General features: G+C 58.4%; 52 protein-coding genes (2 of these 52 cut by a window edge). 23 read left to right on the forward strand and 29 right to left on the reverse strand.

Annotated features, from left to right (window positions below; all coding sequences use genetic code 11):
• A protein-coding gene (locus ACOYXH_RS10745; RefSeq protein WP_093432884.1) for a fe2+ zn2+ uptake regulation protein crosses the window boundary here: on the reverse strand, positions 1–69 show its beginning. Its footprint begins 309 nt before the window's first position; only the first 69 of its 378 coding nucleotides appear in the window; the start codon lies at positions 67–69; its stop codon lies beyond the left edge, outside the window.
• A 1,403-nt stretch (positions 70–1,472) separates the two neighbouring features.
• Here ACOYXH_RS10745 and pvdQ point away from each other — a divergent pair.
• On the forward strand, positions 1,473–3,818 hold the full coding sequence (gene pvdQ / locus ACOYXH_RS10750; protein ID WP_460410669.1) for a bifunctional acylase PvdQ: 2,346 nt from the start codon (positions 1,473–1,475) through the stop codon (positions 3,816–3,818).
• Positions 3,819–3,874: 56 nt separating this feature from the next.
• On the opposite strand, the gene ACOYXH_RS10755 is transcribed toward pvdQ, so the two are convergent.
• A complete protein-coding gene (locus ACOYXH_RS10755; RefSeq protein ID WP_460410670.1) occupies positions 3,875–4,876 on the reverse strand; it encodes a FecR family protein in 1,002 nt (333 codons plus the stop codon).
• 152 nt (positions 4,877–5,028) lie between these two features.
• Here ACOYXH_RS10755 and ACOYXH_RS10760 point away from each other — a divergent pair, with 152 nt between their 5' ends.
• Positions 5,029–5,298: a PepSY domain-containing protein gene (locus ACOYXH_RS10760; RefSeq protein WP_093432877.1), complete on the forward strand. Its 270-nt coding sequence runs from the start codon at positions 5,029–5,031 to the stop codon at positions 5,296–5,298.
• A 74-nt stretch (positions 5,299–5,372) separates the two neighbouring features.
• Here ACOYXH_RS10760 and ACOYXH_RS10765 read toward each other — a convergent pair whose 3' ends face one another.
• Positions 5,373–10,238, reverse strand: coding sequence for a dermonecrotic toxin domain-containing protein (locus tag ACOYXH_RS10765; RefSeq protein WP_460410671.1), 4,866 nt, complete (start codon positions 10,236–10,238; stop codon positions 5,373–5,375).
• Positions 10,239–10,466: 228 nt separating this feature from the next.
• On the opposite strand from ACOYXH_RS10765, the gene ACOYXH_RS10770 reads away from it, so the two are divergent.
• A complete protein-coding gene (locus tag ACOYXH_RS10770; RefSeq protein WP_460410672.1) occupies positions 10,467–11,507 on the forward strand; it encodes an Ldh family oxidoreductase in 1,041 nt (346 codons plus the stop codon).
• Between the two features lie 198 nt (positions 11,508–11,705).
• Here ACOYXH_RS10770 and ACOYXH_RS10775 read toward each other — a convergent pair whose 3' ends face one another.
• Positions 11,706–12,023: an ElaB/YgaM/YqjD family protein gene (locus ACOYXH_RS10775; protein WP_007917413.1), complete on the reverse strand. Its 318-nt coding sequence runs from the start codon at positions 12,021–12,023 to the stop codon at positions 11,706–11,708.
• Between the two features lie 154 nt (positions 12,024–12,177).
• Here ACOYXH_RS10775 and ACOYXH_RS10780 point away from each other — a divergent pair, with 154 nt between their 5' ends.
• Positions 12,178–12,432 (forward strand): hypothetical protein, encoded by a 255-nt coding sequence (locus ACOYXH_RS10780; protein WP_007917411.1) that lies wholly within the window; start codon positions 12,178–12,180, stop codon positions 12,430–12,432.
• Between the two features lie 4 nt (positions 12,433–12,436).
• On the opposite strand, the gene ACOYXH_RS10785 is transcribed toward ACOYXH_RS10780, so the two are convergent.
• Entirely contained in the window at positions 12,437–13,345 is a 909-nt protein-coding gene (locus tag ACOYXH_RS10785; protein WP_460410673.1) for a LysR family transcriptional regulator, read from the reverse strand.
• A gap of 84 nt (positions 13,346–13,429) precedes the next feature.
• Here ACOYXH_RS10785 and ACOYXH_RS10790 point away from each other — a divergent pair, with 84 nt between their 5' ends.
• Complete coding sequence (locus ACOYXH_RS10790) at positions 13,430–14,353, forward strand: carbon-nitrogen hydrolase family protein (protein WP_095050752.1); 924 nt, start codon at positions 13,430–13,432, stop codon at positions 14,351–14,353.
• A gap of 135 nt (positions 14,354–14,488) precedes the next feature.
• Here the strand turns inward: ACOYXH_RS10790 and ACOYXH_RS10795 are convergent, their stop codons facing one another.
• From ACOYXH_RS10795 to ACOYXH_RS10810, 4 genes are all read right to left on the reverse strand, one after another.
• A complete protein-coding gene (locus ACOYXH_RS10795) occupies positions 14,489–15,034 on the reverse strand; it encodes a GNAT family N-acetyltransferase (protein WP_460410675.1) in 546 nt (181 codons plus the stop codon).
• Positions 15,035–15,087: 53 nt separating this feature from the next.
• Positions 15,088–15,561, reverse strand: coding sequence for an LEA/WHy family protein (locus ACOYXH_RS10800; RefSeq protein ID WP_093432857.1), 474 nt, complete (start codon positions 15,559–15,561; stop codon positions 15,088–15,090).
• 67 nt (positions 15,562–15,628) lie between these two features.
• Positions 15,629–17,095, reverse strand: coding sequence for a nucleobase:cation symporter-2 family protein (locus ACOYXH_RS10805; RefSeq protein ID WP_034156004.1), 1,467 nt, complete (start codon positions 17,093–17,095; stop codon positions 15,629–15,631).
• A gap of 216 nt (positions 17,096–17,311) precedes the next feature.
• Entirely contained in the window at positions 17,312–18,211 is a 900-nt protein-coding gene (locus ACOYXH_RS10810) for a LysR family transcriptional regulator (protein ID WP_258709839.1), read from the reverse strand.
• 99 nt (positions 18,212–18,310) lie between these two features.
• Here ACOYXH_RS10810 and ACOYXH_RS10815 point away from each other — a divergent pair, with 99 nt between their 5' ends.
• The 7 genes from ACOYXH_RS10815 to ACOYXH_RS10845 all read left to right on the forward strand — a co-directional run bounded on the left by ACOYXH_RS10815 (position 18,311) and on the right by ACOYXH_RS10845 (position 24,099).
• Positions 18,311–19,402: an extracellular solute-binding protein gene (locus ACOYXH_RS10815; RefSeq protein WP_460410676.1), complete on the forward strand. Its 1,092-nt coding sequence runs from the start codon at positions 18,311–18,313 to the stop codon at positions 19,400–19,402.
• 16 nt (positions 19,403–19,418) lie between these two features.
• On the forward strand, positions 19,419–20,378 hold the full coding sequence (speB, locus tag ACOYXH_RS10820; RefSeq protein WP_095126277.1) for an agmatinase: 960 nt from the start codon (positions 19,419–19,421) through the stop codon (positions 20,376–20,378).
• A gap of 250 nt (positions 20,379–20,628) precedes the next feature.
• Entirely contained in the window at positions 20,629–21,345 is a 717-nt protein-coding gene (locus ACOYXH_RS10825) for a helix-turn-helix transcriptional regulator (RefSeq protein WP_258709841.1), read from the forward strand.
• Between the two features lie 52 nt (positions 21,346–21,397).
• Entirely contained in the window at positions 21,398–21,739 is a 342-nt protein-coding gene (locus ACOYXH_RS10830; protein WP_095126279.1) for a nuclear transport factor 2 family protein, read from the forward strand.
• Between the two features lie 22 nt (positions 21,740–21,761).
• The gene (gene zapE, locus ACOYXH_RS10835; RefSeq protein ID WP_095048850.1) at positions 21,762–22,877 is read left to right on the forward strand and encodes a cell division protein ZapE; all 1,116 of its coding nucleotides are present in this window, start codon (positions 21,762–21,764) and stop codon (positions 22,875–22,877) included.
• A gap of 18 nt (positions 22,878–22,895) precedes the next feature.
• Entirely contained in the window at positions 22,896–23,477 is a 582-nt protein-coding gene (locus tag ACOYXH_RS10840) for a DinB family protein (protein ID WP_095049087.1), read from the forward strand.
• A 124-nt stretch (positions 23,478–23,601) separates the two neighbouring features.
• Positions 23,602–24,099: a GNAT family N-acetyltransferase gene (locus ACOYXH_RS10845; RefSeq protein WP_093432839.1), complete on the forward strand. Its 498-nt coding sequence runs from the start codon at positions 23,602–23,604 to the stop codon at positions 24,097–24,099.
• 333 nt (positions 24,100–24,432) lie between these two features.
• Here the strand turns inward: ACOYXH_RS10845 and ACOYXH_RS10850 are convergent, their stop codons facing one another.
• The 3 genes from ACOYXH_RS10850 to ACOYXH_RS10860 form a co-directional block, all read right to left on the reverse strand.
• Complete coding sequence (locus ACOYXH_RS10850; protein WP_093432836.1) at positions 24,433–24,642, reverse strand: hypothetical protein; 210 nt, start codon at positions 24,640–24,642, stop codon at positions 24,433–24,435.
• Between the two features lie 276 nt (positions 24,643–24,918).
• Positions 24,919–26,667 (reverse strand): phosphoethanolamine transferase CptA, encoded by a 1,749-nt coding sequence (locus ACOYXH_RS10855; RefSeq protein ID WP_095048852.1) that lies wholly within the window; start codon positions 26,665–26,667, stop codon positions 24,919–24,921.
• A gap of 209 nt (positions 26,668–26,876) precedes the next feature.
• Positions 26,877–27,059: a DUF6026 family protein gene (locus ACOYXH_RS10860; RefSeq protein ID WP_007914840.1), complete on the reverse strand. Its 183-nt coding sequence runs from the start codon at positions 27,057–27,059 to the stop codon at positions 26,877–26,879.
• Positions 27,060–27,332: 273 nt separating this feature from the next.
• Here ACOYXH_RS10860 and gnd point away from each other — a divergent pair, with 273 nt between their 5' ends.
• From gnd to ACOYXH_RS10875, 3 genes are read left to right on the forward strand one after another with little or no spacing between them, the layout of a single operon-like run.
• Positions 27,333–28,313, forward strand: coding sequence for a phosphogluconate dehydrogenase (NAD(+)-dependent, decarboxylating) (gnd, locus tag ACOYXH_RS10865; protein ID WP_095048853.1), 981 nt, complete (start codon positions 27,333–27,335; stop codon positions 28,311–28,313).
• Positions 28,310–29,833 carry a glucose-6-phosphate dehydrogenase gene (gene zwf / locus ACOYXH_RS10870; RefSeq protein WP_093432830.1) on the forward strand — a complete coding sequence of 508 codons (1,524 nt, stop codon included), beginning with the start codon at positions 28,310–28,312 and terminating at the stop codon, positions 29,831–29,833. The genes gnd and zwf overlap by 4 nt, the downstream gene beginning before the upstream one ends.
• Positions 29,830–30,651 carry an HAD family hydrolase gene (locus ACOYXH_RS10875; RefSeq protein ID WP_460410677.1) on the forward strand — a complete coding sequence of 274 codons (822 nt, stop codon included), beginning with the start codon at positions 29,830–29,832 and terminating at the stop codon, positions 30,649–30,651. The genes zwf and ACOYXH_RS10875 overlap by 4 nt, the downstream gene beginning before the upstream one ends.
• A 120-nt stretch (positions 30,652–30,771) precedes the next feature.
• On the opposite strand, the gene nhaB is transcribed toward ACOYXH_RS10875, so the two are convergent.
• The 3 genes from nhaB to ACOYXH_RS10890 form a co-directional block, all read right to left on the reverse strand.
• Entirely contained in the window at positions 30,772–32,274 is a 1,503-nt protein-coding gene (gene nhaB, locus ACOYXH_RS10880) for a sodium/proton antiporter NhaB (protein WP_093432826.1), read from the reverse strand.
• A gap of 73 nt (positions 32,275–32,347) precedes the next feature.
• On the reverse strand, positions 32,348–33,649 hold the full coding sequence (locus ACOYXH_RS10885) for an NHL repeat-containing protein (protein ID WP_095126281.1): 1,302 nt from the start codon (positions 33,647–33,649) through the stop codon (positions 32,348–32,350).
• A gap of 280 nt (positions 33,650–33,929) precedes the next feature.
• The gene (locus tag ACOYXH_RS10890; protein WP_095048857.1) at positions 33,930–34,196 is read right to left on the reverse strand and encodes a hypothetical protein; all 267 of its coding nucleotides are present in this window, start codon (positions 34,194–34,196) and stop codon (positions 33,930–33,932) included.
• 355 nt (positions 34,197–34,551) lie between these two features.
• Here ACOYXH_RS10890 and ACOYXH_RS10895 point away from each other — a divergent pair, with 355 nt between their 5' ends.
• Entirely contained in the window at positions 34,552–35,877 is a 1,326-nt protein-coding gene (locus ACOYXH_RS10895) for a sigma-54 dependent transcriptional regulator (RefSeq protein ID WP_460410678.1), read from the forward strand.
• A gap of 98 nt (positions 35,878–35,975) precedes the next feature.
• Here ACOYXH_RS10895 and ACOYXH_RS10900 read toward each other — a convergent pair whose 3' ends face one another.
• From ACOYXH_RS10900 to ACOYXH_RS10940, 9 genes are all read right to left on the reverse strand, one after another.
• On the reverse strand, positions 35,976–37,280 hold the full coding sequence (locus tag ACOYXH_RS10900) for a hypothetical protein (protein WP_095048858.1): 1,305 nt from the start codon (positions 37,278–37,280) through the stop codon (positions 35,976–35,978).
• A gap of 45 nt (positions 37,281–37,325) precedes the next feature.
• Positions 37,326–38,072 (reverse strand): hypothetical protein, encoded by a 747-nt coding sequence (locus tag ACOYXH_RS10905; RefSeq protein WP_095048859.1) that lies wholly within the window; start codon positions 38,070–38,072, stop codon positions 37,326–37,328.
• A gap of 44 nt (positions 38,073–38,116) precedes the next feature.
• The gene (locus ACOYXH_RS10910; protein ID WP_095048860.1) at positions 38,117–38,797 is read right to left on the reverse strand and encodes a C39 family peptidase; all 681 of its coding nucleotides are present in this window, start codon (positions 38,795–38,797) and stop codon (positions 38,117–38,119) included.
• A 63-nt stretch (positions 38,798–38,860) separates the two neighbouring features.
• Positions 38,861–39,853, reverse strand: coding sequence for a heme utilization protein (locus tag ACOYXH_RS10915; RefSeq protein WP_095048861.1), 993 nt, complete (start codon positions 39,851–39,853; stop codon positions 38,861–38,863).
• Between the two features lie 73 nt (positions 39,854–39,926).
• Positions 39,927–40,502, reverse strand: coding sequence for an adhesin (locus ACOYXH_RS10920; protein WP_460410679.1), 576 nt, complete (start codon positions 40,500–40,502; stop codon positions 39,927–39,929).
• Between the two features lies 1 nt (position 40,503).
• Entirely contained in the window at positions 40,504–40,956 is a 453-nt protein-coding gene (locus ACOYXH_RS10925; RefSeq protein WP_038361181.1) for a hypothetical protein, read from the reverse strand.
• 357 nt (positions 40,957–41,313) lie between these two features.
• Positions 41,314–41,838 carry an AAA family ATPase gene (locus ACOYXH_RS10930; RefSeq protein ID WP_095048864.1) on the reverse strand — a complete coding sequence of 175 codons (525 nt, stop codon included), beginning with the start codon at positions 41,836–41,838 and terminating at the stop codon, positions 41,314–41,316.
• Positions 41,835–42,398: a nicotinamide riboside transporter PnuC gene (gene pnuC / locus ACOYXH_RS10935; protein WP_095048865.1), complete on the reverse strand. Its 564-nt coding sequence runs from the start codon at positions 42,396–42,398 to the stop codon at positions 41,835–41,837. The genes ACOYXH_RS10930 and pnuC overlap by 4 nt, the downstream gene beginning before the upstream one ends.
• Positions 42,399–42,692: 294 nt before the next feature.
• Complete coding sequence (locus tag ACOYXH_RS10940; protein ID WP_095048866.1) at positions 42,693–44,327, reverse strand: methyl-accepting chemotaxis protein; 1,635 nt, start codon at positions 44,325–44,327, stop codon at positions 42,693–42,695.
• 305 nt (positions 44,328–44,632) lie between these two features.
• Here ACOYXH_RS10940 and ACOYXH_RS10945 point away from each other — a divergent pair, with 305 nt between their 5' ends.
• Entirely contained in the window at positions 44,633–45,463 is an 831-nt protein-coding gene (locus tag ACOYXH_RS10945) for an undecaprenyl-diphosphate phosphatase (RefSeq protein WP_095048867.1), read from the forward strand.
• Positions 45,460–45,891, forward strand: coding sequence for a DUF1294 domain-containing protein (locus ACOYXH_RS10950; RefSeq protein ID WP_460410680.1), 432 nt, complete (start codon positions 45,460–45,462; stop codon positions 45,889–45,891). The genes ACOYXH_RS10945 and ACOYXH_RS10950 overlap by 4 nt, the downstream gene beginning before the upstream one ends.
• A gap of 105 nt (positions 45,892–45,996) precedes the next feature.
• On the opposite strand, the gene ACOYXH_RS10955 is transcribed toward ACOYXH_RS10950, so the two are convergent.
• Entirely contained in the window at positions 45,997–46,356 is a 360-nt protein-coding gene (locus tag ACOYXH_RS10955; RefSeq protein ID WP_095048869.1) for an MmcQ/YjbR family DNA-binding protein, read from the reverse strand.
• Complete coding sequence (locus tag ACOYXH_RS10960; protein ID WP_099759424.1) at positions 46,353–47,261, reverse strand: LysR substrate-binding domain-containing protein; 909 nt, start codon at positions 47,259–47,261, stop codon at positions 46,353–46,355. Before ACOYXH_RS10960 ends, ACOYXH_RS10955 begins: the two co-directional genes overlap by 4 nt.
• 128 nt (positions 47,262–47,389) lie before the next feature.
• Between ACOYXH_RS10960 and ACOYXH_RS10965 the strand changes: the two genes are divergently transcribed.
• Together ACOYXH_RS10965 and ACOYXH_RS10970 are read left to right on the forward strand one after the other, a co-directional pair.
• Entirely contained in the window at positions 47,390–48,001 is a 612-nt protein-coding gene (locus ACOYXH_RS10965; protein WP_095048870.1) for an FMN-dependent NADH-azoreductase, read from the forward strand.
• A gap of 236 nt (positions 48,002–48,237) precedes the next feature.
• On the forward strand, positions 48,238–49,275 hold the full coding sequence (locus ACOYXH_RS10970) for an alpha/beta hydrolase family protein (protein WP_095048871.1): 1,038 nt from the start codon (positions 48,238–48,240) through the stop codon (positions 49,273–49,275).
• Positions 49,276–49,398: 123 nt separating this feature from the next.
• Here the strand turns inward: ACOYXH_RS10970 and ACOYXH_RS10975 are convergent, their stop codons facing one another.
• Positions 49,399–50,586: an MFS transporter gene (locus tag ACOYXH_RS10975; RefSeq protein WP_460064502.1), complete on the reverse strand. Its 1,188-nt coding sequence runs from the start codon at positions 50,584–50,586 to the stop codon at positions 49,399–49,401.
• Between the two features lie 258 nt (positions 50,587–50,844).
• A complete protein-coding gene (locus ACOYXH_RS10980) occupies positions 50,845–52,431 on the reverse strand; it encodes an ABC-F family ATPase (RefSeq protein WP_095048873.1) in 1,587 nt (528 codons plus the stop codon).
• A gap of 222 nt (positions 52,432–52,653) precedes the next feature.
• Between ACOYXH_RS10980 and ACOYXH_RS10985 the strand changes: the two genes are divergently transcribed.
• The 3 genes from ACOYXH_RS10985 to lpxO all read left to right on the forward strand — a co-directional run bounded on the left by ACOYXH_RS10985 (position 52,654) and on the right by lpxO (position 56,207).
• Complete coding sequence (locus tag ACOYXH_RS10985) at positions 52,654–53,196, forward strand: hypothetical protein (RefSeq protein ID WP_095048874.1); 543 nt, start codon at positions 52,654–52,656, stop codon at positions 53,194–53,196.
• A gap of 34 nt (positions 53,197–53,230) precedes the next feature.
• The gene (locus tag ACOYXH_RS10990) at positions 53,231–54,982 is read left to right on the forward strand and encodes a hypothetical protein (RefSeq protein WP_460410681.1); all 1,752 of its coding nucleotides are present in this window, start codon (positions 53,231–53,233) and stop codon (positions 54,980–54,982) included.
• A gap of 325 nt (positions 54,983–55,307) precedes the next feature.
• Positions 55,308–56,207 carry a lipid A hydroxylase LpxO gene (gene lpxO, locus ACOYXH_RS10995; protein WP_220556138.1) on the forward strand — a complete coding sequence of 300 codons (900 nt, stop codon included), beginning with the start codon at positions 55,308–55,310 and terminating at the stop codon, positions 56,205–56,207.
• A gap of 117 nt (positions 56,208–56,324) precedes the next feature.
• Here the strand turns inward: lpxO and ku are convergent, their stop codons facing one another.
• Positions 56,325–56,827, reverse strand: partial view of a non-homologous end joining protein Ku gene (gene ku, locus ACOYXH_RS11000; RefSeq protein WP_320414445.1) — the 3' portion only. Its footprint extends 364 nt past the window's final position; 503 of the gene's 867 nt are visible here — the last part of the coding sequence; its start codon lies beyond the right edge, outside the window; it ends in the stop codon at positions 56,325–56,327.

A 56,827-nucleotide genomic window follows, 5' to 3' on the forward strand; every position in this document is an offset into this window, starting at 1 on the left:
CGCGTGAGGGCTCATGGAAACTCCTTTGGGTGCCTGGCTACCGTCCGTTGGTAGTTGCGAGTTGTACATGCGATTACTCCTTTTCAGAGTCTGATCGGGGTGGTTTTTTTGCGCTCTCTAGAACAAGACGTATCAGCACGACAAATCATGAAAGAAAAAATGTAGAAATTTTGTCGGGGATTTGTCTTTTCCTTGTGATTGGGGGTTGGCCTTGGCGGCCTTTGGGCCGACCAGGTTCTTTGGGTTTTGGGTGTATATCCGTTTTTTTTGGGGGTTGCGGCTGGCGGTTTCGCTCTTACAGCGACTCACTTTTCCAGACGCCGAAAAGTAAGCAAAAGGCTGGGCCCCGGCGTTCGGCCCACTCGCTGGGGCTCGGGGTTCCTTCGCTCCGGGATCGATCCGGGCGCAGCGCCTACGGTTTGCTTCGCTGCACCTCCTCTCGCTGTGTTTGGCTTCGCCAAACGGTCGCTGCGCTCCCACCCCCGGATCAATCCCTCCACTCAGCCTGCCGAAGGGGCCAGCACGGCAAGATCAAGAGCTGCAGCCGAGCTAACGCTCATCCTGTGGAGTGGTGAGGGGCGGGGTGTGGTTGGGTTTGGTCACCTCAGATCAGTTCCTTCTCCCTCCGGGAGAGGGCCAGGGTGAGGGGCTTTTGATCTGCTTCTGAATTTGAGTTCGGCTCGGTATTTCACGTCGGCGTAACTCTGGCAATCACCTCGGTCAGTTCCTTCTCCCTCCGCGAGAGGGCTAGGGTGAGGGGCTTTTGATCTGCGTCTGAATTTCAGTCCAGCTCGGTATTTCAAGTCGGCGTAACTCTGGCAATCACCTCGGTCAGTTCCCTCTCCCTCCGGGAGAGGGCTAGGGTGAGGGGCTTTTGATCTGCTTCTGAATTTGAGTTCGGCTCGGTATTTCAAGTCGGCGTAACTCTGGCAATCACCTCGGTCAGTTCCCTCTCCCTCCGGGAGAGGGCTAGAGTGAGGGGTTTTTGATCTGCGTCTGAATTTCAGTCCAGCTCGGTATTTCAAGTCGGCGTAACTCTGGCAATCACCTCGGACAGTTCCCTCTCCCTCCGGGAGAGGGCTAGGGTGAGGGGCTTTTGATCTGCGTCTGAATTTCAGTCCAGCTCGGTATTTCAAGTCGGCGTAACTCTGGCAATCACCTCGGTCAGTTCCCTCTCCCTCCGGGAGAGGGCTAGGGTGAGGGGCTTTTGATCTGCTTCTGAATTTGAGTTCGGCTCGGTATTTCAAGTCGGCGTAACTCTGGCAATCACCTCGGTCAGTTCCCTCTCCCTCCGGGAGAGGGCTAGGGTGAGGGGCTTTTGATTCTGCTTCGGGGATTACGTGGAGAGCCTAAATTTTTTCCTCTGACTTCGTTTCTTGGACAGGCTCATTGCGCGTGGACGCGTGGGTGTTTCCAGAGCGGATCCGTGCCAGCGCCGGGTTCGCTCTTTGGCATGTCGATCAGGAGCGAGCGTGATAATTTCCAGACAGTTAATGGGACTGACCTTGGCCGGCGTGGCTTTCGGGCTGAGTTGTTCGGCCTATGCGTTCAGCCCGGCCACGGATGTCAGCGCCGATATTCGCCGTACCGCTTTTGGTGTGCCGCATATTCGTGCGCAGGACGAGCGAGGGCTTGGTTTCGGCATCGGGTATGCCTATGCGCAGGACAACCTCTGTCTGCTGGCCAATGAGATCGTGACGGTCAATGGTCAGCGTTCACGCTACTTCGGCCCGGACCAGTTCACCGTCGAGCAGCGTGAAAACCGTGTCAGCGATGTGTTCTTTACCTGGCTCAACACACCGGAAGCGGTCAAGGCGTTCTGGCAGGCGCAACCTGCGCAGGTGCGTGATCTGGTCGAAGGCTATGCCGCGGGCTACAACCGCTATCTGGGCGAGCGTCGTCAGCAAGGCTTGCCGCCACAGTGTCAGGGCGAGTGGGTGCGTGAGATTGCACCGCAAGATCTGGTGAAGCTGACCCGCCGTCTGCTGGTCGAGGGTGGTGTCGGGCAGTTTGCCGAGGCGCTGGCTGGGGCTACGCCGCCGCAGGCGAGCGCGGTGATCGAACACGATGTGCAGGCCTATCAGTTGGCCGATGCGCGTCAGCAGCGCTTCGCTCTGGACCGTGGCAGTAACGCTGTCGCGGTGGGTAGCGAGCGCTCGTTCAACGGGCGCGGGATGTTGCTCGCCAACCCGCATTTCCCGTGGGTCGGTGGCATGCGCTTCTATCAAATGCATCTGACCATCCCCGGCAAGCTCGACGTCATGGGCGCTGCCTTGCCAGGCTTGCCGATGATCAATATCGGCTTCAATCAGCATCTGGCGTGGACGCACACGGTTGATTCGTCGAAACACTTCACTTTGTATCGTCTGCAACTCGATCCAAAGGATTCCACACGCTATATGCTCGATGGCCAATCCTTGCCGCTGAACAAGCAGACCGTGACCGTGCAGGTCAAACAGGCCGACGGCCAGGTGGTGCCGGTTTCGCGTGATGTCTACAGCTCGCAGTTTGGCCCGATCGTGCAGTGGCCGGGCAAGCTCGACTGGGACAATCAGTTCGCCTACAGCCTGCGCGATGCCAATATCGACAATGATCGCGTGCTGAACCAGTGGTACGCGATGAATCAGGCGTCCACGCTTCAGGAACTGCAGAATTCGGTACACAAGATTCAGGGCATTCCGTGGGTCAACACCCTGGCCGTGGATGACAAAGGCCAGACGCTGTACATGAACCTGTCGGTGGTGCCGAACGTCAACGCCGAGAAACTGACCAAGTGCAGTGATCCGCGTATCGGCACGCAGATGATCGTGCTGGATGGCTCCAACAGCGCGTGCGCATGGGACATTGATCCGCAAGCGGCGCAGCAGGGTATTTATGCTTCCAGCCAATTGCCGCAACTGCTGCGCAAGGACTTCGTTCAGCACTCCAACGACTCGGCGTGGCTGGCCAACCCGGCGCAACCGCTGACCGGTTTCTCGCCGCTGATCAGTCAGGACGGCCAACCATTGGGCTTGCGCTCCCGGTTTGCTCTGGATCGCTTAAGCACGCTGAGTAAAAAAGGCCCGCTGGCGGTGAAGGATCTGCAGCAGATGGTGATGGACGATCAGGTGTACCTGGCGACTCAGGTGGTGCCGGATCTGTTGAAGTTCTGTGCTTCTGACCTCGGTGTCGATGCGCCAGCGCTGAAGCCGGTTTGCACCAGCCTTAAAGCTTGGGATGGCCGTGCCAATCTTGATTCGGGTATGGGCCTGATGCATTTCCACAACATCATGCAGGCCTTGCAGGCTTCGCCGGATGTCTGGCGTGTCGCGTTCGATCCCAAAGATGCGCAACACACGCCGCGCGGTCTGGCGGTCGAGCAGCCAACCGTGGCCAAGGCACTGCGTGAGGCCATGTTGGCATCGGTCGAGTCGAGCACAAAAATGGGCCTCAAGCCGCAGACCCGCTGGGGGGATATCCAGGTTGTCAGCAGCGGCGGGCAACAGACGCCAATTCACGGTGGGCCGGGCACGCTAGGCATCTACAACGCTATCCAAAGCGTGCCGCGTGAAGACGGCAAACTCGAAGTGGTCAGTGGCACCAGCTACCTGCAAGTCGTGACCTTTGACGAAAAGGGCCCGCACGCCCAGGGGCTACTGGCGTTCTCGCTGTCGAGCGATCCGGCGTCGAAGTATTCGCGGGATCAGACCGAGGCGTTCTCGAAGAAACAGTGGAGTGTCCTGCCGTTCACCGAACAGCAGATTCAGGCTGACCCGCAGTATCAGGTGCAGACTGTGCGCCAGACACTGGACAAAGTGGGGAAGGTCGCCACTCAGTAAACCCGAGCGTCAATTACGTTGAGCCAGAGGGCCGCATCCTGCAAGGGGTGAGGCCTTCAGCTTTTTGGCGGTTGTTGCGGTATCGAGTTGATCACCGGGTTACCTTCCTTGTTACGGGTCAGGTAGACCGGCAGCACTTTGGGCAGGCTGTTGGCGAGATTGTTCAGCTCTTTGATGTTGTAGATGCCACCCACGCGAATCGTACCGGTGCTGTTATCCGCCAGCTCCAATGGATTGCTCAGATAACGGTTGATCAGAGGCAGTGCTTCGCTCAGTGCCAGGTTATCGAGTACCAATTTGCCGTTGCGCCAGGCCAGCGAGGTATCACCAGGGTAGGTCTGGCTGATCTGGGGCATGTAATCGCCCTGTTTGTAGCGCGCCTGCATTGACGGGCCGAGGCGCAAACCATCGCCTGGCAACGAGCGATTGCTGGCGACCAGCACCGAACCTTCGATCAGGTTCACACGCACTTGGTCCTGATACATCCAGACATTGAAACGCGTCCCGGTGACGCGAATCCTGCCTTCGCCTGCGCGGACGACAAACGGGTGGGCCATGTCGTGGCTGACCGTAAAGAACGCTTCACCTTTTTTCAGGGTGACGCGGCGTTCGTCCTTGTAATTGCTGAAGGTCAGATCAGTGTTCAGGTTCAGTTCGAGTTGGCTACCGTCACTCAGCGTGACCTGGCGGACAGTATCGGTAGCGGCGAAATGCTGATAGCTATTGGGCAGCCAGCCCAGATTCCAGCCGGTGTACGCCGCCAGCGGCAGGGCGAGCGCACAGACGCCGGCCGCTACAGCGAGTTGACGCCACGAGCGCGAAGTCTGACGGGCTGGCATAACCGGAACGGATTCAGGGCGCGGCAAATGTTCGGCCACCTCCCAGATTTCCAGCATGGCCTCGTACTCGAATGCATGCAGGGGATGAGCGTCGTGCCATTGCTTGAATGCACGACGTTCGGCGTCCGTGCAGTCATCGGCGTGCACCCGCATGCACCAATGCGCGGCGGCATCGGTGATCGCATCGTATTCGGCTTCCGAGAGAGTGTCTTGGGTCATTGACTCGTCCTGATTTCGCCCATTCTAACCTTGTCGGGAAGTGACCGAGAACAACCGTCATGGCATTTACCCATCAAAGTGGAACTTATTTTTCCCTCAGGCACCCAAAAAGCAGGACGACCAAGACCACTATCCACAAATGGAGAAAACAAATGATCAAGAAGACATTCGCAGCGTTGATTGCCACGGCCGGTTTGCTCAGTGCTGGCGCAGCATTGGCCGATCGGCCGGGCGCTGGCTGGGTCACCATCGAAAAAGCCATTGAGATCGTCAAGACCAAGGCCGGTTACGTCGAGGTTTACGAGATCGAAGCCGACAACGACGGCTACTGGAAAGGTGAAGGACGCAAGGCGGACGGCGTGGTTTACGAGTTCCGCATCGACGGCGCATCGGGCAATATTTTGCGCGATCAGAAGGATTGATCACGCGGTAAATACTCAGTGTGTTCTTAAAAAATGCGCCGGCCTTAGACCGGCGCATTTTTTTGTCCAGGTGGTCACGGTGACGCTTGCACTGAATCCGCCTGGCTTGAAGTCGGCGCCGGCAACGGTATCGGCGCCGTTGGCGGATCCAGTTGTCTGCCCATTTCGCTGATGAGTAAGGCGATCGAGTCAGCGTTGGCCATCAGCACTTCGATGCGTGCTTCATCAGCGAGCGGATTGCGAAAGGCTTTACGTGCCTCTGCAAGGTTTCTGGTTTTGGTCAGACTGAGGACTTTTTTGTAGACATCGGCCTGCTCCGGCAACTGATCCAGATCTACCCACAGCCCTTGCTCATTCCTGTTCGCGAATAACTGTTCGGGCGCAGCGGAGCGTGACAAGGATTTACGATAACGTTCCAGACCCGTTTTGAGCTGTTGCCCGTCCGCGGTGGTGGTATCGATAAGGTCGGGGTATGGACTCATCGCCTCTACGGAGACGAAATCTTCGCTATCGTTGATCAGGTGCGACAGTTCGTGCAGCAGCGTGATCGCGCGAGCATGGGAATCAACATTGAACCTGGGCGGCAAGAAAGCGGTGTAGACATCCAGTTTCGGATTGAAAAAATGCTCGGTGAAGTGCACGACTTTTCGCCGGTCTTCCTTGAAGACAAAGGCAACCGTGTCATCGTCGTAGCGCGCATTGAGGCCAGCGAAAAAACGCTCTGTGTAAAGCAAGTCATCCTTTGGGTCCGTCAGTTCGCGGCAAATCGGCAGGATCACCTTCTCGATTTTCTTCAGCAGCATCGGCGTGACCTGTCGCACGTCGAAAAAATCTTTGAGGACCGTTTCCACACGAGTGCCCCCGAGGTTGTCGCGATGTTCGACGAAGTTATACAGGCAATACAACGCGTAGTTTCTTGCCCGGGTAACCGCTTGCTGAATCACGAAGGCTCTGGCGGGAAATCGGCGGTTGATCTCTGCCATCCCTCGCGCCTGGATCAGCATCAGAATTGAACAGTGCTGCTCCACTCTGGTTTGCAGAGCCAGGGGCCTCCTCGATCGACAGCGATGCACGGCCTGACTGGCGTGGGCAAGCACCAGTCGTGAGTTTTTCTGCTCAAGCGCCGGCCCACGGCCCCCGTCTTTTTTGCGCAAGTACCAGGTTTTTTCGGCCTGGATCACCGGATAAACCTTGCCGGCAATCGTTGCATATTTGTGCGTGCTGGATGAATCCCCGTAAACCAGCTTATTGCTATCAAGTGTGAGGCTGTCGAGTGCGGTGGTCGTTTCATAAGACTGCAAGTTCGCGCGGGAGGTGGTAATCGGTGGGACTTTTGACCAGCGAGCGGCGGTTTTTTCCGTGGTGTTCGCGCCGGTTTCGGCAACATTTGATCCAGTGGCCTGCGCCCCGGAGGCAAATTCGGCCGTTTGCGCCTCTGCCTCTGTTTCCCAGGACAGCCGACCCAGACTAAACAGGGATAACGCCCCGGCGATAAAGCCTTTCAGAGCGTTGGCCCAATGATGATCCTGAAGGTTTTCGGCGGACTCCTTGAAGTCGTTGTAGCTTTTCCAGAGAAAAAACAACGAGGCGATTTTCCCCGACAAGAGATGGGGAACCAGGCGCACACCGTGACTGAACAGGGACTTCGCGGTTTCCCAATCGGCTTGTGCGTTGATCTGCGGCTGGCAAGCGAGCAGTTGCGGTAGAAGGCTGAGCGTGTCCTTGTGCAAATGCTCCAGCAGATTGCCGGTGATGGGCATGCTGTGAAGTTTGATTTCACTGGTCTTGCCAATCGTCGTGTTCAGCAGATCCTTGAAGACGGCTTGTTGCCCGGAAGGCAAGCGCCGGATGACCAGGTCCTGAAAATGCCCCGGTGTATTTAAGGCCTCGATCAATTGCGCCTCGTCCTCGAATTCACGAAATACGAACCGCGAGTAGGATGCGTAGAGCACGCGTGGCCCTGTATGTCCCGCCCCGGGGCCAATGACATAAAGTCCGAGGGCGTCGACGAAATCGCTACCGGTGGTCTTGATCAATGACAGCGGGCAAGCACTGGCGTGAGCGCCCTCTACGGTGGCGCGCGCTACGCCGTCGGGCATGTCCAGAACCTGGCAAACGTAGTCGAAACCGCTTTGCGACAACTGTTGTTGCAACTTCAAGGCGTGCGCGTGCTGCATCAACTGCCACGGCAACTGACGGAGGAAACGTGCTTTGCTGGTGCGTGCCGGCTCAGTGTCGGATGAGAGCGCCTCGGTGACTTTCCGGGTGTAGGCGGTGGTGATGTCGAGGGATTGCAGCAGTTGCTGAACCGCAGACTGATCGAGAGTTGCTGGCAAAGCGCTGGCGATGGTCGAGGCGACCTTGAACCCGGTGTCCTGCACGATGTTGTAGTGATGCAAGGCAAAATCGAGCAGGTTGCAGGGCGGGCCTGCCAGCGTGAGATTCGGGGTGATCTGGATCTGCTTTGGTTTGAGATCAGTGCCAGGGAATCGGGCGTCGAGCAGTGTTTTCAGCGTCTGCTCCACATGGCTGGCTAAAGCGGGGACGTCGTGGAGAAAATCCTTGCCATCGATAACGCTGCGCCGCACTTCATCCAGCAGTGCCAGTTGCGTGCGTTGTTCTGTGACCGGCGCTATGCGTAACCAGTCAGGGAAGTCCTGCTGGCGGACGAAAGCCCGGGCCAGGTCGATGGCCCGGCGCAAGTTGGTATCGATGGCGGTGTTTGTTATTTGAGTAAGGAAACTGGCGAGTACGTCCTTGTCCGTGATGCAAACGCGTAATGCCTCACAATGGGCCAGGAAGTGTTCAATGGCCGATTGCATGCGATCGTTCAACACGTTGCCTTCAATCAACTGGAACGGGTCCAGTGTGTATTGTTGATCCAGCTGATAGTGCGCCGTTGGCAGATTTTCCAGCAGTGTCTGAGACTGGTTGTTGTTGTCCAGGCGCTGTTGCAGTTGCTTCTGCGCGATGGCGATGTCGTCGAACGATTCCAGACCCATGGCCGGCGTCCACAGGATCGCACGCCCGGAATGCTCGACGTCCATGCCTCCGCGCTCGGTCAACAGTACGCAATGCGCAAGCGACAGTGCATCGGCTTTGCCTGCGCAGGTAACGCTGAGCGACCAGGCATCCGGCCGGAAGCCATTGAGTGACTGACGATCCCTGCGTGTGGCGTATTTTGCATCGAACACGGCATCGATAATCTTTCGCTCGGCCGTCTGCCAGGAACCGCTGAGGTTCCTTATGTGTGCCTCAGCGCGCACGCCATCCTCAAAGGCCTGTGCCAGTTTCCATCGAATACCTTCGAGAAACACGCGTTGTTCGGCGTTGCTGGTGGTCGGCTGATCCTTGAAGTGACTGCCGAGATTCTCCTCGGCGCGTTCAAGCTTTATCGCCAGTTGCCTGGCCTTGTCGGTCTGCACCCGTGACGAGAGCGGCGCACTTGAAAACAACGGTCGGGTACTCCAGCGCTCGTTGACGTCGAGCTTGAGCAGACGTTCATGAATCATCGAACGGATATCCAGCGCTTTGTCGAAAAGCGCATGGATGTCGGTTGTGCGTTCACTCTGGCGGAAGAGCTGCAAGACGAATTCAATGTTTTGCCGTTGTTTGGTGAGGATCGCTTCAAACAGCGTGCTGATGATGTCGCCGCCGATGTTTTCCCCGGATACTTGCGCGTGGGCAAATCCGAGATAGCGATTGCGCTCCTCCAGGTTCATCAGTCCGTACAGCTCGTCTTCATGGCCGGCGGCATTGAGTTTGGCGGTCAGCGTCTGTTTGAGATCGGCGTAGTTGGTGAGGACTTGCAAGCCTTGGGTAGGGGTGTAGAGATAAGCCTTGTCATGGTTGATCATCAGCGACCCGGCCAGTTCGATGTAGGCGGTGTCCTCGCGCAAACACACGGTTTCGAAGTTGGGCCGCCGGGACGCCACATTCGGTTCGCGGATCACGCTGTGCAAGGCGTCGAATTCAGTGGCAGACAGGATTTCCGCTTCGCGCTTGAGCATCAGATCTGCACGCATTTGATCCTTTAACGCCTGGCTGAAGTATGTGCGCCTGGGTGAGCCCTCGAATGCCGCGGCATTCCAGTAGGCCTCTAGCTGTCGAAACAGCAGCATGGTCAGTCGTCCCGATGCGGACTTGATCGCATCGCCCCAGGCGGTCTGGTCAGCCGCCTGGCTTGCGCGGGCCGGGTGGGAGAATTCCGCTGTCTGGCCGCGCGGCCAGCCCTGACGGCGAAAGTGCAGCAGCAGCGCTTCACTCAATGACAGCGAACTGACCCATTGCCTCATCTCCGCGGACATCGGGGCGCTGTCGAGGTAAAAACCGACGCGGGTGCGCGACTGCGGTAAATCGCCAAAATGCGGTTCGAGCAGTTCGCCGAGAATGTTCTCCAGCAAGGTGGCGAGCGACGGCAGACGTTTCAGCTCATCCAGCACATCGCGGGCGCAGGTGTCCTGAGACTGGCTGATCGCCGCTTTTTGATCGTCAAACACATCACCTTCGATGGTTTCGCGGGTGAGGGTAATGCCGCGTTTCTCTACCAGTTCCTTGCGCAGCAAAACACTGAGAAAGGCCAACAGATCATCGGTTTCTTCAGCGTTATCGAGGCGTGTTTGCAGCGCGTCCATCAGCGTCTGGTAATCGCTGTATTTTTTCAGACCGTCGTAAGGTGTGTACAAAAACACGCCATGGTCATCCGGCCCAGTGCCGAGAATAAAACTGCCGGGCAGGGGGATGGCGAGTTGCTTGTCGGCGTTTAGCAGAATGCGTTCGGCGAGCATGGGCGGGGTTTGTTCGCTGCGCAGGGCGTGGGTCGCCAGTTGCACATGTGCGAGCCAGCTGAAATCTTTGCTGTTGAGGCCGTGGGTCCGACCCAGGCTGGCATGCCGGCCCGGGGATTTGAGTATCTCGGGGAATAGCAGGAGGCTGGACATCATTGGAACTCTGAACGGGGCGCCGTGGGCGGGGAGTTCAAGAGTAGGTACGCAGGTCGCTGTGCAGGCGGTACATAGTTACCGCACACGTCGAGTTGAAATGTGCCATGAGCCAACGCCCGTCATCGCCAATCCAAGGGTTGACAGCCGACAGCTGTGGCATGGTTAATCGGCGGGCAAGTCGTCCGTACGCTGTTGTTCCCTCCAATAATCATTCTGGAGCTTCAGATGTCTGCGCCACACGATCATGTGTCCTCTGCTGTCTCGTCCTCGTTGTCTCTTGAAGCGCTGACGCAACTGCTTGAAACGATTTTTCTGCGCCACGGCACCTCCGCCGAAGTCGCCCGAGTGCTGGCCGCCAACTGCGCCGGCGCCGAGCGTGATGGTGCCCACAGCCATGGCGTGTTCCGCATGCCCGGGTATGTCTCGACCCTGAACAGCGGCTGGGTCAACGGCCAGGCGGTGCCGCAAGTCGAAGATGTCGCTGCCGGTTTTGTGCGTGTCGATGCTGGCAACGGTTTCGCCCAACCGGCACTGGCCGCCGCCCGGTCGTTGCTGGTGGAGAAGGCGCGTAGTGCCGGGATTGCCGTGTTGGCGATTCGCAACTCGCATCATTTCGCCGCGTTGTGGCCGGACGTCGAGCCATTTGCCGACGAAGGGCTGGTGGCGCTGAGCGTGGTCAACAGCATGACCTGCGTGGTGCCGCACGGCGCCGACCGGCCGCTGTTCGGCACCAATCCGATTGCGTTCGCCGCGCCACGGGCCGGCGCCGCGCCGATTGTCTTCGACCTGGCCACCAGCGCAATCGCCCATGGCGACGTGCAGATCGCTGCGCGCAAAGGCGAGCGGTTGCCCGTCGGAATGGGCGTGGATAGCCTCGGTCAGCCGACTCAGGATCCCAAGGCGATTCTCGAGGGCGGGGCGTTGCTGCCGTTTGGTGGGCATAAAGGTTCGGCGCTATCGATGATGGTTGAGCTGCTGGCGGCCGCATTAACGGGAGGGAATTTTTCTTTCGAGTTCGATTGGGCCAATCATCCCGGGGCGAAGACGCCGTGGACCGGGCAATTGTTGATCGTCATCGACCCGAGCAAAGCCGCCGGGCAGAGTTTTGCCGAGCGCAGTGGTGAGCTGGTGCGGCAGATGCACAGTGTCGGCCTCAAGCGGTTGCCGGGCGATCGCAGGCATTGGCAGCGCAGCAAGTCGCTGGCTGAGGGCATTGTGCTGGATGCGCAGACGCTGGCGCAGTTGCGTGAACTGGCGGGGGCGTGATCAAAGATCAAAAGCCCCTCACCCTAGCCCTCTCCCCGAGGGAGAGGGGACTGGCCGCGGTGAATGGGGGATGTGCGCCGACGTGAAAGATCGAGTTGAGCTCAGGTTCTGAAAGCCCGGAACTGGTTCAAAGCCGGCAAAAATACGCAGGCATAAAAAAGGCGAACCCAGCGGGTTCGCCTTTTTTGTGTGCCTGACTCAGCGACGGCCGAGCAGCAAGCCAACCACCAGACCGAAACCGGCGGAGATCGCCACGGTCTGCCACGGATGACCGCCGATGTAGCTTTCGGTGGCATCGACCGCCGGTTTGGTGCGATCACGTACGCTCGACACCGAATCCAGCGCCTGTTGCAGTTTCAGGGCGATTTGTCCGCGCAGCGTTTCCGCTTCCTCGCCGACCAGTGAGGCGCTGCTCTTGAGGAGTTTGTCGGACTCTTGGATCAGAGCCTGAAGTTCGCTGAAGGCCTGATCCTTGATTTGATCTTCGGCGGCTTGCACGGCGGATTTGCGGGCCATTGGGTGACTCCTTGCAGTTGAATGGACAGTGATCAATGGAGTGTGGCGCTTGCTGAAAAGTTGCACTGAATTTAGGTCAGAAATAAAAACCTGCGCGGGAGATTTCCGTCGAGCGTGTAAGATGTCGCCATTTTACGCAGCAGGATAATTCCCCATGAGTTTCAATCTGGCCGACAAGTCACTCGCAGAGCGCGCTGCGCTGGAAGACGAGAAATCCCGTCTGTTCGAACTCTGGCAGAACAATCTGGGCAAAGCCAAAGGCGAAGCCGCGCGTTTGTTCGGCGAGCGTGGCAAGCGCAAAGGCAAATGGGCCGAGTGGGTCCGCGCGGAACTGGACGGCATGTCGCCACCAGAATTCGCCAACATGGTGCGCAGTGAAGTCAATCGCCTGATGGCCGCGAACAAGTAACGCTTCAGGTGAACGTCGCGGCAATCGCTTCGCGGACTTTGACCACCACCGGATCGATCTGCGTGCTGGTACGCCAGCCCAGTTCGATCGGATAACGCGGCAGCTTCAGGGGGCAGGGCATCAGCGCCAGGCCGCTGAGCTCAGCAATACTTTCGGCGGCATGCGTCGGAATTGTCGCCACCGCCCGACTGCCCTTAAGCAAATACGGCAGCGCGGCGAAATGCGTGGTCGACGCGCAGACCCGTCGAGTCAGGCCCAGCGTCGCCAAGCCCTCATCGGTGATGCCGATAAAGCCGCCGGACGACACCAGGATGTGCTCGCGGTCGACAAACTCCTCAAGATCGATCTGCTGCTGACCGGGCGCAAGGCTCGCCGGATCGACCAGACATGCATAACCGCCTTCGCCCAACACCTGACGGCTGAGCAAGCGCTCGGCAAAGCCTCCGGCCGTAATCGCCAGATCGATGCTGCGCTCCATCAGCGCGCGGGCGACGATCTGGCTATGAGTCTGACGAAAGATCAGGCGCAACTTCGGAGCGCTGCGGGCAATTTCCTCGATCAGGCGGCGACCGTAGGCAATTTCGAAATCATCCGACAGTCCTACGGTGACCGAGCGGCCGTCGTACTGGTTCGCCGCCGGATCGACCATCGCCAGGCTTTGCCGGCACTTGTTCAGCGCTTCGCTGACCACCGGTTTCAATTGATTGGCCTTGAGCGTTGGTGCCAGACCGCGCCCGGTACGCACGAACAATTGATCGCCGTAGACCTCGCGCAAGCGGCGCAGCGCCGCACTGACCGCCGATTGTGTCACCCCCAGTCGCAATGCCGCGCGGCTGGCACTGGACTCTTCATGCAGGGCTTCCAAGACTTTCAGCAGGTTGAGGTCGACCGTGGCGATATTCATTTGGCTCATATCATTCAGCAGTGAATGGGGCTTTATTCATGATCGCGCTGCGCCGCAGAATCGGCAACCACTGAACCTCATGGAGTTATCGCGATGGCCAAATCAATTGTTGCTGCGCTGCAAATCGGCGCTTTGCCCGAAGGCAAAAGCGCGACCCTGGAGCAGATTCTGAGTTGGGAGGGCGCGATCATCGAGGCTGGCGCGGCATTGGTGGTGATGCCGGAAGCGCTGTTGGGTGGTTATCCGAAAGGCGAGGGCTTCGGCACGCAATTGGGTTATCGCCTGCCCGAGGGGCGCGAAGCCTATGCCCGATATTTTGCCAATGCGATCGATGTGCCGGGTGCCGAAACGCAAGCGCTCGCCGGTCTGTCGGCGCGCACCGGGGCCAATCTGGTGATCGGCGTGATTGAACGGGCTGGCAGCACGTTGTATTGCACGGCGCTGTATTTCGACCCGCAGGCTGGTCTCGTCGGCAAACATCGCAAACTGATGCCCACCGGCACCGAACGGTTGATCTGGGGCAAGGGCGACGGCTCGACCTTGCCGGTGTTCGACAGTCAGGTTGGCAAGCTCGGCGCGGTGGTGTGCTGGGAAAACATGATGCCTCTGCTGCGCACGGCGATGTACGCCAAAGGCATCGAAGTCTGGTGCGCACCGACCGTCGACGAGCGCGAGATGTGGCAGGTCAGCATGCGCCACATCGCTCATGAAGGCCGTTGCTTTGTGGTCAGCGCCTGTCAGGTGCAAGCGTCACCGAATGAACTGGGCGTGGAGATTGCCAACTGGCCGGCGGATCGCCCGTTGATTGCCGGGGGGAGCGTGATTGTCGGGCCGATGGGCGATGTGCTGGCAGGGCCGTTGCGCAGCGAGGCGGGGTTGCTCACGGCGCAAATTGACACCGATGAACTGGTGCGTGCGCGCTATGACTACGATGTGGTCGGGCACTACGCGCGGCCGGATGTGTTTGAGTTGAGTGTGGATGAGCGCGCCAAACCGGGCGTGCGATTCAACACTTAGGGTACTGCCTGACACCGAACCCTGTAGGAGTGAGCCTGCTCGCGATAGCGGTGTGTCATTAACAGAGATGCCGGCTGATCCGCCGCTATCGCGAGCAGGCTCACTCCTACAATGGATCGGTGGTGTGTCTGGAAATCAGTGGCGTTGCTGCCATTCTTCCCGGGAAATTTCCCAGATTTCCCGTGGAAAACGCCCACCGACGAAATCATCTTCATCGGTCCGGATCAAGCGCATCCCGGCGCGCTCCGAGAGTCTGCGCGAGCCGGTATTCGGCGCCGCTTTCGGCACACGCATCAGCGGGCGTTGAAGTACGTTGAACCAGTAATCGGTCACCGCTGCGCTCGCTTCGGTCATAAAGCCCTGACCTTGCCACGCCGGTGTCAGCCAGAATCCACGGTGGTTGTCAGTTTGATCCATCAGGCTGATGTTGCCGATCAACTGTTCGGGCGCGGACTTGCGGCGAATCGACCAGTGCCATTCCTTGCCCGCCGCCACGGCCGGCAAGGCAACATCGCGCAAATAGGTGAGGGCGCCGTCCTCGGGATACGGCCATGGCACCGCCGCGTTCAGATAACGCACCACACCCCAGTGGGGAAACAGTTGCTGCACGGCGTCGGCATCGGCCAGTTGCAACGGGCGCAGGATCAGTCGTTCGGTGTACAGCGTCGGTGTGTCTTCCATAAACCTGCAGCCTCCCTGAATGCCTTTAATGAACGGAGCAGGCTAACGCATTTTTACCAGGTCGCGGCAGTGGCCTTGGGCAGGCTGAGCTTGCCGCTGTCGACAAAGCGCATGGTGCCAAACAGACCTCCGGCAAGCTTGCCGCGCAGCACGTAGGGCAGGTTGTCGAGGGTTTGTGTCTGGCTCAGGCCCAAGGTCTGGCGCAGTACCGAGAACGCCGAGATGCTGACCGGCACGCTGACAATGGTTTCGGAGAAGCGTGGGATCGAACCGCTCTGATCGCTGACACCCGAGGCCAGTGAATGACCGTTGACCTCCAGATCCAGCGCGATGCCGTTGTAGTCGATGGCCGTCTCATTGGGGTTCTGTACGCGAATCTTGATGGCGAAGCGCACTTCCAGATCCTGGCTTGGCAACGGTTCGAGGCCGACTACGTTGATGTTCACCGGATCACGGTTGGGGAATAGCGCACAGGCGCTGAGGGACAGCAGAAGCAGTGACAGAATGACGGCTTGAAAACGGCGCATAAACGGTCTCTCAACAAAAAAGGGCTGAACCGTCGCCGGCTCAGCCCTTTCTATTGAAGGCCAGACGTTAGCGGTTCAACTGTGCGACAGCCGCCGCTGGGGCAGGTTCACCTTTGGCCGGCATGTCCGGGTTTTCCATGACCTGAAGAATAGAAGCTTCCGGGTCGAAATCGTCTTCTTCCAGCTCAATGAATTCTTCCGGCAGGAAGATGTTCAGCACGATAGCGCACAACGCGCCGACGGTGATCGGCGATTCGAAGATGTTGCGCAGCGCTTGCGGCAGTTCGCGCAACACTTCCGGCACTGCCGCGATGCCCAGGCCCATGCCCAGCGAAATCGCCACGATCAGCATGTTGCGCCGGTGCAGGCCGGCTTCGGCGAGGATCTTGATCCCGGCCACCGCCACAGTGCCGAACATCACCAGTTCGGCGCCGCCGAGTACCGGTTTCGGCATCAGTTGCAACACCGCGCCGATCATCGGGAACAGCCCCAGCAGCACCAGCAGACCGGCAATGAAGAAGGCCACGTAACGGCTGGCCACGCCGGTGAGCTGAATCACGCCGTTGTTCTGCGCGAAGGTCACCATTGGCATGCTGTTGAACACGGCGGCCATGGCTGAGTTGAGGCCGTCGGCGAGCAGGCCGGACTTGATCCGCCGGATGTAGAGCGGGCCTTTGACCGGTTGCCGGGAAATCATCGAGTTGGCGGTCAGGTCACCCGCGGCCTCCAGCGGCGACACGAGGAAAATCACCGCCACTGGCACGAACGCCACCCAGTCGAAGTTGAAACCGTACTTGAACGGCACTGGCACGCTGACCAGCGGCACCTCTGGCATCGAGGCGAAATCCACGGTGCCCATCAGCCATGCGACTACGTAGCCAAGGGTCAGGCCGATAACGATCGCGCCCAAGCGCAGAAACGGCACGTCGACGCGGTTCAACACGACGATGGTGCCGATCACCAGCGCCGCCAGAAACACATGGCTGGCTGCGCCCAAGTCAGGCGCGCCGAAACCGCCGGCGATGTCGGTCATCGCCACTTTGATCAGCGACAGCCCCATCAGCGTGATGATGGTGCCGGTGACCACCGGGGTGATCAACATGCGCAGTTTGCCGATGAACTGGCTCAGCACCACCTCGATGAACGCGGCAAAAAAGCACACACCGAAGATCGTCGAGAGGATTTCATCGGTGCCGCCACCGCGCGCCTTGACCATGAACCCGGCGCTGAGAATCACGCTGATAAAGGAAAAACTGGTGCCTTGCAGACACAACAACCCCGAACCGACCGGGCCAAAACGCTTGGCCTGGACGAAAGTGCCGAGCCCGGAGACGAACAGCGCCATGCTGATCAGGTAAGGGATTTCACTTTGCAGACCGAGGGCGCCGCCCATGATCAGGGTTGGGGTGATGATGCCGACGAAGCTGGCCAGCACGTGTTGCAGCGCGGCAAACACTGTGGCGGTCAGGTGCGGACGATCGTTGAGGCCGTAAATCAGGTCGTTGTTGCGCGGGGCTTTTTCAGAGGCGGTCATGGTGTTTTGCGCGCCGCGAGGCGGGGCCGGGTCAGAAAATGGAGGCGCAGAATGCCGGAAGAGGGCGGTAAGGGCAACGAGCAATAACTGCCTGAAAGGTCAGGTTTTATGGGTCGCTATCAGCAAACTCCCCTGTAGGAGCTGTCGAGTGAAACGAGGCTGCGATCTTTTAAGATCAAAGGATCGTCCGATCGCGGCCCGAGCCTGCGGCAGCTCCTACACGAGATTGAATGCGCCCAGTAAATCCTCTTCAAAAGCTTTTTGCGCATCCCCCGGCACCTGCGCCCGATGCCGGGCCAGATGAAAGGCTACTTCGAAACTCAACTCGCCCTCACGAATTGGCCGCAGCAGGCCCTTTTCTTGCCAGCTCCGCGCATAGTGATCCGGCAGATAACCCACATGTTTGCCGGACAGAATAAACGTCAGCGTACCCTCAACCTGCTCCGAGCGCGCCGAGCAGACCTTGCCCTGAAACGGCTCGTCACTGCGAAAAAATCGATAGGGGTGATCGACCCGGTCGCAGGCCTGCAACGCGGCATCGCTGGGTGCGTCATCAGTGAACAATGGATGGCCGGCAGCGCAGTACAAATGCTGGGTTTCGCTGAACAACTGGCGATAGTCGAAGGCACTTTGCACCTGCGAAAAATAGCCGATCGCCAAGTCCAGCCGCTGTTGCAACAGCAGCCGTTCCATTTCGCCGGGCATGGCGCTGATCAGTTCGATGCGCACCGACTCATCACGCTCGCGAAAACGCCGGATCGCCGCCGCCACCCGTTGCAGCACCGATTGATCCACCGACTCGGAAATCCCCAGGCGCACTTCACCGATCAAGCGCCCGGCGACGCCGTTGGATTGATGGCGGAACGTTTCAATCGATTCAAACAGCGTGCGCACCGCGATCAGCAACTGCTCGCCCTTGGGCGTGACACTGAAACCGCCCTTGCCACGGCTGCACAGACGATAGCCGAGGCGAGTTTCGAGTTTAGCCATTTGCTGGCTGATGCTCGACTGGCTCAGGCCCAGATCACCCTGGGCTGCGCTGAAGCCACCGCACTCGACCACCCGCACAAACAGGCGCAACAGTTGCAAGTCCACATCGTGGAGTTGACCCAACATCACATTACTCCTGGATAAAGTCAGGATAATTATTCGACAATTTTTCTAATGTATCCGACGGCGCATCCTGCAACCACTTCCTCTGGTCAGGTGTTCGTCATGGCTCCCGTGTTCAAGCTGTGTTTCCCCGCGCTTTTGTTGTCGGTGGCTGTTCAGGCTCAGGCCGAGGACAAGACACTCAATCTCTACAGCTGGGCCGATTACGTGCCGCCGCCAACTCTGCAACGGTTTGAGCAGGAAACCGGTATTCATGTGCGTTACGACACCTTTGATACTTCCGAGGTGCTGGAGACCAAGTTGCTCACCGGCGGCAGTGGTTATGACGTGGTGGTGCCGTCGTCCAGCGTTCTGTCCCGTGGACTTGCGGCGGGTGCCTTGAAAGAAATTCCTCATGAGGGCCTCAAGGGCTACGCCAATCTTGATCCGGATTTGCTGGAGAAAATGGCCGCTGTCGACCCCGGCAATCGCTATGGCGTGCCGTACACCTGGGGCACGCTGGGTCTGGGCATGAACGTCGAGGCCGTGAAGCAGCGTCTGCCTGACGTACCGCTGAACAGCCTCGACCTGCTGTTCAAACCGGAGAACGCCAGCAAGCTCAAGGACTGCGGCATCGCGATCCTCGATTCGCCGCAGGAGGTCATCGGTCTGGCCCTGCATTATTTGGGCAAGGATCCCTACAGCACCGACAAAAACGACCTGGCCGCCGCCGAGGCGTTGTTGCAGAAACTCCAGCCGTCGGTGCTCTATGTCGCCAGCGGCCGGCAGATCAATGACTTGGCCAGCGGCAACGTGTGCCTCGCGCTGACCTACAACGGCGACGCGAGCATGGCCGCTGATCAGGCACACAAGGCTAATAAACCGTACGAAGTGGCCTACCGCATTCCCAAGGAAGGCACGCTGGTGTGGCAGGACAATCTGGCCATTCCCAAAGACGCGCCGCACCCCGAAGCCGCACGGGCGTTCATCGAATTCATGCTGCGCCCCGATTCCGTGGCCGAACTGACCAACACACTGTTTTTTGCCACCGCCAACCAAGCCGCCACGCCGTTGGTGGATGAGGCCGTGCGTAACGATCCCGACATCTATCCGCCGAGCGAAGTGCGCGCGCGGCTGTATGCCGATCGCAGCATGAGCCTCAAAGACATGCGTCAGCGTACGCGTCTGTGGACCACTTTCCGTAGCCACCAATAACCACAGGAGCCCCACGATGGATGTGCCTATGCAAAACGATCAGGCCATGACCCGCGACAGCCTCTACGGCACCGCCGCCGAAAGTACTTACGCCGGCATTACCAGTTTCATGCGTCGGCGCTACAGCCGTGACTTGCGCGGCGTCGATGTCGCGGTCAGCGGCGTGCCGTTCGACACCGCCACCAGCAACCGTCCCGGCGCCCGCTTCGGACCACGCGGGATTCGCGCCGCTTCCACCGGGATTGCCTGGGAACGCCACTGGCCGTGGACGTTTGACCCGTTCGATCATCTGGCGGTCATCGATTATGGCGACTGCGATTTCGATTTCGGCGCGCCACACAGCATTCCGCAAAGCATCGAAGCTCACGCCGAGCACATTCTGACCGCTGGCAGCGCGATGCTGACGTTTGGCGGTGACCACTTCATCAGCTACCCGCTGCTCAAGGCCCACGCGCGCAAACATGGGACGTTGTCGCTGATTCACTTCGATGCGCACAGCGACACCTGGCCGGACGAAGAGGGCAAGCGGGTCGATCATGGCACCATGTTCTGGCACGCCGCTCGGGAAGGGCTGGTGGATCCGGCAAGCTCGGTGCAGATCGGCTTGCGCACGACCAATGACGATCATATGGGGTTTCAGGTACTCGATGCCCGGCAGGTGCATCGGCGTGGTTGCGACGCCATTGTCGAAGCCATCCGCGCGCGGGTTGGCGATAACCCGGTGTACCTGACGTTCGATATTGATTGCCTCGATCCGGCGTTTGCACCGGGCACCGGCACGCCGGTGTGCGGCGGCTTGAGCACCGCGCAAGCGCTGGAGATTCTTGGCGGTTTACGCGGCATCAATCTGGTCGGGATGGACGTGGTGGAAGTCGCCCCGGCTTACGACCACGCCGACGTTACCTCACTGGCCGCTGCCACACTGGCGATGGAAATGCTCTGCCTCTACGCCGCCCGCCACAAGGTTGATATTTAACCCGCGCACCATAACCCCTGTGGGAGCGAGCCTGCTCGCGAAGGCGTCAGTTCAGCCAACATCTTTGTTGACTGACCCGCCGCTTTCGCGAGCAGGCTCGCTCCCACAATGGGATTTTATTCCCTCTCGATATTCCGCTACCCCCAAAAGAGCAGGCTTGATCAACCTGCCTTCTCACATTGCTCCTGCCAGTTTCTGACACCAGCCTCTGCTAAGCTCGAACATCTTTGCCCTCCAGAGCCTGCCCAACGTGTCGCGTACCACTCGTCTTTTGACTTTGCTGCAAGTGCTGCGCGGCAAGAAGCGCCCGGTGACGGCGGCAACCCTGGCTGCCGAGCTGGAAGTGTCCGAGCGCACGCTCTATCGCGATATCGCGGAACTGACCGCCCTCGGCGCGCCGATCCATGGCGAGTCGGGGATTGGTTATGTGTTGCGCAGCGGCCTGTTTCTGCCGCCGCTGATGCTCAATGCCGACGAAACCGAAGCCATCGTCCTCGGTTTGCGTTACGTCGATCAGCGCGGTGACGAAGTCCTGGGCAAAGCCGCGGCGGATGCGCTGGCGAAAATTGCTGCCGTGCTCGATCCGCAGGCTCAGGAAGCGCTGCGCAATCCCACCGTGATGCCGGGCCCGCCGGGTTATGGTTTTCCGCAAAACGCCGTGCCGTTGAACGTGTTTCGCCATGCCATCCGCGACCAGGCCAAACTGCACATCGATTACGCCGACGCGCAACAGGTGCCCAGCCAGCGGTTGATCTGGCCCTTGGCGCTGGGCTTCCTCAACGAGGTGCGAATCATCGTTGCGTGGTGCGAATTGCGCAGCGCCTATCGTACGTTTCGTACCGATCGGATCAGCGCGGCCAGCCGCCAGGGCGAGGGTTATCCGGGACGGCGCAGCGACCTGTTGCGCACATGGCGCGAGCAGATGCAACTGGATGAAAGCGGGCGTTTCACTCCTGACAAAAACTGACGCAACGCTGTTTTAGGATGGTCGCAGAACCAAACAAAAAGGAGCTGCAACCATGTCTCATCCCGTCTCTGCACTGGCCCCGGCGATTGCTGCGTATATCGATGCGGCCAACGCACGCGATACTTCCAGGGTCGCCAGTTTTTTTGCCGAGGATGCCAACGTGTTCGACGAGGGCCAACATCAGGTCGGCCCGCAAGCCATCGCGCAATGGATGCACGACACCGGGCAACGCTATCAGCCAAGGGTCGAAGTGCTGGACGTGCAGCAGCGCACCGGCAAAGTGCTGGTACACGGGCTGATTTCCGGAACCTTCCCCGGCAGTCCGGCGCAGCTGCGCTACACATTTCGCTTGAACGAGCAGGGGAAAATCGCCCGACTGGACATTTCCCTGTAACCATCGTGGCATACTGCCGCGCATGACTTTCGACTCTCCTCTCAGCGCCTGGCAACACGCCGTCCAACACAAGGGCTTCGTCCAGGATGAAGCCCAGGAACACGCGGTCTGGGCGTTGCAAAAATGCCATGAAGCGCTGCACGCCGGGGCCGGTTCGGTCAGCGGCGTTTATCTGTGGGGGCCGGTCGGGCGCGGCAAGACCTGGTTGATGGATCAGTTCTATCAGAGCCTGCGGGTGCCGGCGCGACGCCAACACTTTCATCACTTCATGGGCTGGGTGCATCAGCGTTCATTCCAGTTGACCGGGATTGCCGATCCGTTGCGCGCGCTGGCCAGGGAGCTGGCGGCCGAGGTGCGGGTGCTGTGCTTCGATGAGTTGTTCGTCAACGACATCGGGGACGCGATCATTCTCGGTCGGTTGTTTCAGGTGATGTTCGACGAAGGCGTGGTGATCGTCTGTACGTCCAATCTGCCGCCGGATGATCTTTACGCCGATGGCTTCAATCGCGACCGGTTTGTGCCGGCGATTGCCGCGATCAAGGCGCATATGCAGGTGGTTGCGGTGAATGGCGCCGAGGATCATCGCTTGCATCCGGGGACGGGCCTGCAACGCTACTTTGTCGCCACATCTGCAGTCAGTGCGCTGAACGAAGTCTTTCAGGCATTGACCGCCGGCCAAGCAGCCAGCGCCGAACCGGTGGCGGTCGGGCATCGCCAGTTGAACGTGGTGCAGGCCAGTGAAACGGTGTTGTGGTGCCGCTACGCCGATCTCTGCGAGCAACCGTTTGCCGCCATGGATTTCATCGCGCTGTGCGACCGCTACACGGCTATTCTGTTGAGCGAAGTACCCAATCTCAGTGCGCAGAAACGCGAAGGGCGGATCGCGCGTGGCACTGAAGATGGCGCGCAGCGGGTAGTTGCGGGCGACCGTGAGTTGCCGCAATTGTCGGTTCACGACGACGGCGTGCGGCGTTTCATTGCGCTGGTCGACGAGTGCTACGACCGCAAGGTGCCGCTGTACATCGAAGCGCAAGTACCCATGGATGCGCTGTACACCGAGGGTTATCTGGAATTTCCGTTCCGCCGCACCCTCAGTCGCTTGCAGGAGATGCAGCTGCAGCGTTTTGCCGAAGCTTGAATGGAAGAGGGCGCCGACATGAGCCAAGCGTTATCCCATCATTTGCTGACCATGGCATACCAGAATGCCTGGGCCAATCATCGCCTGGCCAAGGCCTGGACGCAGCTGAGTGCGACGGATCTGGCGGCGCCTCGGGTGAGTTTTTTTCCGAGCATTCGTCTGACCCTCAATCACATCCTCACCTGCGACTGGTTCTACGTCGATGCACTGGAGCGCGAGCTGCGCGGAGCTGAACCGCACCCCGATTGCTACGTGTTTTTCAACGTGGACGAGCCGTTTGCCGACGGCCCGCAACTGCGCGAAGAGCAGGCCCACGTTGATCGACGTCTGATCGCCTATTGCGAGCAACTGCGCGATGCCGATCTGACGCGCATCGTCACCATTGCCCGTGATACGCCGCAGCACGACAGCCGTTTGCGCATGCTTTCGCACCTGTTCGAACATCAGATTCATCACCGTGGACAGGTGCACGCGATGCTCAGTGATACTTCGGTGAAGCCGCCGCAACTGGATGAGTTTTTCTGTGTCGGCGAGAGTGGACTGCGCGCTGAGGATTTTGCCGAACTGGGCTGGACTGAAGAGTTGATCTGGGGCCACTGAAAAAGCAAAAGATCGTCCGATCTTTTGCATTTGTCGGTTGCCCGCCCGATCACCCCCGCGCTAATGTCAGACAGCCTTTCAGTACGCACTTTGCGCGCCGGGGCTTTTGTGTTCGGGGATGGAAATGGATTCCGCAGAAATTCTTGTACTTCAGGCCAGCTACAGTAATCCAACGCACGCCGAGGCCATCGGTATCGTGCTCAACCACTATGCAGAAGACCCAATGGGCGGCGGTCATTCGCTCGACCCTGAGCTGCTGCGCCGACTGCCCGAAGAACTGGCCCGGCGCCCGCATGCGTTCAGCGTGCTGGCCTTCGTCGGTGGTGAACCGGCGGGACTGGTGAACTGCTTTGAAGGGTTTTCCACGTTTGCCTGCAAGCCGCTGGTCAACGTCCATGACGTGGCGGTGGTGGGCCGGTTTCGCGGTCTCGGCCTGAGCCAGAAGATGCTGCAGAAAGTCGAGGAAATTTCTCGCCAGCGCGGTTGCTGCAAAATCACCCTCGAAGTGCTGGAAGGCAACGCCGTGGCGCAGAATGCCTACAGCAAGTTCGGCTTTGCGCCGGGCATGTTCGACCCGGATCACGGGCGTATGCTGTTCTGGATCAAGAATCTGCAAGCCTGAAAGCCTGAAAAGCCCCTCACCCTAACCCTCTCCCAGAGGGAGAGGGGACTGACCGAGGTGTTTGGGCGAGATACGTCGACCTGAAACATCAAGCCGAACTCAGGTTTTGAATAGCATGAAAATCGGCTCCCTTTCCCCCTCGCCCCTTTGGGGAGAGGGCTGGGGTGAGGGGGTTGGATCTTGCTGACCCAACCCCATCTGCGAACTCGCGACAGCATAAGGTCGAACACCCCGCTCATTGCCCATAAAAAAGGCGCCCCAATCAGGGCGCCAAACTGTCTTCTTCCAGGCCAGAGCGGAGCCACGGAAGGTCCATCGGTTGCTCGATCAATCTCAGTCGCGATACGACTCGGTCACTTGCGCCGTCTGATCGGCGGGAACGCGAATTTCCTTCGCGTTGGCGTCACTCTTCTGCTCGCTCTGGGCTTGGTGAACCGGGAAGTTGTCGTAGTAATAACGCATACGCTCAGCGCCGCCCTCGGCAAAAACGCTGGCAGAACCCAGGGCAAACAGCCCGGCAAGGATTGCGGTAGTGATTTTCATGGTGCCTCCTACTGAACAAGTGGGAGCCGTTCGTCCATGAAGCAGATCTCGGAAGAGAGTCTGGGAGGCCTGAATTAACTCGGGGTTAACGCCCGTTCAGTGGAGTTTTTGCAGCATGTTGCAGAACATTTGATAGTCGGGATCGGGGGGGGGCACCTGTCAGAGCTGACCGTGGCGACGCATTGGACGGGGCAGAGGTAACAAGCGAAATTCGAGGCAGGCTGGATGAGTTTTCTGCGGACATGAAAAAGGGGCCGGTTCCGGCCCCTTCTGGTGTTACTTCTGCGCGACATCCGCCGGCGCGGCGTCGGTTTTCTTCGGCTTCATCAAACTGAAGTCGATCAGCGCACGCTGCTCGGTCTGGTACGGGTCGCCGATCAGCAGGGGGCGAGCCTTGAAGCTGTCGCTGACCAGGCTCTTGCTGTGGTCGAGTTCATCGAAGCTCAAACCGGCCAGGTCAGCCCAAGTATGGATCAGATGCGAGCTGCTATACGGGCGATCGAGGTCGGCGGCGAAGTTCCAGTCGTGATTGGCTTTCCACTTTGGCGACGCCCAGGCCATGAACGGGATGGTGTACATCGGCGCTGTCGGTTTGTTTTCGTTGCGGCCCAGTGTCTTGTGGCCCACCGAGTCGAACACGTCTTCACCGTGGTCCGAGAGGTACAGCAGGAAGCCATTCGGATCGGATTTGGCGTAATCCTTGATCAGGCTCGACACCACGAAGTCGTTATACAGCACGGCATTGTCGTAGCTGTTGTAGGTCGGGACTTGGTCGTCACGCACGCCGGCTGGTACGCCGGTGCGGTCCTGGAACTTGTCGAACGTCGGCGGATAGCGGTACTGATAGCTCATGTGCGTGCCGAGCAAATGCACAACGATCAGCTTGCGTGGCGCCGCGTCAGCCAGGGCCTTGTTGAACGGCTCGATCACATCACCATCGTACTGCGCGGCGTTCTGGTTGCGGTTGTTGTTCAGGTACACCTGCTCGTCGGCCTGTTCGGAGAACGTGGTGAGCATGGTGTTGCGCTTGGTCATGGTCTGCTGGTTGGTGATCCAGAAGGTCTTGTAGCCGGCCTGTTTCATCATGCTGACCAGCGACGGTGTCGACAGGTACAGGTCGGGGTGCTCTTCGTCAGCGAAGGTCAGCACCTGCTGCAACGCCTCAATGGTGTACGGACGCGGAGTGACGACGTTGTCGAAAACCGCCAGTTGATCCTTGAGCTTGTCCAGTTCCGGCGTGGTGTTGCGCTGATAGCCATAAAGGCTCATGCGCTGACGGTTGGTCGATTCGCCGATCACCAGCACCAGGGTCTTCGGCTGGTCGGCTGAGGCGTCCTTGAGGTTTTTCAGCGGCGGGATCTTGCTCACGTTGTGCAGCATGCCCTGCATGTCGGCGAGGGTTTCCTGGTAACGGTGATAGGCCACGACCATCTGCCATGGCACCGCCGGCTCGATGCGGGTTTCGAATTTCTCGAAGCCTTGGGCAAAGGTGCCCATGCGCATTGTCTGTTTGACCAGCGGATAACCGATCACCGCAATGAGGATTGCCATCGCCGCGACGAATGCGCGGCCACGGGGCATGTATACCGGACGCAGACGCGTCCACAGGAAGTAAGCGAAGGCGGTGTGTGCGAGGAACGCTGGCACCATCCACCAGGCAAAGTACTGGGTCATGTACTCGCCGGCTTCAGAGATGTTCGACTCGAACATGATGAAGATGACGCTCTGGGAGAACTCCTGCTCATAGATGAAAAAGTAGCCCAGGCTGGCCATCGAGCAGGCCCACAACACCACGCCAATGATGGCAGCGAGCAGTTTGGTGCGTTTGGGGAACAGCAACATCGGTGCTAGCCAGATCGCGCTCATGACGAACGCCTGACGGAACCCGGTGAAGCCGGAGGTGCCGGTCAGCTGGATCAGCAGTTGGGTGATACCCGAGAAGTACCAGAAGAATACAAACAGCCAGAGAAATCCGGCCCAATCGAAACCTGTCGCAGTCGTTTTGCTGCGTTTGAACAATGCCATTCGGCGCTCCAGCTCACTCGTTACAACCACCGCCGGAACATCCATGAAGCCGACGAACGGAGGCCGTACACGCAGGTACGGCCAGAATGGGGCGGAGTATTACGAAGAGAATGTGAAAAGTTTGTGAGTTGCCGCTTTGCTCTATAGAGAGGAGGGCAGCGATGGATCATGTCGGGAACAGCGGCGGCCGTTCCCGAAACAGGCGGGGATCAGGCGTGGGGGTGACGCTGAACGACCGGCAAAGGTTGCGGCTGCACACCTTGGGTCAACAGGCGCAGCTGCGCCAGCTCCTGTTTCAACTGGTCGCGTTCGTCTTTCAACTGGCGCAATTCATCGCGACGGATTGTCACGTACAGGGTTTGTGGCGGCATTGCTGTGTGTACTGTGCCCATTGCTCACCTCGCAAATGGCGTGCATCAACTGTAGGTCGTCCCCGCTTTGGGGTACTGACTTACTATCGGCGCCGATTTTGATTTCTTTTGCCTGTGAATGGAACTTTTTTATTTTTCATGGTCGGTGTGTCTTCGGCAGGATTCGGGGCGTTATCAGTCTGGATCGGGCACAATGCCCGGAAACTTCATCGCAACGCTCTGGACTAACCTCCATCAGTCGCGTTGGGCTATAACCAATGACACACATTTATTTGTAGTAAGGAGCATCAGCACATGCAACTCGGGATTATTGGACTGGGCCGCATGGGCGGCAATATTGCGCGACGTCTGATGCTCAACGGTCACACCACCGTTGTTTACGACCGCAATACCGCTTTCATCGAGAACCTGGTCGCCGAGGGCTCCACCGGCGTCGCCGACTTGCCGGCAATGGTTGCCGGCCTGGCCAAACCGCGTGCGGTCTGGGTCATGTTGCCGGCCGGCGCGCCGACCGAAGACACCATCAACACCCTGAGCACTTTGCTCGAAGCCGGCGATACCATCATCGACGGCGGCAACACCAACTATAAGGATGACATCCGCCGGGCCAAAACTCTGGCCGAGAAAGGCCTGCACTACATCGACGTCGGTACCTCCGGCGGCGTCTGGGGCCTGGAACGTGGCTATTGCATGATGATCGGCGGTGACGCCGAAACCGTGCAGCGCCTCGACCCGCTGTTCGCTGCTCTGGCGCCGGGCATGGGTGATATCCCGCGCACCAAGGATCGCAAGTCCGACGACCACCGCGCCGAACACGGCTACATCCACGCCGGTCCCGCCGGGGCCGGGCACTTCGTGAAGATGATTCACAACGGTATCGAGTACGGCATGATGGCCGCGTTCGCCGAGGGCTTCGACATCCTCAAGACCAAGTCCAGTGAGCGCCTGCCGGAAGATCAGCGTTTCGACCTCAATGTGGCCGACATCGCTGAAGTGTGGCGCCGTGGCAGCGTGGTGTCGTCGTGGTTGCTCGACCTGACCGCCGATGCACTGGCCAGCGATCCGAAGCTCGACGGCTTCTCCGGTTCGGTTGCCGACAGCGGTGAAGGTCAATGGACCATCGAAGCGGCCATGGAACAAGCGGTGCCGGTACCGGTGCTGTCGAACTCGCTGTTCTCGCGCTACCGCTCGCGCGGTCAGGGCACCTTTGGCGACAAGATTCTTTCGGCCCAGCGCTTCGGCTTCGGCGGCCACGTGGAGACACCGAAGAAATGACCCATACGATCCGCAGAAAATCCAAGGCAGAACCCGCACCACCGACCACGCTGTTTTTGTTCGGTGCCCACGGCGACCTGGTCAAGCGCTTGCTGATGCCGGCGCTGTACAACCTCAGTCGCGACGGCTTGCTTGACGACAATCTGCGGATCGTCGGCGTTGACCACAACGCCATTACCGATGAGGCCTTCGCGCAGAAGCTCGAAGACTTCATCCGCACCGAAGTGGCGGCGAAGGTCGGCAAGGGCGATCAGATGCTTGATCCGGCTTTGTGGGCCAAGCTCGCCAAAGGTATCAGCTACGTCCAGGGTGATTTCCTGGACGACAGCACTTATTCCGCGCTGGCGGCGAAAATCGCCGACAGCGGCACCGGCAATGCGGTGTTCTACCTGGCCACCGCGCCGCGTTTCTTCAGTGAAGTGGTGCGCCGTCTCGGCGCGGCCAAATTGCTCGAAGAAACTCCCGAAGCGTTCAGAAGGGTGGTGATCGAGAAGCCGTTCGGCTCCGATCTGCAAACCGCCGAAGCGTTGAACGCCTGTTTGCTCAAGGTGATGTCCGAGAAGCAGATCTATCGGATCGACCATTATCTGGGCAAGGAAACCGTGCAGAACATTCTCGTCAGCCGGTTCTCCAACAGCCTGTTCGAAGCCTTCTGGAACAATCACTACATCGACCACGTGCAGATTACCGCCGCCGAAACCGTCGGCGTCGAAACCCGTGGCAGTTTTTACGAACACACCGGCGCCCTGCGTGACATGGTGCCCAATCACCTGTTCCAGTTGCTGGCCATGGTTGCCATGGAACCGCCGGCCGCGTTTGGCGCCGATGCGGTGCGCGGCGAGAAGGCCAAGGTTGTGGGGGCAATTCGTCCGTGGACCACTGAAGAGGCGCGGGCCAACTCGGTGCGCGGTCAGTACAGCGCCGGTGAGGTCGACGGCAAGCCGCTGAGCGGTTATCGCCAGGAGCCCAACGTCTCGCCTGACAGCAACACCGAAACCTACGTGGCACTGAAGGTGATGATCGACAACTGGCGCTGGGTCGGCGTGCCGTTCTACCTGCGCACCGGCAAGCGCATGAGCGTGCGCGACACCGAGATCGTCATCTGCTTCAAACCGGCGCCGTACGCACAGTTCCGTGACACCGAAGTCGACGAATTGCAGCCGACTTACTTGCGCATCCAGATCCAGCCCAACGAAGGCATGTGGTTCGACCTGCTGGCCAAACGGCCGGGGCCGGCGTTGAACATGGCCAACATCGAGCTGGGTTTTGCTTACAAAGACTTTTTCGAGATGCAGCCGTCGACCGGGTACGAAACCCTGATCTATGACTGCCTGACCGGCGATCAGACGCTGTTCCAGCGTGCTGACAACATCGAGAACGGCTGGCGCGCGGTACAGCCGTTCCTTGATGCCTGGCAGCAGGATGCAAGTGTGCAGACCTACGCCGCTGGTGAGGACGGCCCGCAGGCTGCTGAAGACCTGCTGACTCGCGATGGCCGCGTCTGGCATGGCCTCGGATGAGTGACTTTCCGCAACAACCCATCCGTTTTCTGCTCAGTGACATGGACGGCACGCTGCTGCTGCCCGATCACACGCTGAGCCAGCGCACCATCGAAACAGTGCGTTCGCTGCGTGAGGCTGGCGTGCTGTTCAGCCTCGCCACCGGTCGACCACCGAAAGCCATGTTGCAGCAGATCGAAGCCTTGGGTGTTGATCTGCCGACGGCGGCGTTCAATGGCGGCACTATCGTCAATCCTGACGGCAGTCTTTTGGTCGCGCATTACCTGCCGGCCAGCACCGCGCTGATTGCGCTGGCCACGTTCGCCGATCAACCGGATGTGGAAATCTGGGTGTTCAGCGGCGGCGACTGGCTGCTCAAGGATCCTCACGGGCCGATGGTACCGCGCGAGCAGCATGGCCTCGGCTATCCGCCGGTGGTAGTGGAGAGTTTCGAGCCGTATCTTGAGCGCATCGACAAGATCGTCGCGACCAGTAACAACACTGAGCTGTTGATCGAACTGGAGGCGCAATTGCTGGCCAAGGTCAACGGCATGGCGCAGGTATCGCGTTCACAACCTGTTTATCTTGACGTGACCGCGCTGGAAGCCAACAAAGGCACCGCGCTGGCGACGCTGGCCGAACATCTCGGTATTCCATTAGAGCAGACAGCTGCCATCGGCGATGGCGGCAACGACCCGGCGATGTTCCATTGTGCAGGCTTTTCGATAGCCATGGCCCAGGCGGAGGACGCGGTAAAGCGCCAAGCCGACGTGGTCACTGCGCCGAACACTGAAGACGGCGTGGCGCAAGCGATCGAGAAATACATCCTCTCTCACTGACCCCCATAACCAAATGTAGGAGTGAGCCTGCTCGCGATAGCAATATATCAGTCACCATTTCTTGGGCTGACACACCGCTATCGCGAGCAGGCTCACTCCTACAGTTTTAAGCGGTGTTGTTTAGAGCCAGTAGCTCACCGCGTACCAGCCCAGCAGCCCCATCACAAAGGTGTAAGGCAACGCCATCCACACCATCCGCCCGTACGACAGGCGTACCAGCGGTGCAATCGCCGAGGTCAGCAGAAACAGGAATGCAGCCTGACCATTCGGCGTCGCCACGCTCGGCAGATTGGTACCGGTATTGATCGCGATCGCCAATGTCTCGAAATGCTCGCGGCTCATGTGGCCGGCGAGGAACGCCTGTTTCACTTCGGTGATGTAGATCGTGGCGACAAACACGTTGTCACTGATCGCCGACAGCAGACCGTTGGCAATGAACAGCATGCCCGGTTGTTGCTCGACCGGCAGGGCCAGTACCCACTCGATCAACGGCGCAAACAGCTGTTGATCGTGAATCACCGCAACCACCGCAAAAAACACCACCAGCAACGCCGTGAACGGCATGGCGTCCTTGAATGCGCTGCCCAGACGATGTTCGTCGGTGATGCCGGTAAACGCGGTGATCAACACAATCACCATCAAGCCGATCAGGCCGACTTCAGCGATATGAAAGGCCAGGCAGCCGATCAGGATCAGTGCCGCCGCGCCTTGCACCAGCAGGGCTGCGCGTTGGCGCGCCGTGCGCTCGGCGTTGTCTTCGGCGGCGTAATTGGCCAGCACGGCGCGAACATTGTCCGGCAGCAGGGTGCCGTAGCCGAACCAGCGCAGTTTCTCCAGCAACACGCAGGTGACCAGACCCGCGGCCAGCACCGGTATCGACACCGGCGCGACTTTCAGGAAGAACTCGGCGAAGTGCCAGCCCATTTCGTGGCCGATCAGCAGGTTTTGTGGTTCGCCCACCAGTGTGCAGACACCGCCAAGCGCCGTACCGACCGCGCCGTGCATCAACAGGCTGCGCAAGAACGCGCGGAATTGTTCCAGATCGTCATGGTGAAGTTTTGGCAGGTTCCGGTCGTCAGCAAACTCACTGTCCTGGCGCGGATCGTTGCCCGACGCGACACGGTGATAAACGGAATAGAAACCGACCGCCGCACTGATGATCACTGCGGTCACCGTCAAGGCATCGAGAAACGCCGACAGAAACGCGGAAAGAAAGCAGAACAGCAAGGCCAGTATCGCTTTTGAACGCACGCCCAACAGCAGGCGCGAGAACAGAAACAGCAACAGATCTTTCATGAAGTAGATACCGGCCACCATGAACATCAGCAGCAGGATCACCGGGAAGTTGTGCACCAGTTCATCGTAAAGCGCTTGCGGGGTGGTCATCTTCAGCAGCAGCGCTTCGATCAACAACAAACCGCCGGGCATCAGCGGATAGCACTTGAGCGCCATCGCCAGGGTGAAGATGAATTCGATCACCAGCAACCAGCCGGCCGCGACCGGGCCGACGCTGAACAGCACGACGGCGTTGAGGATGAGGAAACCGACGATGGTCGCCTTGTACCAGCGTGGCGAGTGCCCGAGAAAATTTTGCGCGAACGCCTGGGCCATTGAACCGGACATCGGCTGCTCCTTGTCTTTAGAAGCGCGCAAGTTGCCGGATGCGTTGCGGAAGATCAAGTACAGTGCGTGTTTTTCAATGGTTCAGGTAACGCGCCACCATGGCTCGGTAGTTGCCATCCAATGAATAACCGCCGACGAGGATGGCATTGTCCGCTTGCACGGCCAGCGAGTTGGCCGTGTCGAGACTGCGCCCCAGACGTGTGCGCAGCCAGCCTTTGCCGTCACCGAAGCTGTGATCCAGGCCGCCGTCCCGCTGGTAACGAGCAACAATAAAATCTGCTTCGAATCCGCCAATGGTTGCACCGACCGCGATGATGCGGCCGTCCGCCATGCGCTGGGCGGCGCTCCATTGGCAGCCGCTCGGGCCGATTTCCAGCAACTGTGGTTGCACGCCGTGATGGTGCAGGTTCGGTCGACCGTTGGTGTGCAGGCTGTACGCCATGCACCGGATCGGGTCGCGACTGCTGCCGAAACAATGCAGTGCATCGGCCGATTCCAGGACCTGACTGACCTGAGCGCTTTGCCCGTGAGCCTTGAACGCCATGAATCCGTCCACGGCAAAACGCTCGTCGAGGCGACCATCGGGCAGGTAGCGCGCCAACAGACCCTCCTGTGGAAAGTCGATGGAGCCGGCCACTACAATTCGCCCATCCTCTTGCAACAGCAGGCTGCTGAGCCAGGTGTTGAGCAGCAAGTGGCGAATCATCACGAAGCCGCGGCCGTTGAAGGTTTCATCGAGGCTGCCGTCGGGCTTGAGGCGAATCAGCATGCCGGCATGGTCGGCGAGTTCGAAATGGTGATTGGCGATCAGCAGAATATGGCCGTCGTCCTGGACTACAAAGTCGCAGGCTTCAGCACCCGGGACGCCCGGCGGTAGCCAGGCATCACGGCTGCCCATGGACAAGTCGCCGGGCAGGCGCACTACCTGACGACCGTTGTCACCGAAGCGCAGATCCGGCTTGCCCTGTGCGTCAAACATGGCCAGAGCCGGCAAGGTGCGATGAGCGTTTTCATAATGCAGGCCGGCGAGCAGGATGCGTCCGTCGGGGAGTACCCGGACTTTACCGGCCGTGGCTTCAAAGCCCGGGGCAAAGGTTTCGATCACGCTGCCTTGATCGCCAAAGGTCAGATCGGCCGAGCCATCGGCAAGCATCCGTGCCAGGCCGAATCGGCTACCGGTGGCGACGCCGACCTTAGCTGCGACCAGCACCCGCCCGTGCGAATCGAGGGCGATGTCCTCGGTCAGGCTGGACACACTGCCCGCGAAATACACTTGAGCGACGCCGGTAGCGGCAAATGTTCTGTCGAGTTGACCGGCTCGACTCAATAACGAAGTCGATAGCGCCGGCAGCGCAAAAGTGTTCAGAGTGGACATGCACGCATCTCCTTGCGAGTTGACCTGGTACCGGGAACCGGGCGGGTAACTGCATGAGCGAAACATTCAATCCCTGAACCGGGAGAAGTACAACTGTAAGAACTAACAGGTGGACGGTCGCACTGTGCCAGAACAGTGTCTTTTTGAACCAATAGCAAGCCGGCCAAGCAGTTACGCGTGAATAAGTTGCAAATAGTTGTGTAAAAGTACGGAGAGTTAAAAAGATTAGAACTAACAGAGTAGGGCGGATGACCTGAGCGTCATCCGCATCGCCCGGCTGTTAGTGTGGCATCGACCAGGATTGCAGGCTGTAACCTTCTTCGCTGAGTTCAGCGCGAGCCTGCTCCAACAGTTGCTCGAGTTGCGCCGGATCAGAGTAGGCGCTGCTCGGGATCTGTTTGCGACCGATGTGCGAGTTGGTCCGGTCGATCACGGTCAGGCTGAGCTCGCCATTGCCGTCTTGTGGCGCCCAGGCCACGCACTGGAAAGGTTTGAACGCGTGGTTGGCAATCAAAAGAGCTTCGTTGATACGGAGCGGGGCGGTCATGGGGGTTTTCTCTCTGTCGTGCCCAATCAAATGATGTGCCGTCGGTTGGGCTTACCGTTCGGCTGGTACTTGTACTGATGCACCGAACCGGTAGGCAGGTCACACATGAAACAAAGAAATTTCAACTTTCTTTCATGGTGTTGCTTTGTGGGCAGCTTTTGAAAGCTCACTGAAAGGTTGAAACAGCAATTTAGTCGATAGCTAACTAACAACCTGGTTTCTTATAACGCGTTTACTTGTACACCTATAAGCAATCGATACAAGGCGCTGTCAAAATCTTGCTAATGTTACAGTCGGGTCTGCCAAATGACTGTTTTTACAATCATTTCTAATAATTTGGCGCCAAGGAACAGTCATGAGCGAAGCGCCAGCGTTACGACGTTTATTGGTAGTCGATCCGTGCGACGACTGCCACCGCTTATTGCCCGGATTACGCGCCGTAGGTTGGGATGTTGACAGTTGCACCCTGGAAAAAGCCGCCGACCGCAGTTGTGATGTCGGCTTGTTGCGATTACAGCCGTTTCATCTCGAACGCCCCGAGGCGGTCAAGGAGCTGATCAGTCGCAGCGGCACTGAATGGATCGCCGTGCTCAATCAGGAAGTCCTGCGTTTACAGAACGTCGGTGACTTCGTCTGTGAATGGTTTTTCGATTTCCACACCTTGCCGTTCGACGTGTCGCGGGTGCAGGTCACCCTTGGCCGGGCATTCGGCATGGCGCGCTTGCGCGGGCAGGGCACGATTCACGTCGATCAACCCGAACATGAACTGCTCGGTGACAGCAAGCCGATCCGCGAATTGCGCAAATTGCTCAGCAAACTGGCACCGACCGAATCGCCGGTGCTGATCCGCGGCGAAAGCGGTACCGGCAAAGAACTGGTCGCGCGCACGCTGCATCGGCAATCCCAGCGTCACAGCAAACCATTTGTGGCGATCAATTGCGGGGCGATTCCCGAGCATTTGATTCAGTCCGAGCTGTTCGGCCACGAGAAAGGCGCGTTTACCGGCGCGCATCAGCGCAAGGTCGGGCGTATTGAGGCGGCCAATGGCGGTACGCTGTTTCTCGATGAGATTGGTGATTTGCCCCTTGAACTGCAGGCCAATCTGCTGCGCTTCTTGCAGGAAAAACACATCGAACGCGTCGGCGGCAGCCAGCCGATCCCGGTGGATGTGCGTGTGCTGGCGGCGACTCACGTCGACCTTGAAGCGGCCATCGAGAAGAAACGTTTTCGCGAAGACCTGTATTACCGGCTCAACGTGCTGCAGGTGGTCACCGCGCCGTTGCGTGAACGCCATGGTGATCTCTCGATGCTGGCCAACCACTTTTCCCACTTCTACAGTCATGAAACCGGCCGCCGTCCACGCAGCTTTAGCGAAGACGCGCTGATTGCCATGGGCAAACATGACTGGCCGGGCAACGTCCGTGAGTTGGCCAACCGTGTGCGTCGTGGTTTGGTGTTGGCTGAAGGGCGGCAGATCGAGGCCCGGGACCTGGGCTTGATCAGTCAGCACTCGATCGCCACACCGATGGGCACGCTGGAAGATTACAAGACCCGCGCCGAACGCCAGGCGTTGTGTGACGTGTTGAACCGGCACAGCGATAATCTCAGTGTGGCGGCCAAAGTGCTCGGCGTGTCACGGCCGACGTTCTACCGTTTGCTGCACAAACATCAGATTCGTTAGATCACTGAAGATCAAAAGATCGCAGCCTGCGGCAGCTCCTACATTGGGTTTGTGTAATCCCTGTAGGAGCTGCCGCAGGCTGCGATCTTTGCGTTTGCTTAAAAGTAGTACGGGAATTTCAGGCTGAAGGAAAAGTCCGGGGCATCATCCGTCATGCCGATGGACAGGTTGGGTACGATGGTCAGGTTGTCAGTGGCAGCAATGGTCATGCCGACGTTGAAGTAACCGGCGTTGGCGTCGCTGGACACCACCGATTCCCAATCTCCGCCATCCTGTTTCAGCTTGCTCTTGCGTTGCACCAGATCAGACACCGAGAACGACATACTCATCTTTTCGTTCAGCGCAAAGGCAATACCGGCGCCGATCTGGAAGCTGTCGCCGATCTTTACCTTGCCCGGGTTTTTCTGGTTGACCGTAGAGCTGATGTCGTCAAACGACTCCTCCAGGTTGTGGGTGTAGGACAAGCTGCCGAACAGCACCGCCGGGTCGAACGTCTTGACCAGCGAGATGCCCGGCGTGATCGACCAGACGCCGTTGCCGGTGGGCAGGGTGTCAGGTACAAACAGATTGGAGTTGGCATCGGTCTGGCGAAGTTTGATGCCGAACGGATCCTTGCCCGTTGGCGCCTTGACCCGCAGGGTGACCACCGCGTCCGGTGTATTGACCGACTCGTCGAGGAACTTGTAAGCAATGCCGAAGTTGACGTCGCCAATGGTTGGATCCTTGGTGACGGTTTCTTCTGTGGTGACTCCCGCCGCGCCCTCATTGCCGCCGCCCGACTGATAAGTCGATTCGCGATACACCACGGGCACGTTCAGGTCGAACTGCCAGCGATTATCGAAGTTGTAGCGGCCCGTCAGGTCGAGAGTCCAGGTGTCGGCCTTGATCCGGTCGAGGTTGATGTTGCCGAGAAAAATCGAATCCAGCGCGAGGAAGCCGTTGAGAATCAACTGGCGCGTGTCATAGCGCGAATAGGTGATGCCGGTTTCGACGCTGAACTTGCCGCCGCCGAAGAAGCCACTGGCCTCGTCGTACAGGTTGGAAACGCTCTGCGCCGGTTGCGAATCGTCCGCCAGCGATTGCCCGTAAGAAGCGCCACTGCCCCCGGCGGCGCCTCCTGATGCGGCTGCCGCACCGGTACCGGTGGCGACGCGGTTGCCTTTCATGTCCGATGGTGATTTGGCCAAACGTTTTGGCGGTGGGGCGGCGGGTTGCTCTTCAACCTGGCGGACTCGTTGTTCGAGGACCGCCAGGGCCTTTTGTTGTACTTCGTATCTTTGCTTCAGCTCCAGAAGCTCTTGTTTCAGGGTTTCTACATCGGCGTCCGGTGCCGCTTGCAGCATCGCGGCCGGGAGAAGAGTGCTCAAACACACTGCGGCACGCAGTGATACTGATCGATACATGAATAAGCCGTCCCTTTAAGCCCAATGATCGAGACTCAGCGTAGTTCAATATCCAATAGTGCGTAGTGCCCTGAGTTGACTCAGGTTGCAATCCAGTGCGCCGGCACTCATGCCGTTATTGTTCAATACGACGTTGAGTTGAGTCATGTTATTGACCACGTTGGCACTGCCCAGCAGACGGGTATTCTGCAGCAAGCCACCTTGGGCGACTTGTTGCAGGGCTGTGCCCTGATTGCCGGCGGCTTGAATGGCCATCTGTACGCCGCCACCGTTGGCCGAAACGGCCACGCTGCCCGCGGCATTGCTGCCGCCAATGGTTTGTCCGGCCATCAGTGCCTGCCCTTGAGTGGGCACCAGCGCGGGGGCCTGATTGGCTTCCGAAACGTTGATGGCTACATTGTTGTAGGCGGTATTGCTGTCGCCAGCGGCACGCACGCTCTGCGTCACGCCCTGGCTGCTGTTGAGGCCGGCGCCACCAGTGATCGTGCCGGTACCCGCAGGAAGGGGGCTGCCGTTGCCGTGCTCCTTGATCGTTTGCACATAAAATTCGGGTCTAACCGTTGCTGCCTGAAGTTGCATCGAGGTGGCTGCCCCGATCAAATCTCCGCTGGCATTGCGCCAGGTACTGCTCATGACAATGCCGAAGCTGATAATCCGCCCCGGCATGACATAACGACCACGCAGCTCGGCGAGCTCCTGGTCCTTGATCTCTATGGGTTTGAATCCTGCATTGGCGTAGCCCGATGCGCTCGCTGCCAGGCAGGCGGCGGCCAGCCAGTATGAGGTTTTCATCTGCTGCTCCCGGGACATCCAGTCCCATTTTCTATAATCGGCGATTAAAAGAAGTCGCTCTGAATGAACCCAAAATCCATCAATTCAGCATCTTTGACCGGGTTGAAACCGTCGAGCTTGTTCTTGGCCGTCAATGGCACCGGAGGGCTGCGCAAGGCGTTGGCCTTGTCATATCCGGGACCGACGATGGCGAAGACAATGCCGTTCCAGCCTTTGACAAAGTCATCATGTTTGTAGCGTTTATGGCCGAGAACCGGGTCTCCGATGTAAACCCAATCCTTGTCCGAACGCTGCAACACGACGAAATGCTTGTAGCCGCGAATTTCCATCAGTACCACCACCGGGATCGTTACCGCTTCGAGCTTTTCCGGTGGAATCTTGTAACCCCTGGCGCGCATGCCGATGCTTTCTATGTAGCGCTTCATGTCGAGCATGGAAAACCCTTGAGTACGAACAAGGTCCTGGTCAGCGTTGACCAGCATGCCTTTGATGATGTGCTCCTCATCGACGTCGAGCCAATAGGCTTGGCGTAATACCGTGGCCAGTGCAGCAGCGCCGCAGCTGAAATCGGTTTTCTGTTCGACGATGTCGGCAAACTTGCGCTCACGGATGCTCTGCACGTTTTTGTAGACGAGCGTGCCACCCGGCAGGGCAGCGACGGGCATCTGACCGGCCTGAGTCAGGCCACAGACGAAAAGCAGAGCGAGGAGAGCAGGCTTACGCATGATCGATACGCCTTTGCGGACTGAGGAAAAGCCCCGTTTCCGGGGCTTTCGTTTCGATCGCAGTTACAGGCAGGCTCTGCAGCCAGCAGCGATGGACAGCGAGTTGCTTTGTTGGTTGCCCACACCCGCCGAGACGTTGGCTCCGCCGTTGCCGGAGAAGTTGTTCATCGAGTTGGTCATGTTGGCGTTGTTGACCACTGGCGCTTTCCAGCCGTCTTTGGTCATGACTTGCTGAGTGGTTACGCCAGCGAGGCCAAAGGTACCCACGGCTTCGAACTTGGCTTTCTGGTCATCGTTGCCACCGTGACCGCCGCCACGATTGCCCCAACCGCCGTGATCATTATCGTCTTCGATGGTTGCAGTGCCTTTTGCCTTGAACACGCCGGCAGCGGCATAAGTGCCGGTGAGGGTGTCGGTTTTGTAGGTCTGCACGCCTTTGTTTTCTACAACCAGGCCAGTGGAAGACTGGTTGGCAGAAGCAGCAGCCTGAGCTACGCGGCCACCGGATACGGCGATCGCCAGGTTGTTTTTCTGCTGGTTGAAGTTGCCGGCAGTGACGTTGATACCGATGTTGCCGGAACCATTGTTGCCTGCGTTGTTGAGCGTAGCGTTATTGAAGGTGGACGAGTTTTTCACATAGTTGTTGGTGTTGACTTGAGTGGCACTCGAAGCAGCAACAGCGTTACCGAAGATGAAGCTTTCGTCAGCGGTGGCCAGCGCAGCAGCGTTGTCCTGCTGGTTGCCGTCGCCGGCTGCAACGTTGGCGCCCATGTTGCCGTTGGAACCGTTGAGCGAATCACTGGCATTAGCGTTGTTCAGAGTGCCCTGGTTTTTCACCACGTTGCCGTCGCTGTCTTGCACGTCAAGCACAGCGGCACCGGCGCCTGCGGTGATTTGCAGCAGTTGTTCCAGGGTTGGGCCTTTAGGCTGGTTATTACCATGCCCGTTGCCGTGCCCATTACCATGATCGTCATCACGACCGCCTGCCTGTGCTGCGATTGCCATCACTGCTGCAAGTGCGAAAACCAGTGGTTTGAGAGCCATTGTAGGTTTCATGGTGTTTCTCCATCGTGCTTATTAGTTGGTTAAGTGTTGGTACTTTCTAATTGCACTGCTTTTGTTGTTTGGGTCAGTCAGCGACCCGGATGCTCAGGGTGTTAGCCATTCGGTTCCCCACCCCGGCACTCTGGTTCACCTGGATGACCCCGCGGCTGCCGGTGAAGGCCTGATCACTTGTCGTGACCTGGCGACTGCCGGGTGAGGTCCCAGTTGCTCCTGAGCTTGGTAAAAGCGCCACGTTCTGTTGTGAAAGGGCACTGTCGTCAACGCTCTGCGGGGCAGCACTGATGCTGACGCGCGTGACGTTGGCCATCTGGTTGTTGGCGCCGGCGCCCTGGTTCACACCGAGGATCCCGTTGCCATTACTGAAAGAGGTGCCGCCAATGGATGCGCTGGCGTCGATGGAGCGCGAGGCCGGTGTGTCGATTTTCTGCATGACGCTGGTACTGGCGTGGGATTCGGTGCCGATTGCCACTGCCTTGACGTTGGTCTGCTGCATTTGATCGCCAGCCGCCTGGTTGACGTTGAAGTTGCCGCGATAATGGACGCCGGAGTCTTGAATATTGGCGTTGTTCACTGAAACGGGATCAGCAGCCATGACTGTGGTGCAACCGAGCAGGGTGAGCAGAAGGAGTGAACGATTCATCTCATTGGCCTCCGGCCATGCGGGTCAGGGGGGCAAGGCCGGAACTCATGGCGCGGTTGATCGTGCCGGAAATCGCACCACCGGAACCGCCACCGTGTCCTGCGCTCATGCCGGGCATGCCGTTGGGATTGGTGACGGTATTGAGGCCTGGCAGGTTGCTGCCGGCCTGGACATTGTTGACGGTGCGGAACGCGCTGCCGCTGGCGACACCGGCGAAGTCGCCATCGCTCAATTCGGTGCTGTTCATGGTGGAGTTGATGCGCGCGGACGGGTTGGCATTGACGGTGGTCGGGTAGGGGTCTTTGCCACCATTGCGACCGATAGGAATAGGCTGAACATCGCGGTTGAGGACGATGACGCCGTTGCCTTCCGCCTGCACGTTGAAGCTGATCAGCGTACTGGCTGCTGATCCGATCAGCAGAAGGCAGGTCAAACCTTTTTGGATATTCCCCACGGCTGCAATTCCTTCTTCAGTGGGCTGGCCCGAGTCAGCGTTGTGAAGGAGAGAGCGAAAGCTGTGCCGCTTTTTAAAAGTTTTTTAATTTCAATGAGTTGGCAAATAAACACGCGCAGCTGAAACACGAGCTGTTTCAGCGTTGAAACACCCACGGCCGCGCCGAGCTGTCTATTGGCTGAGCAAAGCTCTGGAACAAGGGTTTGCGACGATGTGTTTCAACCACGTAACAACTCGGATGACAAAGCCATGAACAGCGCTGAAACGGGCACTCTGCACGTCAACGAGTGTTTCAGAATCGGACACTTTGTCCCCAAAACAGGGGAAAGTGCCGGGGAAGGTGACCCGTTGACCGGGTCATTCGACCAGTAATTGCTCGACGGCGGCAAAGGCCTGCACTTGGCGCTCGGCCCAATTGCCCTGGATGACCTGAAAGTGCTGGTGGTGGTTTTCCAGCCAGTTCTGCGTGGCTTGGTAAAACGCCAGACGCTCGTCCAGATCCGGTTGGCAGCGCTGACCGTCATCGGTCCAGTCGATCTGTTCCGGGGACAAAAGAAGGTGCAGGTCGTAATGCCGTGCCAACAGCTCGGTTTCCAGCCAGTCCGGACAGTCAGCAAACAGCGTCTGGCTCCACAGCATGTTGCTCAGCAGATGGGTGTCGAGAATCAGCAGTGACGGCTGTTGCGCCCGAGCCTCATCCTCCCATTGCAACTGGCCCCGAGCGATATCAGGGATGTCGGCTAGGCATGTATCGCGGGGATTGAGTTCGATAAACCGACGCACGTATTCATCCACCCGCAAGCCGCCAAAGCGTTGTTGCAGGCCCGCCGCCAGCCAGCTCTTGCCAGTGGATTCGGGGCCGGTCAGGACCACAACCTTCATGGGCGCAACGCCGGGTCGGCGCGCCATTCGCGATAGCCTTGCACCGCCAGCAGGGTGAATAGCCCGTACAGCGCAGCGGTCAGGTACAGCCCTTTGTAGATGAACAACCCGACAAAAATCACATCGAGTACGAACCATAGCGCCCAGCATTGCAGGCGTTTCTGTGCCATCCACAGTTGCGCCACCAGGCTGAAACCGGTCAGCGCCGCATCCAGCCACGGTTGCGCGGCGTCGGTCCAATGCGCCATGGCCGCGCCGAGCAAGACACTGCCGACCGCGCCAACGCTGAGGCCGAGCAACAGAGTGCGGCGATCGAGGCGAGTGACCTCGCGGCCGTCATGCATCGTCCCGGCGCGGGTCCATTGCCACCAGCCATAGACTTGCAGCGCGGCGTAAATCACTTGCAGCAACATGTCCGAGTACAGCTTCACTTCAAAGAAGATCCAGCTATAGAGCAACACCATGACCAGACCGATCGGCCAGCACCACGGATTCTGTTTGACCGTCAGCCACACGGCGATCACCCCGAGGGCGGCGGCAAACAGTTCAAGCCCGGACATGGGGGTTCCTTGGGGGAGTGAAAGAAGGGGGCGGATTGTACTGCATTGGGCTAGGTACTGATGATCGCTGTAGATCAAAAGCCCCTCACCCTAACCCTCCCGAAACGTCGGACCGCCCGTAGGGAGAGGGGACTGAGCGAGTTGGATGTTCGAGATACGCCGACCTGATCTTTCTGCGTTGAATCCATAATCGACTCGATTTTTCAGGTCGACGTATAGCTTGAGACACCTCGGTCGGCCCCCTCTCCTTGGGGAGAGGGCTGGGGTGAGGGGGGCTCACCACAGTTACACGGGTCAGACGCGGAACTGGCGCAGGAGGGCGTTGAGTTGTTCGCTCAACTGGCCAAGTTTCAGGCTGGCCGCACTCGATTGTTCGGCAGCGATCGCCGTGCTGTGCGAGAGGCCGGCCGCCTGAGTGACGTTCTGATTAATGTCCTCGACCACATGCGCCTGCTGCAACGTGGCGCTGGCAATCGACGCGTTCAGGCCATTGAGATTACGCAGTGCCTGGCCAATGGCATTCAGGCTCGCACCGGCCAACCCGGCTTGTTCGATGGTCAGTTGCGACGCCTTGCTGCTGTCGCCGATCACTTTCACAGCGGCTTCGGAATGGTTCTGCAGGCGCTCGATCATCGACTGGATTTCCGCCGTCGACTTCTGCGTACGTTGCGCCAACAAGCGTACTTCATCCGCCACCACGGCAAACCCGCGACCTTGCTCCCCGGCCCGCGCCGCTTCAATCGCGGCATTAAGCGCGAGCAGGTTGGTCTGTTCGGCAATCGAACGGATCACCTCCAATACGCTGCCGATCTGCGTGCTTTCGGCAGCCAGGGTGCGAATCACTTCCACCGCTTGATCAATGGTGCCGGACAGCTTGTCTATCTGCTGCAAGCTGCCGTCGATATTGATCTGGCCCTGTTGCGCCTGCGCTTCGGCATCGCGCATTTCGGCGGCGGCGTGCTCGGCGTTCTTTGCCACGTCCTGCACGCCATAGGTCACTTCGTTGATCGCCGTGGCCACCAGTTCCATCTGCTGCGATTGCTGCTGGCTGCGTTGCTGAGCCTGCGAGGCGTCGTTGCCCAGTTCGCTGGACGACTGGCCCAAGGCGCTGGCCGACACCTGCAAATCACCGATCACCCGGCGCAGCTTGGCGGTGAAGGCGTTGAAGTGATGCGCCAGTTCAGTGACTTCATCTTTGCCATGGGTATCGAGGCTGCGGGTCAGGTCGCTTTCACCGCTGGCAATGTTGGCCATGGCGTTCACGGTTTCCTGCAATGGGCGGACGATGCTGCGCGCGATGAGGATCACCAACAGCGCCATGATCACGGCGATCACCAGGCCGATGACCGTAGCCTTGATCACTTGGCCCTGGAATTCCGCCTGAACGTCGTCGACGTAAACCCCGGAGCCGAGCACCCAGCCCCACGGTTCGAAAAGTTTGACGTAGGACGTCTTGGCCACCGGCTCACTGGCGCCCGGTTTTGGCCAGCGGTAGTCGACCATGCCCGCGCCTTTCGATCGGGCGATGGCGACCATTTCGTTGAACACCGCAAAGCCGTCCGGGTCACGGATCGCCGAGAGGTTCTGGCCTTCGAGTTTCGGGTTGGTCGGGTGCATGACCATCACGGGCGTGAGGTCGTTGATCCAGAAGTAATCGCTCTGGTCGTAACGCAGGCCGCGAATTGCCGTCAGCGCCTGTTTCTGTGCAGCCTCTTTGCTCAGGGTGCCGGCGGTTTCGAGGTCGTGGTAATAGGTCAGCAGGCCGCTGGCGGTCTGCACGACGTGCTGGGTTTTCTGGGCTTTGGCATGGTAGAGATCGTCGTGGATCTGCTTGAGCATCAACACGCCCAAGGTCAGCAACATGACCACCGCCACAATCAAGATGAGCCACAAGCGTCGGCTGATCGACACACTGCGCAAGCTGTTCATAACGCTGTCACTCCGGATTCTTTTTCTTGTAATAAACGACCGCCAGCATCCAACCACGATTTCGTGAGCGGGCATACGCGACCCAAGTCGTATAACGCGGCAGCGCTAATAAGGCTTGTCTGTTAGGATTTCGGCCCCGCGCGTGAAAACCTGAATCCAAATTGATATTTCACGGAATTTTGACCGTTTCGTGTGGATCCTGTGTGTGCGGAATCGGTACAGCCATAAACAGCTACGCTGATCGCAGTGAACGCTAGAAAAATACTATCGGGGCATGCCGGCGCGCATCGCTCTTTGGGGGATTGATGGATCTTTGGACGGCCTTGCAGGCACTGATTCTAGGAGTTGTAGAAGGGCTGACGGAGTTTTTGCCCATTTCCAGTACCGGACACCAGATCATTGTTGCCGACTTGCTCGATTTCGGCGGCGAACGGGCCATGGCGTTCAATATCATCATCCAGCTCGGCGCGATCCTCGCGGTGGTCTGGGAGTTTCGACGCAAGATTTTCGATGTGGTCATCGGTTTGCCGACGCAGCCCAGCGCCCGTCGTTTCACCGCCAACCTGCTGATCGCATTTCTGCCCGCTGTGGTGCTGGGCGTGATCTTTGCCGACCTGATCCACGAATACCTGTTCAACCCGATTACCGTTGCGACCGCGTTGGTGGTGGGCGGCATCATCATGTTGTGGGCGGAAAAGCGTCAGCATGAAGTGCACGCCGAAACGGTCGACGAGATCACCTGGAAAGATGCCCTGAAAGTCGGCTTCGCCCAGTGTCTGGCGATGATTCCCGGCACTTCGCGTTCCGGCTCGACGATCATTGGCGGCTTGCTGTTCGGCCTGTCGCGCAAGACCGCTACCGAGTTTTCCTTCTTCCTTGCGATGCCGACCATGGTCGGTGCGGCGGTTTACTCGGGCTACAAGTACCGTGACTTGTTTGTGCCGGCGGACTTCCCGGTGTTCGCCATCGGTTTCGTCACCGCATTCATCTTCGCCATGATCGCCGTGCGCGGTTTGCTCAAGTTCATCGCCAGCCACAGCTATGCAGCATTTGCCTGGTATCGGATCGTATTTGGTCTAGTCATTCTGGCGACGTGGCAGTTTGGCTGGATTGATTGGGCGGCGGCCAAGCCATGAGTGATTCCCGCGCACGCCGGCCCGAAGGGCGACCTTCGGGCGGCAACAACATCCAGCATCTGAAGCTGAAACTGCTGGTTCTGCTGATCGTCTGCGCGTTGCCGCTGTTCGGCTCGGTGTCGATGTGGTTGCGCGGGATTTCGTTGGTGCCGCTGACGGCTTACGGTGTTGTGAGTGTGTTGGCGTTCTTCATGTACTGGGCAGACAAGCGCAAGGCGCGCGCCGATGCCTGGCGCACACCGGAGAATATCCTCCATGCTCTGGAACTGGCGGGCGGCTGGCCGGGCGCATTGATCGCCCAGCAGGTGTTCCGGCACAAGACGCGCAAGGTGTCGTTTCAGATTCTATTCTGGGTGATTGTGCTGCTGCACCAGGTGTTCTGGATCGATCAGTTGTTTCTTGGCTCGAACCTGCTGGCGCTGTTCTGAATACAATGTAGGAGTGAGCCTGCTCGCGATAGCGGAGTGTCAGCCAAAGAAATTCCAACTGACACTCCGCTATCGCGAGCAGGCTCACTCCTACAGGGATCGGGTTTACAGCAACAAACCGATTTGGGTTTTCTTCGGCAACTTGCTCACCACCAACTGATGCGAGCGCTGCAACAACCCGCACAATTCCTCGGCACCTAGCGGGTAGGGCGGATGCATGATGATCCACTGCGCCCGCGCCAGATACGGCGCCGGGTGAATGCCCGGGCGGTCGCAATGGCCAAGAAACAAATCCTTGTCGACCTTGAACGCCAGGGAATCCCCACGCAGCCCCTGCAAGGCAAACATCTTGTTGCCGGCAATCGAAAACACTCGCACGCCGCCCCATTTGTAATCTTCCCGAGCGCCCGGCAATGCCAGGCAGAACGCGGCCACGTCGGCTTCGCTCATCTTTCCCTTGCTCATAACAACCGCTCCCCACAGGCATTGAACGACTCGACCAGATGATCGATCCACGCGCGCACCGCCGGCATCACCCCGCGCCGATGCGGATACACCGCTTGCAGCCAGCCGCCGGGCAGCGACCACTCTGGCAGCATCTGCACCAGCGTGCCGTTTTCCAGCTCCGCTTCGCAATACATCATCGGCAACAGAGTAAAACCCTGACCGGCAAGGACGCAGGCCTTGCGCACGACAAAATCATCGATGCCCAGGCGAGCCTCCATGTTCAGTTCGAAACTGTGGCCCTGCTGATCGAGCAGGCGCACATGCACCATACGATCGGCCTCCAGCGCACCCAGTACGGGCAGATGCTTCAGGTCTTGCGGATGGTTGATCGACTTGCCCTGTAAAAACGCCGGGCTGGCCACCACGACCATCTGCGCCTGACGCAGGCGTCGGGTCACCAGCAGCGGATCCTCGTCACCATGCTCACGCACGCGCAACGCGACATCAAAGCCTTCACCGACCAGATCGACCCGGCGATTGAGCAGTACGACTTCCAGTTGCACCTGGGGGAATTTGCCGAGGAAATCGCTGATCACCCACGGCAACATTTCCCGGGCCAGACCTGTAGGGCAGGAAACGCGCAGTCGCCCGCGCGGCTCGCTGGACATGCTCGCCACCGCCTCATCGGCCATTTCTGCTTCGAGAAGCATCGCCTGACAGTGGCGCAAGTAACGTTCGCCAACCGCGGTGAGATTGAGTTGTCGGGTGGTGCGTTGCAGCAAACGCGCGCCAAGGCGTTCTTCCAGTTCGGCAATGCGCCGCGATAACCGTGATTTGGGAATCCCGAGCAATCGCCCAGCCGCAGCAAAACCGCCGGCCTCGACGACTTTGGCGAAATAGTAGAGATCGTTGAGGTCTTGCATCAGGGACATCCGACTGTTCTATCAGTGGGACAAACTATCGCATTTCAGGCGGCTAATCATCCATTGGTTTCTTGCGTAGGATTGTCTCCATTCCGTCGCCACCGGCGATTCCTTCCAGGAGATTCCACATGAAACTGCTGCATATCGATTCGAGCATTCTGGGCGACAACTCGGCTTCCCGTCAGTTGAGCAGCGAAGTCGTCAAAGCCTGGCAAGTTGCCGAGCCAAGCGCCGTGGTGACCTACCGCGACCTGGCCGCCGACGCCATCAGCCACTTCTCGTCGACCACCCTGGTCGCCGCTGGCACCACCGCTGAGCTGCGTAACGCCGCACAACAGCACGAAGCCGAACTGAGTGCTTCGACCCTGGCCGAGTTCATCGCCGCCGACGCGGTTGTGATCGCGGCTCCGATGTACAACTTCACCGTACCGACCCAACTCAAGGCGTGGATCGACCGCGTTGCAGTCGCCGGTCAAACCTTCCGTTACACCGAAGCCGGCCCTGAAGGTCTGTGCGGTGGCAAGAAAGTGGTGATCGTATCGACTTCCGGCGGCATTCATGCCGGTCAGGCCAGCGGCATCGCTCACGAAGAATATCTGAAGCTGGTATTGGGCTTCCTCGGCATCACCGACATCGAAATCGTCCGCGCCGAAGGCCTGGCGTATGGCGACGAAGTGCGTAACAACGCCATGACCGCTGCACAAGCGAAGATCAGCGAGCAACTGTTCGCCGCCGCGTAAGGCTTGCGTAAAGAACAGCTGATGTTCAGGTAACACCCAAAAAACTCTGTATTCTGGTTCCGCAAGGGGCGAATACGGAGTTTTTTGTTTCTGACTGTTACATAATCTGGCCCGGGTTATGCAGTCACACAATCAGCGTCTGAGTGCATTGTCGTACCGGAACACCGAATCCCCGGGGTTTCAGGCCCGCAACGCAACGGAACTTTCGATTGAGTAACAACAGGGTGGGGCATCCCATGATGCGTCTTTGTGCAACGTTACTGATTTGCCTGCTCGGCAGCCTTAACACAGTGCATGCCGCGCCTGGGCGACACCCGGTCTGGAGCGTCGGTTATCACGAGATGACCTTCCTCGATCCGCTCGACCTGCAACCGATGCGCGCCATCGCCTTTTATCCCTCCAGCGATCGTGAACACCTGAGTCTGCTTGAGGGCTATTCGGTCGAAGCCGGCGAAGACACCAAAGTCGCCATCGGCCGCTTTCCGATGCTGATGCTGTCCCACGGCAACACCGGCACGCCGCTGGCGTTGCACGACCTGGCGACCTCGCTGGCGCGCAAAGGCTTTGTGGTGGTGGCGGTGATTCACCCCGGCGACAATTCCAAAGACCACAGCCGACTCGGCACCCTGAGCAACCTCTACGGGCGGCCGATCCAGATTTCCGAAGCCATCACCGCGACCTTGGGCGATCGCATGCTTGCGCCGTACGTCAACGCCGATCAAGTCGGGGTGATCGGTTATTCCGCAGGCGGCGAGACCGCGTTGATCCTGTCCGGGGCGCAACCGGATCTCGATCGCCTGCGTCGGTATTGCCAAGAGCGCCCGGACGATCGTGATGCCTGTAATACGCAAGGTGAGTTGATCGTTGATCGGGATGATCTGCAACCGGTGGCCGATCCGCGCGTTCATGCGCTGTTGCTGATGGCGCCGCTGAGCCTGAAGTTTGGCCGTCACACCCTGGCCGATGTGCATGTGCCGGTGCTGCTCTACAGCGGTGATGGTGACAAACTGGTGGCCTTCGACAAGAATGCGGCCGCGCTGGCGCGCAAACTGCCGACGGCACCGGATTTCAAATTACTCGCAGGGGCTGGGCACTTCGTATTTATGGCGCCGTGTAACGAAGAGCAGATTCGCGCGATGCCGGCGCTGTGCACCGATGCTGATGGTGTGGATCGCGAAGATATCCATCGCAACCTGATCTCGGAGGCCGGGCGATTCTTCTCGCACACCTTGGGTAAACCGACCCGGGCCGGCATGCAAACCGCGGATCAATAGTCAGGTGCAGAACCCTTGTGGGAGCGAGCCTGCTCGCGATAGCGTCATACCATTCAACATATTAGGTGACTGACACACCGCTATCGCGAGCAGGCTCACACCTACAGGGGATCGCGGCGAACTTCAGGACATCGCCCGGCGCTGCAGCAGTAGGGTCAGCCCCAATCCGATCACCGACAACAGCGCCGCACTGAAGAAAATCCACGAATACCCCAGATTCAAAGCCACCGCGCCCATCAACGGCCCGGCAATCGCCAGTGCCAGATCGAAGAACACTGCATAAGCCCCCAACCCGGAACCACGACTGGAGCTGGGCACCTGTTTGATCGCCTCGACACCCAGCGCCGGGTACACCAGCGACAGGCCAAACCCCGCGAGTCCTGCGCCGATCAGGGCAAACGCGGTGGACGGTGCCAACCACAACAGCACCAGCCCCACGGTTTCGATGCTCATGCAGGCAATGGCTGAGCTGAAACCGCCGAAACGACTGATCGCTGAAATAAACATCAGCCGTGACAGGATGAAGCACACGCCAAACACCGTCAGACAGTACGCCGCGCCGGACCAGCCACGGTTGAGGTAATACAGCGTGATGAAAGTGGTCAGGGTGCCGTAACCGATCGAGGCCAGGGTCAGACTGGCGCCATACGGGGCGATTCGCCCGAACACCGCCCAAAACGGCAGGCGTTCGCCACGGATCACCGGCACCGACGGTTTGTTGCGGATCAGCAGCAGTGCACCGGCCGCCAGTACGGCCAGCGCGATGCCGAGGCTGGTGAAACCGTAATCAGCGACCATCACCACGCCTAAGGGCGCACCAATGGCAATCGCCCCATAGGAGGCAATGCCGTTCCAGCCGATGGATTTTGCCGTGTGTTCAACGCCGACCTGGCCCATGCACCAACTGATCGTACCGACACCGATCAAGCCCTGCGCGATGCCGAGCAGCAAGCGGCCGATGATCAGAATGATCAGGCTTGTCAGCGGCCAAGTCTGCAGCAGGGTGGAGAGCAGCGTCAGCAAGCCACTGAGGACAATTCCCCACAAGCCATAAATGATCGCCCGTTTCGTGCCGACCGTGTCCGACATGCGCCCGGCCATTGGCCGGCTGAGCAGGGTGGCCAGGTATTGCGAGCCAATCACCAGCCCGGCGATGACCGCGCTGAAACCCAGCTGCTCATGCACATAACCGGGCAACACCGCGATCGGCAGGCCGATGCAGAGGAACGCAATAAAGGTGTAGAACACGATGGAAACGATCTGCAGGGTGATCGCCATGGAGCTTTGCGGTGGCAGTTGCTGCGCAGACATGAGGACTCGTTCGCGGGCGGCGGTGGGAGAGTTCGCATCATGGCTTGGGCTTGAGATAAAAGAAAGCAGGCTAACTATCTTTCCAGATTGATCGTTCCCACGCTCTGCGTGGTAACGCCGCCACGGACGCTCCGCGTCCCGCTCGTGTGACGCGGAGCGTCACGGGATGCATTCCCACGCAGAGTGTGGGAACGATCAGCGCGCTGAATGCAAAAAGCCCCGTCACATGGACAGGGCTTTTCAGTTTTCAGCTGCTTTTTAGAACACCACACCCTGACTACGCAGGTAGTCATCGTAAGTGCCGCTGAAGTCGGTCACGCCATTCGGGCTCAGCTCGATGATGCGCGTGGCCAGGGACGATACGAACTCACGGTCGTGGCTGACGAAGATCAGCGTGCCCGGGTAGTTTTCCAGCGCCAGGTTCAGCGCCTCGATCGATTCCATGTCCAAGTGGTTGGTTGGTTCGTCCATGATCAGCACGTTCGGCTTTTGCAGGATCAGCTTGCCGAACAGCATGCGACCTTGCTCACCACCGGAGATGACCTTGACCGACTTGAGGATTTCGTCGTTGGAGAACAGCATGCGCCCCAAAGTACCGCGAATCATCTGCTCGCCCTGAGTCCACTGACCCATCCAGTCGAACAGGGTGACGTCGTCTTCGAAATCGTGCGCGTGATCCTGAGCGTAGTAGCCCAGTTCTGCCGCGTCGGTCCACTTGATGCTGCCGGCGTCCGGGGTCAGTTCGTTGACCAGAGTGCGCAGCAGGGTGGTTTTGCCGATACCGTTCGGGCCGATGATCGCCACGCGCTCGCCGGCTTCAACCTGGAAGCTGAAGTCTTTGAACAGTGGTTTGCCGTCGAAGCCTTTGGCCATTTTTTCGACGATGACCGCCTGGCGGTGCAGCTTCTTGTTCTGATCGAAGCGAATGAACGGGCTCACGCGGCTCGAAGGCTTGACCTCGGCCAGCTGGATCTTGTCGATCGCCTTGGCGCGGGAAGTAGCCTGCTTGGCTTTCGAGGCGTTGGCCGAGAAGCGGCTGACGAACGATTGCAACTCGGAAATCTGCGCTTTCTTCTTGGCGTTGTCCGACAGCAGTTGTTCGCGGGACTGGGTCGCCACGGTCATGTACTCGTCGTAGTTGCCCGGGAACAGACGCAGCTCGCCGTAATCCAGGTCAGCCATGTGCGTGCACACGCTGTTCAGGAAGTGACGGTCGTGAGAGATGATGATCATCAGGCTGTTGCGCTGGGTCAGCACGTTTTCCAGCCAGCGAATGGTGTTGATGTCCAGGTGGTTGGTCGGTTCGTCGAGCAACAGCACTTCCGGATCGGAGAACAGCGCCTGCGCCAGCAATACACGCAGTTTCCAGCCTGGCGAGACTTCGCTCATCGGGCCGAAGTGCTGCTCGATGCCGATGCCCAGGCCCAGCAACAGTTCACCAGCGCGGGATTCGGCGGTGTAGCCGTCCATCTCGGCGAATTCGGTTTCCAGCTCGGCCACGGCCATGCCGTCTTCTTCCGACATTTCCGCCAGCGAGTAGATGCGGTCGCGCTCGGCCTTGACCTTCCACAGCTCTTCGTGACCCATGATCACGGTGTCGATCACGGTGAATTCTTCGTAGGCGAACTGGTCCTGGCGCAATTTACCCAGACGCACGTTCGGCTCGAGCATGACCTGACCGCCGGACGGGTCGAGGTCGCCGCCGAGGATTTTCATGAAGGTCGACTTGCCGCAACCGTTGGCGCCGATCAGGCCGTAGCGATTGCCAGCACCGAATTTGACCGAAACGTTTTCGAAGAGCGGCTTGGCGCCGAACTGCATCGTGATGTTAGCTGTGGAGATCAATTACCTTACCTATCAATGGGTTAGAGCTGGTGTTTTGTGTGTCTGATACCGCTTCGATACCAATCCGGAGCTTGTCCAGCTCCACCCAGTCTGAGCTTGAGTTAAGTCAACGCGCATACGTCGCCAGCAGCATTGACCGGTGTGGCCACGCTGCTGAACGACGAATACGGGGTCTGTGTTTGGACATTGCGCGCATTGTCGCATAAGTAGGACGGCAGTTGTATGACGGGCGATAACGAACGTCTAGCGCGAACAGGGCTTCTACGCAGCGCCGGTTTCGGTGGTCGCCTTCTGGCTATGGGCGAAAGTGCTGCTATTTTTACGGGGTTGTGGCACGGTGCCATGACTTGCGCGAGCTTCGGTAATGAAAGCAATCATTCGCTCGCCAGCGACTTCAAAACGCCCCGACCATCTGGACTTGAACCGATGCTCATGATTCGGCATGAACAGCTGCATGCATTTCAAACTGATTCGACGGTTAAGTTCGCCGAAAAAATTCTGCCTGAAATGAAAGCGGCTTACCCGGACGCGGTCGCTGGGGTCAGCGACGACGCATTCAGGCAGCGATTGATTACCTATATAGACAGGGCCCAATCCTATGGCCTGGAAGAATCGCGAGACATCGTGGCCTACATAAAGCTGACGCTTTGCATGGGCTGCGAATTCATGCAGCGGTCAGCGATAAGTCAGGTTTTGATGGATGTAAATATTCCGCCGCATCAACGGATGGGGATCCTGTTGAACTCGCTGATGTCGGTTCGTTAAAAATAGTTACTCGCGTCTATGGAGCAGCAATGCGATGGAATGCAAAAAATGTGTGAGTGTCGCCGACATTAAAAAGGCTCATGCCGAAGACCAGTCGGGCGAAAGTGTCGGAGTGAAAACGGTATGCCCCAAGGATAGCGCAAGCGCCAGTTCTTCCGTTGTCGAGTCATCGTTGTCTATGCCGGTCATGGTTTCTGTTCCTGTGGAACCCTACAAAACCATGGCAGAGTGCAAGACTGCTAAAAAATACATTGAGAGTCAGCGCGCCTATCAGAATTCGTTCATTGGCCATTGTTTTCGAAGTGTGATGACCGAACACTCGAGTGTGGGATTCGAGTTTGAGTTTACCGGACACTCAATATTTGCCCTGGATTCGCACGTTGCGCTGGGGAGTTCCGGGGCGTTATCGGCTTTGTTTGGTATTTGTTTCGAGCTGGAAAGCGATTCTGGGCAAATTATCGAAATAGGCATGCCGCCGTTTTTGATCCCTAGAATCGAAGGTAAACATAACAAGGAGGAAATCGCTGCGGTCTTCGCCTGTATGAAAGATGCGATGCTGAGCATTAAAAGGGTTGCAGTAAACGATAAGCACAGCCTTGATAAATTGCTTTGCCTTGTTGAGCAGGAAGGCATCGGAGATAAATGGTCAAAGAAAACCCAGCGCATTCTTGAGGTCTGCGAGCCCACTTCTGATAAGGCTAAAGGCGATAATGTCTATTCTCAAATGAATATTTCCATGAGCGCCATTGAAAGTGCGGATTTGATTACGGCGTCGAGAGAATGGTTTGCCGAAGAAAAAGACTGGAACGAATGTGAAAAATCGTTCATCGGTGATACTTACCGTACCCTGGAAAATTTGCACAACGGCAAGCAAGCGGCAGTCATTCACATCAACAAAGCCTTGGTGAATACACTGGCTATTCCTTCTCTAGTCTATCCACGACGCAACGGAAATCCGGTACCGGAGAACATGGATTACTCATCGATGGTCAAGGAAATGGCCAGTGTCTGGGTGAAGGATTCTCCAGCCAATATTTTGGCGACGTTGGCAGGGCCTGGCGATCGTGAAGAGTTGAAGCAGCATGCGGAGTTTGCATTTGAAACAGTTATCAAGCCGAAGCTCAACACGCTGATCGGTTATATGAGGGTTGATGAGGAGGGGGCTGTTGGCAGGCCATTCGCGTACGAGAAAGAACAGTGGGCAAAAATCAATACGGTTTTTCAAGGGGAACCGGAGTGGATCTGTGAGGACACTCGTAGCAAATTATTGGTTTTAGGTAAAACTGTAGCCATTTCTTTTGAGCCTGTCCTAACTAGACTCGATGAGTGGGGAAAGCTAATCAAAAATGATGATTACAGGGAGTTTGATGATCTTGTTAAAGAGGGCTTTTTGGCAGTTGAGGTGGGTGATGAAAGCGTCGATCGTGAGTCGACGCGTGCTTCTTTCTATGCTGACCGTTATAGGCAAATAAAAGAGGCGATTGACACGGCGTGTCAAAAAGCAGTTGCGGAAGCGAGCACTCAGACTGTCTACAACGATATTGAGAAAGAAGTCACTCATATGATCGGCCGCTTAGGGGGCGGTGCCGTTGATTTTGGCGCGCACTCGTTTGCCAACGAAACATTTGGCGAAGGATTTGGCGTGAGAAAAGATACCTTCGTCAAATATTTCAAATCTGAGTGTCCGAGTTGGGCTTCGGGGATGCCAGAGCTTGTATATAACGTCGTCGAGATTCGCAGCGATCTTGCTGTTAAAAAGTACCTGGGTATCGCAGTTGTCGTATAGCGCATCTGAAGCCTTTTACCGCTGATCTTCCGTAGCCCTCTAGAGGATGATGCAAAGGGGAGGCGTCTGAAAAAGCGGCGGGACTGCTGTTGTGAAAGCGCTGCCAAGGACGCCGGGACAGCATTTGGCGCAATCGCAGGACAGATTTTCACAGATGAAGGCTCACCCTCAGTTACAAACTGTGGCTAAAATGCCACCTTTCACCGAGCGTCCGGTTACGGCGCGGGCCAAGGACGTGCCATGTGTATTCAGACCACTGCATAAGACGCTGGGCCTAAGGCCGCCAGGCGCGCAGTTTGTTCACTTTTGACGTGTGACGATTTCCGTGAAACTCATCATTGCTGCTATTTATGTCATTTCCATTGCGTACGTTCACCTGCGTGGGCGTGTGCGACACAAACTCGGTCGACAACTGAGCGACCATTCGACGTTTCTCGCGCCGATCAACTGCTTCCTTTATCTGTTTTCGAAAAAACCGAACAAGCCGTACCTGGACCCTAGCGAGTTTCCTGACTTGAGCCCGTTGCAGGCGCACTGGGAAGAAATCCGTGAAGAGGGGCAGAACCTGCTGCGTGCCGGCGAGATCAAGCGCTCCAACCAGTACGACGACGTCGGGTTCAACTCGTTCTTCAAAAGCGGCTGGAAGCGTTTCTACCTGAAGTGGTACGGCGAGAGCCATCCGTCGGCCATGAAGCTGTGCCCGCGCACCACCGAACTGGTGCAGAGCATTGGTTCGATCAAGGCCGCGATGTTTGCCGAGTTGCCCCCGGGTTCGAAACTGGTGCGTCACCGTGACCCGTATGCCGGTTCCTATCGCTATCACCTGGGCCTGGACACGCCGAACGATGCCGGCTGCTACATCAACGTCGACGGTGAAAATTACCATTGGCGCGATGGTGAAGCGGTGATGTTCGACGAGACGTTTATTCATTACGCCGAAAACACCACCGACAAGAACCGTATCATCCTGTTCTGCGATATTGAACGGCCGCTGAAGTACCGCTGGGCCGCCGCCTTCAACGCCTGGTTCAGCCGCACGGTGATGTCGGCGGCGGGCGCACCGAATGATGCCAGTGACCGCACGGGCGGGATCAACCGCTTGTTTACCCGGATCTACAAGATTCGTCTGCGTGGCAAAGAGCTGAAAAAGCGCAATCGCAAGCGCTACTACATGGAAAAGTGGGCGATCTTCGGTGGTTTGCTGGCGATCTTCATTATGATCTGAATTCAAGGTAAACGCTGCTGACGCCATCGCGAGCAGGCTCACTCCTACATTTGAAATGCGTTCCCCTGTAGGAGTGAGCCTGCTCGCGATGACGGTCTCAAGGGCAACCAATCACTATCAGGAAGCCTTCTTGGTCTTCTTCGCCGGCGCAGATTTCGCCGTTTTCTCTGCTTTCGCTTTCGGCTTCGCCACCGCTTTCCCGCCCAGACTGCGTTTGAGCAGCTCGGTCAAGTCGATCACATCAGCGGTTTTACGCTCTTCCTCGCCGCCCACCGTCTCAACATCCTCGATCTTGCCTTCATGGGCCTTTTTCTCGACTAGCGCCATGATCTTGTCTTCGAACTCATCCTTGTAATCCTCGGGCTTCCAGTCTGCGCTCATGTCCTGCACCAGCCGTTTGGCCATGTCCAGCTCACCCTTGGCTAACTGCGGCTTGGTCACTTCGCTGCCTAGTTCCAGCTCTTCGAGACCACGTACCTCCTGCGGCCAGCGCAACTTCACCAACACCAGCGCCGATTCCAGCGGCATTAACGCTGCGAGGTATTGGCGCGTATGCAAGACAACGCGGGCGAGGGCGACCTTGTTGGTTTTGCTCAGGGTTTCACGCAGTAACGCGTAGA

Source organism: Pseudomonas sp. Mb7, from assembly GCF_054790525.1.

Bases quoted from the DNA above. Each gene is read 5' to 3' on its own strand.
- zapE (WP_095048850.1), top strand. From the start codon at position 21,762: ATGACTTTCGACTCTCCTCTCAGCGCCTGGCAACACGCCGTCCAACAC.
- ACOYXH_RS10815 (WP_460410676.1), top strand. From the start codon at position 18,311: ATGGCTCCCGTGTTCAAGCTGTGTTTCCCCGCGCTTTTGTTGTCGGTG.
- ACOYXH_RS10955 (WP_095048869.1), bottom strand. From the start codon at position 46,356: ATGAGCAAGGGAAAGATGAGCGAAGCCGACGTGGCCGCGTTCTGCCTG.
- ACOYXH_RS10755 (WP_460410670.1), bottom strand. From the start codon at position 4,876: ATGACCCAAGACACTCTCTCGGAAGCCGAATACGATGCGATCACCGAT.
- gnd (WP_095048853.1), top strand. From the start codon at position 27,333: ATGCAACTCGGGATTATTGGACTGGGCCGCATGGGCGGCAATATTGCG.
- ACOYXH_RS10915 (WP_095048861.1), bottom strand. From the start codon at position 39,853: ATGAAACCTACAATGGCTCTCAAACCACTGGTTTTCGCACTTGCAGCA.
- ACOYXH_RS10905 (WP_095048859.1), bottom strand. From the start codon at position 38,072: ATGAAAACCTCATACTGGCTGGCCGCCGCCTGCCTGGCAGCGAGCGCA.
- ACOYXH_RS10810 (WP_258709839.1), bottom strand. From the start codon at position 18,211: ATGTTGGGTCAACTCCACGATGTGGACTTGCAACTGTTGCGCCTGTTT.
- ACOYXH_RS10970 (WP_095048871.1), top strand. From the start codon at position 48,238: ATGATGCGTCTTTGTGCAACGTTACTGATTTGCCTGCTCGGCAGCCTT.
- ACOYXH_RS10940 (WP_095048866.1), bottom strand. From the start codon at position 44,327: ATGAACAGCTTGCGCAGTGTGTCGATCAGCCGACGCTTGTGGCTCATC.
- zwf (WP_093432830.1), top strand. From the start codon at position 28,310: ATGACCCATACGATCCGCAGAAAATCCAAGGCAGAACCCGCACCACCG.
- ACOYXH_RS10830 (WP_095126279.1), top strand. From the start codon at position 21,398: ATGTCTCATCCCGTCTCTGCACTGGCCCCGGCGATTGCTGCGTATATC.
- ACOYXH_RS10920 (WP_460410679.1), bottom strand. From the start codon at position 40,502: ATGAATCGTTCACTCCTTCTGCTCACCCTGCTCGGTTGCACCACAGTC.
- ACOYXH_RS10780 (WP_007917411.1), top strand. From the start codon at position 12,178: ATGAGTTTCAATCTGGCCGACAAGTCACTCGCAGAGCGCGCTGCGCTG.
- ACOYXH_RS10845 (WP_093432839.1), top strand. From the start codon at position 23,602: ATGGATTCCGCAGAAATTCTTGTACTTCAGGCCAGCTACAGTAATCCA.
- ACOYXH_RS10875 (WP_460410677.1), top strand. From the start codon at position 29,830: ATGAGTGACTTTCCGCAACAACCCATCCGTTTTCTGCTCAGTGACATG.
- ACOYXH_RS10770 (WP_460410672.1), top strand. From the start codon at position 10,467: ATGTCTGCGCCACACGATCATGTGTCCTCTGCTGTCTCGTCCTCGTTG.
- ACOYXH_RS10950 (WP_460410680.1), top strand. From the start codon at position 45,460: ATGAGTGATTCCCGCGCACGCCGGCCCGAAGGGCGACCTTCGGGCGGC.
- ACOYXH_RS10805 (WP_034156004.1), bottom strand. From the start codon at position 17,095: ATGACCGCCTCTGAAAAAGCCCCGCGCAACAACGACCTGATTTACGGC.
- ACOYXH_RS10765 (WP_460410671.1), bottom strand. From the start codon at position 10,238: ATGTCCAGCCTCCTGCTATTCCCCGAGATACTCAAATCCCCGGGCCGG.
- nhaB (WP_093432826.1), bottom strand. From the start codon at position 32,274: ATGTCCGGTTCAATGGCCCAGGCGTTCGCGCAAAATTTTCTCGGGCAC.
- ACOYXH_RS10910 (WP_095048860.1), bottom strand. From the start codon at position 38,797: ATGCGTAAGCCTGCTCTCCTCGCTCTGCTTTTCGTCTGTGGCCTGACT.
- ACOYXH_RS10890 (WP_095048857.1), bottom strand. From the start codon at position 34,196: ATGACCGCCCCGCTCCGTATCAACGAAGCTCTTTTGATTGCCAACCAC.
- ACOYXH_RS10945 (WP_095048867.1), top strand. From the start codon at position 44,633: ATGGATCTTTGGACGGCCTTGCAGGCACTGATTCTAGGAGTTGTAGAA.
- ACOYXH_RS10785 (WP_460410673.1), bottom strand. From the start codon at position 13,345: ATGAGCCAAATGAATATCGCCACGGTCGACCTCAACCTGCTGAAAGTC.
- ACOYXH_RS10840 (WP_095049087.1), top strand. From the start codon at position 22,896: ATGAGCCAAGCGTTATCCCATCATTTGCTGACCATGGCATACCAGAAT.
- ACOYXH_RS10885 (WP_095126281.1), bottom strand. From the start codon at position 33,649: ATGTCCACTCTGAACACTTTTGCGCTGCCGGCGCTATCGACTTCGTTA.
- ACOYXH_RS10855 (WP_095048852.1), bottom strand. From the start codon at position 26,667: ATGGCATTGTTCAAACGCAGCAAAACGACTGCGACAGGTTTCGATTGG.
- ACOYXH_RS10775 (WP_007917413.1), bottom strand. From the start codon at position 12,023: ATGGCCCGCAAATCCGCCGTGCAAGCCGCCGAAGATCAAATCAAGGAT.
- ACOYXH_RS10900 (WP_095048858.1), bottom strand. From the start codon at position 37,280: ATGTATCGATCAGTATCACTGCGTGCCGCAGTGTGTTTGAGCACTCTT.
- ACOYXH_RS10960 (WP_099759424.1), bottom strand. From the start codon at position 47,261: ATGCAAGACCTCAACGATCTCTACTATTTCGCCAAAGTCGTCGAGGCC.
- ACOYXH_RS10985 (WP_095048874.1), top strand. From the start codon at position 52,654: ATGACGGGCGATAACGAACGTCTAGCGCGAACAGGGCTTCTACGCAGC.
- ACOYXH_RS10795 (WP_460410675.1), bottom strand. From the start codon at position 15,034: ATGGAAGACACACCGACGCTGTACACCGAACGACTGATCCTGCGCCCG.
- ACOYXH_RS10895 (WP_460410678.1), top strand. From the start codon at position 34,552: ATGAGCGAAGCGCCAGCGTTACGACGTTTATTGGTAGTCGATCCGTGC.
- ACOYXH_RS10860 (WP_007914840.1), bottom strand. From the start codon at position 27,059: ATGGGCACAGTACACACAGCAATGCCGCCACAAACCCTGTACGTGACA.
- ACOYXH_RS10930 (WP_095048864.1), bottom strand. From the start codon at position 41,838: ATGAAGGTTGTGGTCCTGACCGGCCCCGAATCCACTGGCAAGAGCTGG.
- ACOYXH_RS10965 (WP_095048870.1), top strand. From the start codon at position 47,390: ATGAAACTGCTGCATATCGATTCGAGCATTCTGGGCGACAACTCGGCT.
- ACOYXH_RS10760 (WP_093432877.1), top strand. From the start codon at position 5,029: ATGATCAAGAAGACATTCGCAGCGTTGATTGCCACGGCCGGTTTGCTC.
- pnuC (WP_095048865.1), bottom strand. From the start codon at position 42,398: ATGTCCGGGCTTGAACTGTTTGCCGCCGCCCTCGGGGTGATCGCCGTG.
- ACOYXH_RS10990 (WP_460410681.1), top strand. From the start codon at position 53,231: ATGGAATGCAAAAAATGTGTGAGTGTCGCCGACATTAAAAAGGCTCAT.
- ACOYXH_RS10850 (WP_093432836.1), bottom strand. From the start codon at position 24,642: ATGAAAATCACTACCGCAATCCTTGCCGGGCTGTTTGCCCTGGGTTCT.
- ACOYXH_RS10790 (WP_095050752.1), top strand. From the start codon at position 13,430: ATGGCCAAATCAATTGTTGCTGCGCTGCAAATCGGCGCTTTGCCCGAA.
- ACOYXH_RS10975 (WP_460064502.1), bottom strand. From the start codon at position 50,586: ATGTCTGCGCAGCAACTGCCACCGCAAAGCTCCATGGCGATCACCCTG.
- speB (WP_095126277.1), top strand. From the start codon at position 19,419: ATGGATGTGCCTATGCAAAACGATCAGGCCATGACCCGCGACAGCCTC.
- ACOYXH_RS10800 (WP_093432857.1), bottom strand. From the start codon at position 15,561: ATGCGCCGTTTTCAAGCCGTCATTCTGTCACTGCTTCTGCTGTCCCTC.